The organism is Streptomyces sp. NRRL S-646 (genome assembly GCF_000720765.1).
Classification (GTDB): Bacteria; Actinomycetota; Actinomycetes; order Streptomycetales; family Streptomycetaceae; genus Streptomyces.
This window is the reverse complement of sequence record NZ_JODC01000005.1, coordinates 113,924-169,608: the sequence shown is the minus strand read 5'-3', so window position 1 is coordinate 169,608 and position 55,685 is coordinate 113,924. Positions and strand designations below refer to the sequence as shown.

Here is a 55,685-nt window from a genome sequence, read left to right as displayed (position 1 = left end):
GTCAGCCCTATGGTGCCCAGCCCCAGCAGGCACAGCAGCCGCAGGCTCCGCAGCCGCCGGCCGGGGACTTCTCGCCGTTCTGGTTTGCGGTGCCCGTGCCGCGGCCGCTGTTCGCGGAGGACGGTTCGCCCACGCCGATCGCCGAACTCGCACCAGGCACCTGGTACCTGGCCGTCGAGCAGCGCGGCCCGGCCCTGGTCGCCCAGACGCAGGACGGCCGCCGCGGTGTGCTGCAGGACACCTCCGGGATCCAGCGCGGCTGACGCCCGCCGAACGAGCAACCACCGGCCCCTCGCCCTTCCGGGCGGGGGGCCGTTGTCGTACAGTCGCAGATCCCAGCCCCGTACCTGACTGACCGTCAGTTATCTGATGGAGGCCTCATGCGACTCGGTCTCGCCCTCGGCTACTGGGGCCGCGGCCCCTCCCCCGACCACCTGCCGCTCGCGCAGGAGGCCGAGCGGCTCGGATACGACTCCGTCTGGACCGCCGAGTCGTGGGGATCCGACGTCTTCACTCCCCTGACCTGGATTGCAGCTCAGACGTCAACCATCAAGCTGGGAACGGCAGTTGCACAGATGGCCGCCCGCTCCCCGACCACCACCGCCATGCACGCCCTCACCCTCGACCACCTTTCCGGCGGGCGCATGATGCTCGGGCTGGGGCTCTCGGGGCCGCAGGTGGTGGAGGGGTGGTACGGGCGGCCGTTCCCCAAGTCGCCGCTGACCGCGACCCGGGAGTACGTGGACGTCGTACGGCAGGTGCTCAGGCGGGAGGGGCCGGTCGTGCTCGACGGGCGGTTCCACTCCCATCCGTACAGCGGCGCGGACGGGACGGGCATCGGGAAGGCCCTCAAGTCCATCACCCACCCCTTGCGTCCCGACCTTCCCATCCTTCTCGGCGCCGAAGGGCCGAAGAACGTCGCGCAGACGACCCGTATCGCCGACGGCTGGCTTCCCCTGTACTGGTCGCCGACCCGCCCCGAGGTGTACGAGGCCTCGCTCACCGATGCCCCCGACGGCTTCCTCGTCGCCCCCATGGCACAGGTCCGGGTCTGCGACGACGTCCGCGAAGGCCTGCTGCCCGTGAAGACCATGCTCGGCTTCTACATCGGCGGAATGGGGCATGCGGCCCGCAACTTCCACGCCGATCTCATGGCTCGCATGGGGTACGAGGAAGAGGCCCGGCGCATCCAGGAACTGTTCCTGTCCGGGCGGCGCGAGGAGGCCGTGCTGGCCGTGCCCGACGCCTTCGCGGACGAGATCTCGCTCGTCGGACCGCGTGAACGCATCACCGAGCGGCTGGAGTTGTGGCGGAAGGGGCCGGTGACGGACTTGCTGGCCCTGGCCCCCGACCGGGCGACGCTCCGAGTCCTCGCCGAACTCAACTCCTAGGAACGGCCGTCCGTTCGCCGGCCGACGACACCTTGTCGGTGACCTCGGCGCCCGCGCTCTTCCCGGCGTCCTTCACCTTGTTGATGATGTCGTCGAAGGAACTCACCGTGGAGTCGGCCGACTCGCCCTTGCGGAGTCTGGACGGCAGGTCCTTGAGAGCGGCGATCCCCGCGCCGAGCGGGGTGAGGGCCTTCGAGAGGGTGGGGTCGCCCTGGGCGTTGCGGGTGGCGGCCTTCAGCCCGTCGTACGCGAAAGCACCCGCGAGGCCCGCCTTGACCAGCGCGAACTTCCGCCCGTGCGCACCCTCCTTGAACTTGCCGGCCTTCCAGGGCTTCACCATCCACTGGTACGTCGCCCCGGCCCGCGAACTTCTGCCGTTCGGCGGAGGTGCTGGGGCTGGGGGTGTCGGCGGCGACGGCCACGACGGCCGCCGTGTCCTGGGCGGCAACGGCGCCGCGGGAGCAGGCGGTGGTGCCGGCGAGGAGGGCGCAGCAGAGGGGGAGCGCCGCGATCAGGCGCCGTACGGGCACGGCTGTCGGTACGGGCACGGGTCCTCCCGGGTGTGTTCCCCGAGCGGGTCTTCCTCCGGCAGCCTGCCTCCGCGCGCGCCGCGCCACTCGGGACGCCGGCGGGGCCCTCAGACGCGGGCGAGGGCCGTGTCCGGGGCCGTGACCTGCACCGCGTCCAGGAGGCCCGGGAAGCGGGTGTCGATGTCGTCGCGGCGGAGGGTGATGACCCGGGTGGTGCCGCGGACCTCGGTGTGCATGACGCCGGACTCGCGCAGCACCTTGAGATGGTGGGAGAGCGTGGACTTCGCGATGGGGTAGTCCAGTTGTCCGCAGACCCGCGAGCCCTCCTCGTGGAGCACCCGGGCGATGTCCCTGCGGATCGGATCGCTCAGTGCGTGCAGTACCCGGTCCAGAGAGATCTCGTCCCGGTCGGGGTGGAAGAGTCCGGCGCGCATACCCACCCTCCTCGTCTCGCTCGTCGGTGTCCGTCCTGTCCCCCGATGCACCCTCTTTCAAGGTTCTACGATCATAGAACACGGGGCGGGGCGCCGGAAGCGACCCCCCGGCGCCCCACGCGGTCAGCCGTGCAGCGCCGTCCGCAGCACGGTGATCCGTTCCTCCGCCCGCCGGAGCGACACCTTCGCCGTCGGGATCAGATAGGCCAGGTGGTACGCCCCGGAGAAGACGTGGGTCTCGACCGGCACCCCGGCCGCGAAGAGGCTCTCCGCGTAGGCCACGGCCTCGTCCCGGCAGGGGTCGTACTCCAGCGCCGTCACATACGCCGGCGGCAGGTCCGACAGGTCCTTGGCCCGGCCGGGGGCCGCGTAGACCGGCACGTCGTCGGCGCCCGCCCGTTCACCGAGGTAGTGGTGCCAGCTGATCTCGGCGTTCGGTGTGTTCCAGCCCGGGGTGTCGGTGAACCGGGCCATGCTCAGGGTGGTCCGCCGGTCGTCGAGTTCGGGCAGGTCCAGATACTGGAAGGCGAGCTTCGGCCCGCCCCGGTCACGGGCCAGCAGGGCCACCGCCGCGGCGAGTCCGCCGCCGGCGCTGATGCCGTGGACCGCGATCCGGTCCGCGTCCACGCGCAGTTCCCCGGCCCGGGCCGCCAGCCATTCCAGGACCGCGTAGCAGTCCTGCAGGCCCGCCGGGTAGGGGTGTTCGGGGGCGAGCCGGTAGCCGACCGAGACGACGACGGCGCCGGCCCGGCGGGCGATGTCCAGGCAGGTGTCGTCGTCGACCTCGATCCGGCCGATGACGAAACCGCCGCCGTGGATGTTGAGGACCGCCGGCAGGTCGTCCGTCGTGCCGGCGGGCCGGTAGATCCGTACCGGCACCCGGGGGTTGTCCTCCGGGCCGGGGGCCTCCAGGTCGGTCACCTCGACGCCGGTGGTGTCGGGAGCGGGCCGCGCGGCACCGGCCGCGATCAGCGTGGCGCGGGTCCTCGGGGGTTCTGTCAGGTCGAAGACCCCGAAGTTCCCGGCGGCCTCGGCGAGGTCGGCGTCATAGCGATAGGTCATGGTGCGTGTCCTGTTCGGGGGTGGGGGGACGGTGCCGGTCAGGCGTCCTGTCGAGGGGTGGGGGCGGCCTCTCCGGGAGTGGGGGGAACGAGCACGATCTTGCCGCCGAGCCCGCCCTTCTCCCCCAGCGCGAGAGCCTCGGCGGCGCGGGAGAGGGGAAGGCGTGCGGCGATGGGGAGTTCGAAGGGACTGTGGCCGATCAGATCGAGGGTGGAGGCCAGTTCGAGGGGGACGTGCTCCAGGTAGGGCACGCCGAGCGCCTGTACGGCCGGGTCGGCGACGATGGTGACGCGCCGGGCCGCCTCGGTCACCAGCCGTACGGCGGTCCCGGCGGGCCCGAGGCCGCCCGCGCAGTCGATGCTCGCGTCGAACGGGCCCAGTTCCGCGAGCCGTTCGGCCTCCTGGGCGCCGTACTCGACGGGCACGGCGCCCAGTCGGCGCAGCAGGTCGTGGTGGCGGGCGGAGCCGGTGCCGACGACCCGCGCGGCTCCGATGAGCAGGGCGAGCTGGACGGTGGCGAGACCCACTCCGCCGGACGCGCCGTGCACCAGGAGGCGTTCGCCCGCGCGCAGACCCACCTGGCGCAGTGCCGAGTAGGCGGTGCCGGCGGCGACGGGCAGCACCGCGGCCTGCTCGGCGTCGAACCGGTCGGGCCAGGCGGTGAGTTCGTCGGCCTCCTGGGCGGCCGGGACGGCCTCGTGGAGCCGGTAGGTGCCGGGCCGGCCGTGCCGGACGACCCGGTCGCCGACCCTGAAGCGCCGTACCCCGGCGCCCACTTCGACGACCACGCCGGCCGCCTCGACGCCCAGGCAGGCGCCGGGGAGGTCCAGCGGGAGGTGGGCCCTCAGGTCGCCGCGCAGGATCTTCCAGTCGATCGGGTTGACGCCGATCGCTAGGTAGCGGACCACGACCTCGCCGGGGCCCGCGGAGGGCACCGGCAGGTCGGTGGCGTACAGCTCGTCCGGTGTGCCGTACCGGTCGAACAGGACGGCCGTGCTCATACGGCGGCGGCCTCCTTACGCCGGAACGCCCCGGCCGCCGTGTAGACGCCCAGGAAGACCAGATAGGCGGCGACGGTGAAGCCGGCGACGCCCCAGAAGCCGTGGCCCTTGGCGAGCAGGACACCGCCGACCGCGCCGCCGATGGTCGTACCGACGTACATGGCGGCGTTGGCGAGGGAGGAGACGGTGCCGCGGGCGGTCTCGGTCTGCTGCTGGAGGATGCTCATGAACACCGGGAAGACGAACCCGGCGACCATCATCACCAGGGCAAGCAGGACGAGCGCGGTGGCGAGGTTCGGGGAGAGCGGCACCACGCAGTACAGGGCGCCCATGACGAGGACGGCGAGGAGCAACGACCGGTACAGGCCGAGGCGCGCGACGAACCGGCTGCCGAAGAGCGAGCCGACGACGTTGCCCGCGCCGACCGCCATCATCGCCGTGCCGACTGAGCCCACGCTCAGCCCGAAGTCCTTGGTGAACCAGGAGCCGTAGAACGAGATCGCCTCGAAGTTGCCGGTCTGGAAGACCAGGTAGCCGAGGAGGTACCAGCGCAGCCGGCCGGAGCCGAGGATGGTGGCGTAGGTGCGCAGGATGTGCCGGGGGCCGGCGCCCGCCGCGCCGGGGCGGCCGGGGACGGACGGGAAGTAGCGGGCCAGCAGCAGCCACAGCAGGAGCGAGACACCGCCGATCGTCCAGAACGGCAGGTGCCAGGAGACGGCCGCGAGCCAGCTGCCGAGCGGGATTCCGGCGAACTGGGCGATGGACAGACCGGCGGTGGCGAAGCCCATGGTGCGCACGATCAGCTCGGGCCGGACCAGGACCGGGATGGAGGCCCAGATCTGCGGGGAGACGAACGCGGCACTCACACCGGCCAGGAACCGGAAGAGGATCATCGTCCAGAAGCCCTGGGCGAAGCCGCACAGCGCGGTCGTCACGATGAATCCGACGAGCCCGCCGAGCAGCACCCGGCGGCGGTCCCGGCCGTCCGAGAGGGGCCCGGCGATCAGGGCGAACAGGGCGTAGCCGAGGGCGTAGGCGCTGACCATCCAGCCGGAGACGTCGCCGGAGACGTCGAAGGTGTGGGACAGGGTCGGCAGCAGCGGGGCGACGAGGAAGGTGTCCGTGCCGATCACGAACATGGTGGCGAAGGCCAGCAGGGACACGGTCCTCGGCGCGGGGCCGGTGGTCTCGGCGACGGGGGCCGAGGTGGAGGAGACACTGGTCATGTCATCATCACCGCCCAGGAGCGGTTGAGTTTCCCTTCGAGCATGTGAAGGGCCTGGACCGCGATGAACCCTTCGTCGGTGGTTTCGGACGGCCCGCCGGGTGTCCGGGAGAAGCCGCCGTCGGCGCTCTGCCGGACCGCGATCCACCGCACGCAGGCGTCGGTGTCGGCGGGGCCTGAATGGAGGGCGCCCAGCATGTAGAGCGCCCCGATGGCGTGGTAGGAGCCGACAAAGCTCTCCACCGAGCCGTCCCGGTAGCGGAAGCCGCCTGCCTCGGTCTGGAGGCCGTGCAGCCAGGCCGACGTCCGCTCGGCGTGCGGCGGGCGCAGTCCGAGCGCGATCAGCGCGCCCACCACCCGGAAGGTGGCGAACGTGTCGGAGGGCGAGCCGGGCAGATTGCCGTATCCCCCGTCGGGGTTCTGGCAGGCCAGGAGGAACGCCACGAGGTCGTCGGGGCGTTCGGGCCGGGCGTCGAGCGCGACCAGGGTGAGGGTCGCGAGGTGGGAGTGCCAGGCGTCGGCGGGGAATCCGGGCGCGTTGCCGAAGCCGCCCTCGGGGCGCTGGCAGTCCTTGAGGAACCGCACACAGGCGTCGCGGTCGAAGTCGGGGTGGTCGCCGCCGCCCAGGACGACGGCGGTGAGGACGGCGCAGTAGGTGGTGAACGTCTCGGAGGGCAGGGAGGGTTGCTCGCCGAAGCCCCCGTCGGGGTTCTGGGTGGCGAAGACCCCGCGAAGGACGCCGGGCACGTCCGGGACCTCTTCGCCGAGGGCCAGCAGGTCGGAGACGACGTGCAGCACGGAGAAGGTCTGCGCGGTGCGGTCCGAGCGCAGGCCGAGGGGTGCGCGGTAGGGCGTGAGGCCGTAGCCGAGGCCGGACTGGGTGGACCTGAGCCAGCGCAGATACGCCGCGAAGTCGACCAGTCCGTCGGTGACGGGCGCGCTGGTGACATGGCCGAGGTCGTTGTCGAAGGGGTCCGGTTCGGGCGGCTCGGTGAGCGCGGGCGCGGCGGGTGCGGTGGGCACCCGGTCGCCGAGCGCCCACAGGGCGAGCAGCTGGGTGTGGGCGTGCTTGCCGTGGAAGGGCACATAGGTGGTGTTGCCGACGGCGAACGAGCCGGTGCTGCGCGGCGGGACCAGGACGTGCCGGGCCAGCGGGACGGTGGGGTCGACCGGGGTGGAGAACCAGCTGCCCTGCCCCTGGAAGACCCCGCCGGCCCGGACGTCGGTGTACCGCTCGACCTCGGCGGCGGCGTCCTCGGCCAGCGCCTTGAGGCGTACGGCGGTGTCGTCGTCGTGGGGGACGCCGGAGTCGTCGCCGGTCATGAGGGCGGCGGTGCGGCGGGCGGCCAGCGCCAGCAGGGCGTGGTCGGCGACGAGTTTGGCGGGGAAGGGCGAGTCGGGCCTGCCGTGCAGGGCGGCGATCGGGTCGACGCGGACCACGGAGTCGGCGCCGCTGCGGTCCCAGTAGCCACGGGCGCCGGTGTGGCCGTGGTGGGCCTGGATGTGCAGCAGGGCCCGGCGGGCCCGGTCGGCGGCGGCGCTGTGGCCGCGCCGGTGCAGTGCGGTCCAGGCGAGGGCGGCCAGGGCGCTCGCCCGGGCGCGGTGGCCGTGGAGGGTGTCCGGTTCGCCGCGCGGGGTGAGGGCGGCCCAGACGCCGTCGCCGTGGACGTACCGCTCCAGGTGGTGCGCGGCCGTGTCGAGGAACGGCGCGTCGGAGGTAGTGACGGCGTCGGCGGCGAGGACGAGGAGCGCGGTGTCCTCCAGGGGGCTCGCCCCGTCCAGGACGGTGCTCCAGGAGCGGTCGAGGCGGGCGGGCCAGTCGTGGCGCAGGACGGCCCCGGTGACCCGGTCCAGCCGCTCGCGGGCTTCGGCGGTGAGGGCGGCGTCGTAGAGCAGGACGCCCGCCCGGTGCAGGGCCCAGGCGGCGAGGGCCTGGGTGGCGGGGGTGCGGATGTCGCCGACCGGGTGTGCGGCGCCGGTGACGTCCAGAAGTTCACGGAAGCCCGGCTGTTCGGGGTCGGTGAACTCCCGCAGGGCGGCGAGGAGTCGGGCGGTGAGGTCCAAGTCGTCGGGGCCGGGCAGGACCAGCAGGGCGAGGGACGCGTCGCGCAGGGTGCGGTCGGGGGTGATCACGTCGGCGGCGTCGCGGCCGAGGACTGCGGGGAGGCGGGCGTCGGCGTCCAGGAACTGTTCCAGGACGAAGGTGCGCAAGGAGGGAGGGGCGCTCAAGAGGTGACTCCTCGTCGTCGCACGGCATCTTCGTTGTTCGTGAAACATCGAATAAGCCGGAATCGTAGCAGGGCGGAAGCCGGGTGGCCAGGGAGCGTTCAGCCGGTACGGGGCAGCGGGTCGTCCCGTCCCGCGTCCGGCAGCGGACGGACGAGGTCGGGGCTGAACCGCTCGTGGACGTAGAGCCGTACACCGTCGTCGCAGGTGATGACGTACTCCTTGTACGCGCACGGACGCGGGCGCCCGTCCTCCGGCCACTCACCGGTTCCCGACGAGAGGATCTCCCGGTGCTGCCGGGTACGCCCCTGCCGCAGCCGCAGGCCCAGCGGGGCCGGGTCCTCCGCGGAACCCGACCAGGCGGCCGGCGGCGCGGTGAAGACCACGGTGTTGCGGCTGACCGCCCGCCCCTCCGGGGTGCGCAGGACCGAACTACGCCGTACCGCCGTGCCGTCGGCGGGGAGGCCGAGCGCACGGACGGCCGTGGCGCTCAACTCCCGGACGGGAACCCGCTCCTGACGTTCGACGTGCACGGTGAGCGGGGCGTCCAGGAGGGCTTCGAGGAGCAGGGTGGTCGAGCCGTCCCCGGCGAGCAGCATCCGGGTGGCCGAGGCGATCAGGGAGACGTCGCCGTACGGGGGTTCGCTCACCGCAGGGCCCCCTCGACCGGCCGCGATCCGGAGCGGGCCGTGCGGGCCGCGTCGGCGAGCAGTGCGGCGGCGCGGGCGGTACCCCGCCCCTCCGGGGCGATGGCGAGGTGCGCGGAGGACGGGACGCCGCTCCGGGCTCCGATGAACGGCCGCACCGCGTCGGCGAGTTGGTCGGCCGCGGGCGCGATCAGGGACGGGAAGCCGAGCCGGCCGAGCCGGTCGGAGGCCTCCACCTCGTGGTACTCCGCCAGGCTGCTGAGCACGAACACCGTGGGCACACGCAGCGCGGCCACCTCGGTCACGGTGATCCAGCCGGGCGCCGACAGCAGGACGTCGGCCTCCTGGAGCAGCGGCATCCAGTCGGGCAGATAGGTGAGGACCACCACGTCGTCCGGTGCCTCCACCCACTCCCGGCCCAGCAGCACGAGCTGGAGGTTGGGGTGGAGGCGCTTCAGACGCCGGTGGGCGAGGATGTACGACTCGATGACGCGCTGCTTGTTCTCCCAGAACATGCTGGTGCCGCCGACCGATCCGACCATCAGGGGGCCGGGGCCGAGGCCCAGGGAGGCGCGCACCGCACTGCCGTCGGACCGCTCGGGTATCTCGCGGATCATGGGGCCGGTGAAGACGGCCCGGCCGGTGGCCAGGGCGGCGGCGACCGAGGTGCCGGCGTCGAGCTCGGGGACGTACGGCTTGTCGGTGAGCACGATCTCGGCGGTGGAGACGATCCAGTCGAAGACCGTGTGCAGGGAGTTGCGGCCGCGCCGCAGGTCCTCGCGGTCGACGTGGAATCCGGCCGCCTCCAGGGTGGGGTCGTCGATCTGGAGCAGCGTGAAGTCGTACCGTTCGGTGACCAGGGCGTGCGGCACCCCGGCGATGGCGGCGGCCATACTGGCGGAGATGTTGTAGTCGCTCACCACCAGGTCGGGCGCCAGGTCCTGGTAGTGGGACAGATACCCCAGCACCCGCTCGCCGTTGACGAAGGCCGGGGCGACATAGCCCTTGATGTAGCTCTGCCAGTCCAGCTCACGGGTGAGGTTGGAGCTGGTGGCGTGGTCGACGAGACCGCCCGCGATGTCGACGGTCTTGACGCCGGCCGCCTCGAAGAGCGGCCCGAAGGTGGATTGCAGGGAGCCGAGCAGGACGGTGAGCTCGGCGTCCGGTGACTGGCGGCGCAGCTCGCGCGCGAGGGCGAGGGAGCGCATGTTGTGGCCCGAGCCGGTCGGCGCGGGCGCGAAGACGATCCTCATGACGGGTTCCTCTCCAGGACTCCGGAGGTGGTGTGCCGGGCGGGGACGTTCCCGACGACGACGGCACCCGCGGTCACCTCGGCGCCGTCGCCGAGGACACAGGGGCCGACGAGGGTGGCGTCCGCGCCGATGCGCACGCCCGCCCCGATGGAGACCGGGCCGCCCTGCCAGGGCAGGGAGCGCCGGGTGAGGTCGTGACCGCTGGAGACGACCAGGACGCCCGGGCCGAGTTCGGCACCGGCGCCGATGTCGATGCCGTCGGACGCCTCCAGGACGGCCAGGTCGCCGATCCGTACGCCGGGGCCGCAGCGCAGCCCGCCGCGCGGCGAGGGGCCGTCGGCGCGGCCCATGGTGATCACCCCGGCCCCCAGGCGGACGTCGGGCCCGCCGGAGAGATCGGCGTCGAGGACTCCGCCGCCGCCCGAGGTCCAACCGGCGGGCAGCGGCCTGCGGTTGGAGTCGAGGCGGGCGCGGACCCGGCCGAGGATGGCACCGAACTCGGGCGGGCCGTCCTCGGCCACCTCGCGCCGACGCAGCACCCGGGCCGGGCGCCCCACGACGACGGTGTCCGCCGGCACGTCCGCGGTGACGTGCGCGCCCGCGGCGACGACCGCGCCGGGGCCGATCCGGACACCGGGCTCGACGACGGCCCGGGCACCGATCCAGGCCGCGGCCTCGACCAGCACGGGTGCGGCACCGGGCCGGCCGATGCGGGCCAGGGAGGCGATCTGGGTGCCGGAGACGATCCGCGCACGGCCGATCCGGCAGCGGAATCCCACGAACACCCCGCCCTCGACCACACAGCCGTGCAGGGCCGTGCCGTGGCGGATCCAGGCACCGGGCCCGACGGCCGAACCGGCTCCCACCTCGGTGCCGGCCTCGACAAGGGCGGCGGGATCGACGGTTAAGGAATGCTCCATGGCAATGGAAACTAAGACCATTCAACTCCCCGACGCAAGCACTTAAAAAAACTCATCGACGCCGCCACGGGGAATCCGGTCCGTAACAAATAATTCACATGCGACACCCCCTCCTCGGAATCAAGTACTCCGCTTAGCGGGCTGAGGTGCAGAGCTTTAGAAGCTCATTACCAACGGGCATGTTTCCGGCGGCCGCTCCTCCCGGCAGCGGACCACACAGCTCCATGATCACGCCGTTGCGCAGGTATGTTCGATGTTCTACGATGCTTCAACCAATCGGAGGTCTTTCTGCCATGCACGTTTTAGTGACAGGCGGCGCCGGGTTTATCGGGAGTAATTACGTACGCCGTCTCCTGAACGGCCGGTCCGACGTCAACGCCGATAAGGTCACCGTTCTCGACAAGCTCACCTACGCGGGAAACACCGCGAATCTCGACCCCGTTCTCGGACATCCGGCACTGCGCTTTGTCCAGGGCGACATAGGCGACCCGGACCTGGTACCGGAACTGCTCACCGGGGTCGACGCGGTCGTCAACTTCGCCGCCGAGACCCATGTCGACCGCTCGATCCAGAACTCCGCCGAGTTCGTCACCACCAATGTCCTCGGCACCCAGAACCTTCTCCAGGCGGCCCTGCACACCGGCGTCGGCCGGTTCCTGCACGTATCCACGGACGAGGTGTACGGCTCCATCGAGTCGGGTTCCTGGACCGAGGAGTGGCCGCTGACCCCCAACTCCCCCTACGCCGCCGCCAAGGCGGGCGCCGACCTGCTGGTGCGCTCCTACGCGCGCACCCACGGGCTGAACGTCGGCATCACCCGGTGCAGCAACAACTACGGCCCCTACCAGTACCCCGAGAAGCTGGTCCCCCACTTCGTGACCACTCTCGCCCGCGGCGGCACCGTCCCGCTGTACGGCGACGGACTCAACGTCCGCGACTGGCTGCACGTCGACGACCACTGCCGCGGTATCGACCTGGTGCTCACCGAGGGCGCGCCCGGCGAGGTCTACAACATCGGCGGCGGCACCGAGTTGACGAACCATCAGCTCACCGGACTGATCCTGGAGGCCTGCGGCGCCGACTGGTCGTCGGTACGCCGGGTTCCCGACCGCAAGGGCCACGACCGCCGCTACTCCCTCGACGACTCCAAGCTGCGTGCCCTCGGCTACCGGCCCCAGGTCGAGTTCGCCCGGGGGCTGGCTGCCACGATCGCCTGGTACCGGGAGAACCCGGCCTGGTGGGAGCCCCTGACGACGACGGCCGCCTGAGTCCGAGCGCATACCCACGCCCCCAAGGCCCGGAAGGACATCCCATGCGCGGCATCATCCTCGCCGGCGGTTCCGGAACCCGGCTGCGCCCGCTGACCAGCGTGCACTCCAAGCAGTTGCTGCCCGTCTACGACAAACCGATGATCTACTACCCGCTCTCCGTGCTGATGCACACCGGCATCCGCGAGATCCTCCTCATCTCCGGCCCCGAGCACGTCGACACCTACCGCTCGCTCCTCGGCGACGGCAGCCGCCTCGGCATCCATCTGCGGTACGCCGTACAGGAAGAACCCCGCGGCATCGCCGAAGCCCTCGTCCTCGGCGGCTCCTTCACCCGCGGGGAACCCGTCTGCCTCATCCTCGGCGACAACATCTTCTACGGCCACCGGCTGCCCGAACTGCTGCGCCGCGAGGCCGGACACCTCGACGGCTGCACCCTGTTCGGCTACCCGGTCAGCGACCCCGAGCGCTACGGCGTGGCCACGGTCGACGACACGGGCACCATCGTCGGCCTCACCGAGAAACCGGCCCGCCCCGCCTCCAACCTGGCCGTCACCGGCCTCTACATGTACGACGGCACCGCCACCGAACGCGCCGCCGCCCTCGCCCCGTCCGACCGCGGCGAGCTGGAGATCACCGACCTCAACCTCGGCTATGTACGGGAGGGCCGGGCCCGCCTGGTCAACCTGGGCCGCGGCTCCGCCTGGTTCGACACCGGCACGCACGACAGTCTGCTGGAGGCCGCGATGTTCGTGCAGGTGCTGGAGAAGCGCCAGGGCATCCGCATCTCCTGCCTGGAGGAGATCGCCTACCGCATGGGATACGTCGACAAGGAACGGCTCGCCCTGCTCGGCAAGGAGCTCTCGGCGTCCTCCGGCTACGGCCGGTACGTGATGGAACTGGCCGCGACCTGAGACATGGACTCCCCCGCGCACAGCCCCACTTCCCCCCACCTGCGGACGACGGTGTCCGGCCAGGCGGCCCATCCCGGGCACACCGCCCGAACCAGTCAGTCAGGAGAGGTCGTGGACACCCTTCTTCCCGGCACTTCGCCCTCCGCGGCGCCACCCGGCACCTGGCGCACCAGGCCGGCGGCACAGCAACCCCCGTGGCCGGACCGGACCGCCCTCGACGACGTCACCCACCGGCTCGCCGCGCTGCCTCCCCTGGTCCTGTGGGACGAGTGCGCGAGGCTGCGCGACCGCTTGGCCGACGTGGCCCGCGGCGAGGCGTTCCTGCTCCAGGGCGGCGACTGCGCCGAGACCCTGGCGGACGTCACCGCGGACGCCGTCCGGGCCAAGCTGAACACCCTGCTCCAGATGTCCGCCGTGCTGACCTACGCGGCCGCCCTGCCGGTCGTGAAGATGGGCCGGATCGCGGGTCAGTACGCCAAGCCGCGCTCCCGGCCCACCGAGACCCGCGACGGCGTCACCCTGCCCGTGTACCGCGGCGACGCCGTCAACGACTTCGCCTTCACTTCCGCGTCCCGCACCCCGAACCCCGAACGCCTGCTGCGGGTGTACCAGTCGTCCGCCAACACCCTCAACCTGGTCCGGGCGTTCATGGCGGGCGGCTACGCCGGCCTCGACCAGGTGCACGAGTGGAACAGGGACTTCGTCGCGGGCTCACCCCTGCGCTCCACCTACGAGCACCTCGCCGAACGCATCGACCACGCACTCGACTTCATGCGCGCCATCGGCGGCCGGCCCGAGGAGTTCGACAGCGCCGAGTTCTTCGTCTCCCACGAAGGACTCCTGCTCGACTACGAGTCCGCCCTGACCCGCGAGGACGAGCGCACCGGCCTCCCCTACGCCGCCTCCGGCCACCTGCTGTGGATCGGCGAGCGCACCCGTGACCTCGACGGCGCCCATGTCGAGTACTTCTCCGGCATCGCCAACCCGATCGCCGTGAAACTGGGCCCCACCACGACCACCGACACCGCACTGCGGCTGATCGACCGCCTCGATCCCGAACGCGTCCCCGGCCGGCTGACGTTCGTCACCCGCATGGGCAGGGACAAGGTGCGCGAGGCACTGCCGCCGCTCGTGGAGAAGGTCACCGCCTCCGGCGCCCAGGTGGCCTGGATCTGCGATCCCATGCACGGCAACACCATTGAGGCCCCCTCCGGCCACAAGACCCGCCGCTTCGACGACGTCCTGGAGGAGGTCAGGGGCTTCTTCGAGGTCCACCACGAGCTCGGGACCCACCCCGGCGGCATCCATGTGGAGCTGACCGGCACCGATGTCACCGAGTGCGTCGGCGGTGGCCACGAGGTCGCCTTCACGGACCTCTCCTCCCGCTACGAGTCCACCTGCGATCCCCGCCTCAACCGCCGGCAGTCCCTCGATCTGGCCTTCCTGGCAGCCGAGTTCCTCACCAGGACCGTCCGCCAACGGGACCGCGGATGAGTGCGTTGCGCTGGCTGACCGCGGGGGAGTCCCATGGTCCCGCACTGGTGGCGACGCTGGAGGGTCTTGCGGCGGGTGTGCCGGTCACCACGGAGATGGTGGCGGATCATCTGGCCCGGCGCCGGCTGGGGTATGGCCGCGGTGCGCGGATGAAGTTCGAGCGGGACGAGGTCACCTTCCTGGGGGGTGTCCGCCACGGCCTCACGCTCGGTTCCCCGGTCGCGGTGATGGTGGGCAACACCGAGTGGCCGAAGTGGGAGCAGGTCATGGCCGCCGACCCCGTCGACCCCGAGATCCTGGCGGGGCTGGCCCGTAATGCCCCGCTGACCCGCCCCCGCCCCGGTCACGCCGACTTGGCGGGGATGCAGAAGTACGGCTTCGACGAGGCGCGCCCGATCCTGGAACGGGCCTCGGCGCGGGAGACCGCGGCCCGGGTGGCGCTGGGCGCGGTGGCGCGGTCGTACCTGAAGGAGACGGCCGGCATCGAGATCGTCTCCCACGTCGTGGAGTTGTGTGCCGTGAAGGCGCCGGCCGGGGTGTATCCGACGCCGGCCGATGTGGAGCGGCTGGACGCGGATCCGCTGCGCTGTCTGGACGCGGATGCGTCGAAGGCGATGGTCGCCGAGGTCGATCAGGCGCACAAGGACGGTGACACCCTGGGCGGTGTGGTGGAGATCCTCGCCTACGGCGTCCCCGTCGGCCTGGGCTCGCACGTGCACTGGGACCGCCGGCTGGACGCCCGCCTCGCCTGCGCCCTGATGGGCATCCAGGCCATCAAGGGCGTGGAGGTCGGGGACGGGTTCGAGCTGGCCCGGGTGCCGGGTTCGAAGGCGCATGACGAGATCGCGGGCACGCCCGAGGGCATCCGCCGCGTCTCCGGCCGCTCCGGCGGCACGGAGGGCGGCCTGTCCACGGGCGAGCTGCTGCGCGTCCGCGCCGCGATGAAACCGATCGCGACCGTCCCGCGGGCCCTGCAGACGATCGACGTGAGCACGGGTGAGGCCACGCAGGCGCATCACCAGCGCTCGGACGTCTCGGCGGTCCCGGCGGCCGGCATCGTCGCCGAGGCGATGGTCGCCCTCGTCCTGGCGGACGCGGTGGCGGAGAAGTTCGGCGGTGACTCGGTGTCCGAGACGCGCCGCAATGTGCGCTCCTACCTCGACCACCTGCAGATCCGATGAGCGGGCCGCTGGTCGTCCTCGTCGGCCCGATGGGTGTGGGGAAGTCGACGGTCGGGCAGCTGCTCGCCGACCGGCTCGGTGTCGGCTACCGGGACACGGATGACGACATCGTCGCCGGGCAGGGCCGCACCATCGCGGAGATCTTCGTGGACGAGGGTGAGGCGGTCTTCCGGGCGATCGAGAAGGCCGCCGTGACCCGGGCGCTGGGTGAGCATGCGGGGGTGCTGGCGCTGGGCGGCGGTTCGGTCCTGGACGCGGAGACGCGTGCGCTGCTGGTCGGGCAGCGGGTGGTCCACCTCTCGATGGACGTCGAGGAGGCGGTCAGGCGCACCGGTTTGAACCAGGCCCGTCCCCTCCTCGCGGTCGACCCGCGCAAACAATGGCGCGAGCTGATGGAGGCCCGGCGCTCCCTGTACGAGGAGGTCGCCACTGCCGTTGTCCCGACGGACGGGCGTACACCCGAAGAGGTCACCCAAGCTGCCCTCGACGCCGTGGGTTTCACCCGGGGTTCGGCGGCAATCCGCAAAGTATGTCTCGATACAGCAGCGGTAATCGAGCCGGGGCGGTCGTAGCGATCGTCGCCGACATCATGGCCCTCATACTGGGCCTGTGGATCCTGATGTACCTGTTGGACGCCAACCGTGCCAACGACCTGGTGCAGTTCGTCCACAACGCGGCCAACTGGCTGGCCGGCTGGTCGCGTGACCTGTTCACCTTCGACAAGGCCTGGGCCCGCGTGATCGCAGGGTACGGCCTGGCGGCCGTGGTCTACCTGTTCATCGGCCACGCGATCGCCGGACGGATGTCGCGCAACTGAGACCTCTGGCGCAGAGGCCTCAGACGCAACAGTCCGGATCCAGCCCCTTCGGAAGCTGCTCCCCGCCGAACACCGTGCAGGTCGCCTCGTGGCCGCCGAGGGCGGCGACCGCCAGCAGCAGGGATCCCGCCGTCCAGGTGGTCAGCTCGCGCGGCCAGATCGCCTCGTCCTCGAAGACGTAGCCCGTCCAGTACAGGCCGGTCTCCGGGTCCCGCAGGTGCTGGATCGACTGGAGGATGTCCAGCGCGCGGTCCGACTCGCCCATCGCCCAGAGGGTGAGGGCGAGTTCGGCCGATTCTCCGCCGGTGACCCACGGGTTGGGGACGACACAGCGCACGCCGAGGCCGGGGACGACGAAGCGCTCCCAGCTCTCCTCCATGCGGGACTTGGCTTCCGCACCCGTCAGCGCGCCGCCCAGCACCGGGTAGTACCAGTCCATCGAGTAGCGGTCCTTGTCGAGGAACCGCTCCGGGTGGCGACGGATCGCGTGGCGGAGCGCTCCGACCGCCAACTCCCAGTCCGGCTGCGGCTCTTCGCGCTGTTCGGCGACGGCGAGCGCGCAGCGCAGCGCGTGGTGGATGGAGGAGGAGCCTGTCAGCAGGGCGTCCGTGGTGTAGCTGCCGTCCTCCTCGCCCTTCCAGCCGATCTGGCCGCCGGGCTGCTGCAGCCGCAGCACGTACTCGATGGCCGCGTAGACGGCCGGCCACATGCGGTCCAGGAAGGTGTCGTCGCCCGTGGACAGGTAGTGGTGCCACACGCCCACGGCGATGTACGCGACGAAGTTCGTCTCGCGTCCGCGGTCGGTGATGTCTTCGGCGTCGCCGTCGGCGTAGGCCGCGTACCAGGAGCCGTCCGGGTTCTGGTGCCGTGCGAGCCATTCGTAGGCCCGCTCGGCGGCCTCGTGCTCGCCCGCCGCGTCCAGGGCCATGGCGGCCTCGGTGTGGTCCCAGGGGTCCAGGTGGTGTCCCCGGAACCACGGGATCGCGCCGTCCTCCCGCTGTACGGCGAGGATGCCGCGGACGGTCGCGGCAGCCTGCTCGGCGGTGAGGACCCCGGGCAGGACGAGGTGTTCTGTCCGGGGAGTGGTCACCGGGCGTCCACCGAGGGCAGGTGGGGCTTGGTCGCGTAGGCCACGAAGCTCTTGCCGATCAGGGGGTTGAGGGCCTGTTCGGCGACTCTGGTGGCCAGGGGCTTCTTCATGATGTCCCAGACCAGGAGCTTGTGATACGCCTTCACCGGCAGCGCCTTGTCGTTGTCGACGCCGAACGCGCACTTCAGCCACCAGTAGGGGGAGTGGAGTGCGTGCGCGTGGTGGGTGCCGTACGGCTTCAGGCCCGCCTCGCGGATCTTGCCGAGCAGCTCGTCCGCCTTGTAGATGCGGATGTGGCCGCCCTCGACCTCGTGGTACGCGTCGGACAGCGCCCAGCAGACCTTCTCGGGGCCGTAGCGCGGGACGGTGATGGCGATGCGGCCGCCGGGCTTGAGCACCCGGACCATCTCGGCCAGTACGCCCTTGTCGTCGGGGATGTGCTCCATGACCTCGGAGATGATCACGACGTCGAAGGACTCGTCCGGGAAGGGGAGGGCAAGGGCGTCGCCCTCCATCGCCGTGGCGGTGGCGCCCGCCGGGGCCTCGCCCGCCTCCTTCATCGCGGCGAACCACTTCGCGACCTCGCGGATCTCCTCGCCGTTCTGGTCGAGCGCCACGACCTGGGCGCCGCGCCGGTAGCACTCGAACGCGTGCCGGCCGGCCCCGCAGCCGAGGTCCAGGACGCGGTCGCCCGGGGCGAGCGGGAACCGGGAGAAGTCGACGGTCAGCACGTGGCCCTGCTTTCGGGATGGGAAGCGGCTAGTTCTTCTACGGCGTCTACGACGGCCTTCGGCGGTGCGGCCGCGCTGTGTGCCGGGGCCGGGGAGCCGCTGATGGCCTCGCGGTATCTGGCGACCGTTCCCTCGGCGGCACGGGCCCAGGTGAAGTGCCGTAGCACCCGCTCACGGCCGGCGCGGCCGAGCCGTACCCGCAGTTCCGGGTCGCCCAGCAGGCGGCTGAGGCCTGCGGCCAGGGCGCCCGGGTCACCCGGCGGCACCGCGAGACAGGTCTCCCCGTCGCGCCCGGCGACCTCGGGGATCGCGCCGCCGGTCGTCGCGACCAGCGGCGTCCCCGTGGCCATCGCCTCGGCCGCCGGGAGCGAGAAGCCCTCGTACAGGGACGGCACGCAGGCGACCTCCGCCGAGCGGACGAGGTCGACGAGCTCGGCGTCCGAGATGCCCTTCACGAACTCGACGGCGCCTTCGAGGCCGTAGCGCTCCATGGCCTGGGCGACGGGGCCCTCGGTGGGCCGCTTGCCGACGACCACGAGGTGGGCGTCGGGGTGCTCGGTGCGGACCTTGGCGAGTGCCTCGACGAGGAACACCAGGCCCTTGAGCGGGACGTCCGCGCTGGACGTCGTCACGATCCGGCCGGGCACGACGGGCACCGACGGGTCCGGCGAGAACAGGTTCGTGTCCGCGCCGATGTGGACCACGTGGATACGGTCCTCACGGACACCCAGGTGGTCGACGATCTCGGCGCGGGACGTGCCCGACACGGTGAGGACCGAGGGCAGGCGGCGGGCGACGCGCTTCTGCATGCGTGTGAAGGCGTACCAGCGCCGTTTGCCCCACCGCTGCTGCCAGTTCTCGGCGGCGTCCAGCTCCAACTGCCGGTCGACGGTGATGGGGTGGTGGATGGTGGTCACCAGCGGGGCGCCCACATCGCCCAACAACCCGTATCCGAGCGTCTGGTTGTCGTGGACGACGTCGAACTCGCCGCGGCGGGCGCGGAGATGGCGGCGGGCGCGGAGGGAGAACGTCAGGGGCTCCGGGAAGCCGCCGGTCCACATGGTCCCGACTTCCAGCGCGTCGATCCAGTCGCGGTACTCGTCGCGCCCCGGGGTGCGGAAGGGGTCCGGCGAGCGGTAGAGGTCCAGGCTCGGCAGTTCCGTCAGCGTGAGGCCGTCGTAGCCCTCGTCGAGGACGGGGTACGGCTGGGAGCCGATGACCTCGACGCGGTGGCCGAGGCGGGCCAGTTCACGTGAGAGGTGGCGGACGTAGACGCCCTGTCCGCCGCAGAACGGGTTCCCTTTATAGGTGAGGAGCGCGATGTGGAGCGGTCGCTCGCCGTCGGCGGCGAGGTCCTCCTGGGGACCCGCCTGACTGGCCTCAGCGGTCACTCTGGGCCCCCTTCTGCGTGCACTGTCCCGCGAGATTACGCCGGGACGCTAATCTAGAACAAGTTTCAGACTTGATCGTCCAGGAGGCTCTGAATCTACCGGCAGGTAGGGGCGCAGTGAGCAGTGGATCAGGTGATTCGCGCCACGGCGGAGGCCCTGCCAAACTCGGTGCGATCACCAGCCCTCACCGACTGTCACGGAACGTACGGAACGGGATCCATGCCTGTGCAAGCGAAGGTGGCCAAGGTGGAAGCACGTACCTCGCAGCCGGCCTCCCCGCCCCTCACGGAGCGGCAGGAGGCGCGTCGTCGGCGCATCCTGCACGCGAGTGCGCAGCTGGCCAGCCGGGGTGGTTTCGACGCGGTGCAGATGCGTGAGGTCGCCGAGTCCTCGCAGGTGGCGCTGGGCACCCTCTACCGCTACTTCCCGTCCAAGATCCATCTGCTGGTCGCCACCATGCAGGACCAGCTGGAGCACATGCACGGCACGCTGCGGAAGAAGCCCCCGCAGGGTGAGACGGCGGCCGAGCGGGTCGCCGAGACGCTGATGCGGGCCTTCCGGGCGCTGCAGCGCGAGCCGCATCTGGCCGACGCGATGGTGCGTGCGCTGACCTTCGCCGACCGGAGCGTCTCGCCCGAGGTGGACCAGGTCTCCCGCCAGACCACCGTGATCATCCTGGACGCGATGGGCCTGGAGAACCCGACCCTCGAGCAGCTCTCCGCGGTCCGTGTCATCGAGCACACCTGGCACTCGGCCCTGATCACCTGGCTCTCGGGCCGCGCCTCCATCGCCCAGGTCAAGATCGACATCGAGACGGTGTGCCGGCTGATCGACCTGACGGATCCGGCGGCGGCCGGGAATCCGTCCTGAGGAGGCCGCTGGAAGCCGGCCGCGGTTCGCCAGAGCCTTGAAGGGGCGCGGGGCTGTATCGACACGCGCACGCGACCGGCGAAGAGGGGGCTGCAGACGGCCGACGACACATCGCGGCCCCGCCGCAGAGCCGCACATCAGCACAGGCGGCGGACCGCTTGGCCGCGCCGGAGGGGCCCGCGCCAGCGGAGCACCTGGCCGCACCACAACAGGCCCGCGCCAGCGGAGCACCTGGCCCCGCCACGAAAGGCCCGCGCCAGCGAGGCACCCCGCCGCACCACGAGAATCCCGCGCCACGAAAGACCCGGCTCAGCCGATCGCCGCCAGGCCGCTCCAGCTCCGCCCGATCACCGCGCCGTCCGCCCACTGCGCCAGCAGCCGCCGTGCCTCCTCCTCCGGGGCCGCGAGGGACACCGTCTGGGTGCCCGTCGGCAGGCTCCGGTCCTGCTGATGGGTGCCCTCGCTGCGGCAGGCGCAGAGCACGCGGACGCTGCCGGCGGGTTCGGCGCCGTAGCCGTGCTCGCCGAACAGTTCGAGCAGGGCCCGCAGGTCCTCCGCCTCGCCGGCCGCCACGGTCACCTCCAGGGTGGGCAGCTCGGAGGCCTCGAAGAGGAGCAGTTCGTCGAAGACGGGGAAGGTCACGCCGTCAAGAACCCGCTCCCCCTTCGGCTCGCCGTCGTGCACGACGATCTCGCCGTACCGCCGCCCTCCGGTCACGGGTACGTTGACCACGCGCCCGCGCGTCGGGCACAGCCGCTCGATCCACACGACCTCGCGCTCACCGCCGGTGTCGAGCCGCACGCAGGCGTTGCCGAAGCGGCCCACGATCTCGCCCTCGCCCTCCGGGAGGTCGATGCCGAAGCCGGCCCAGGCGTCGCGGGCCGTCGTCCGGTCGCGCTGGAGGGTCGCCGCGATGCCCAGGTTCCAGTACGCGGGGTCTCCCTCGCCACGCGGGGCCCGGGCGGCTGCCTCGCGTCCGAGCTCGTACGCCTTCGCCCAGTTCCGCAGGAACTTGTGGGCGAGCGCGGCGTCGTACCACCAGTCGGCGCTCGGTTCCTCGTCCGGGAAGTGGGCGAGCACCTGCTCGTAGAGGCCGGCGGCGCGCAGCCACTCCTCGACCTCCCACGCCTCACGAGCCTGCTTGATCAGCTGTCCGGCCTCGGCCTTGCGCACTCTTCCCCGCCCTGATCGCTCCTGCGGCAACCGCGCGAGCGTAGCCCCGGCACGCATAGGACCTACGAGACGGGTTCCCTTCGCCGGCATTACCCGGGTCAGGTAGTGGAGGTCGCCTTCCACTCGCAGACCTTGCGATCCGCGGCTTTCCGGCCTCTCAGCCCGGACCGTCGACGTCGGTCCCAGCGGACTGACTGCTTCACGCCAGAATCGGCTACTCCGGTTCGGACTCCCTCACTCGTCCCGTAGGCCAATACCAGGATAGAACACCTACTACAGGACAGAACCCACTAAAGTATAGATTTTTTGGCTATGCGCGCTACGGCTTCCTCCTGTTTCGGAGGGCGCCGAGCAGCTCGGCGAGCACCCTGAAGGCCGCGTTCCGGCGGGCGGGCCGGCGGGACCACACGGCGGGCAGGACGACTCCCCCGTAGACCGCGACGAAGACGAGCACGCCAGTGCACAGGACGGGCAGGGGGAGCGAGGGGAAGGGCATGGCGATTCCTCCGGAACGGCGATGACGGGCGGCCTCCGCCACGACGATCGCCCGCCGGTGCCGGGCCGCGGGCCGATCCCGAAGCACGCCGAACTCCCAGCGGAAGACGCAGGTCGGCCCTACGCTTCGGTGGTGTCCGCCGAACCGCGCCGAAGGGGTTGGGAATTGGCCGCAGCACCGCTGCCCGCGGGTCCCGTCGCGGACTTCTGCGCCGAGTTGCGCCGGCTGGTGCGCGCCTGTGGGGTGCCGCAGGCGAAGATCGCTGAGGCGCTCGGCCGTGGCGCCAGTTCGGTCTCGGAGCTGCTGGGCGGGAGGCGGCGGAGGGCTCCGGACTGGGACGACGTGCGGTTGATCGTGGGGCTGTGCGCCGAGCGGCAGGCCGGGCGGCCCGGGCCGGTGGCGGGGCCACACCCGGACGAGGGGTGGTGGCGGAGGCGGCACGCCGAGTTGCAGCACGCCGTGGAACGCGCGCGTACGACGCCGGCAGTCGCGCACCTCGCCGCCCCTTCCGCTCCGTCTCCCACTCGCGTACCAGCCTCCTCACCCAGCCTCGATGCGGCCGACTGCATGGACATGGGGACGGACAAGGCCGTGTACCTGCTGGCCGACGGCCGCCCGGAGCTGATGCACGCCGCGGAGGACCTACTGACTCCATTGCGCGAGGACAAGCAACCGCCCTATTTCCTGGACGCTCTGCTGGAGGGTTTCCCGCAGCGGGTGCGAGCCGCCCATGGCCTCGCGCGCGGCGCCCTGCTCTGGGCGGCCCGCGTGGTGCTCGCAGCGGCGCTGACCCGGTGCACGGAGAAGCTGTCCCAGATGGGGGCCCTGGACTTCGTCCGGCTACTGACTCGCAGCGCGCTGCAACCTCCCGGGGAACAGGACGACTTCCTCGAGTTCGAGGAGATGCTCCCGCTGCGGCCCACCGGCAACCACCACATGCGGCAGGCCCACTACGAGCACTGTGCGCAACTGATCCGCCATCTCGCCGTGTCCTGCTCCGAGTTCGCGCTCACCATGGCCCCGATCGGCACCGTCGTGCGAGACACGGCGGACGGTCCGTACGGAACCGCGTTGGCCGGGCTGGAGGCACTGCTGGCGCAGTGCACGGGCCGGGACACCCCCTTCCCGACCGGCGGCCGGGGTCGGCTGCGCGATCCGATCGCCTCACTCGACTCGCCCGGTCCCCGGCTGCCGAGACTGGCGCAGGGATACGTCAATCCGAGCTTCAGAGTGGCCCGCCCGGAATGGCAGGACGGCTTCGATCACGGTGTCGCCTCGGACAAATGGTGGGAGGAGCAGCCCTCGTACGACACGGTCGAGCACTTCTTCGCCGGGTACCTGATCGGCCTTCCCGCCATGCTCGCCCCACTCCTCGTCCTCGGGCACCCCGGCGCCGGCAAGTCGCTGCTGACGAAGCTCCTGACAGCCCGGCTCCCGGCCGGCGAGTTCCGCCCACTGCGAGTCGAGCTGCGCCACACCCCGGCCGAGGCCGATGTGCAGACGCAGTTGGAGCACGCCTTGCAGCGGGCCACGGGGCGGCCGGTGAGCTGGCCGGACTGGTCGGAGGCGGAACCCGGGGTGGTTCCCGTGGTCCTGCTGGACGGGTTCGACGAACTCCTCCAGGCGGGCGCCCGGCGACTCGACTCCGCCCGGCAATGGGGGTATCTGCGCGAGGTCGAGCGCTTTCAGGAGCGCGAGGCGGAGCTCGGCCGCCCGCTGATCGTGATCGTAACGAGCCGCACGGTGGTCGCCGATCGGGCGGAGATCCCCCGCAACAGCCAGGTGCTGCGCCTGGAACCCTTCGGCGACCGCCAGATCGAGCGGTGGCTGGAGATCTGGAACACCGTGAACGCGGATCATCTGGACCGGCACGGTCTGCGGCCCCTCACCCTGGAGACCGTCCTCCCCCACCGGGACCTGGCGACCCAGCCCCTTCTGCTGCTCATGCTGGCGCTGTACGACTCGGTCGACAACGCGCTACACCGGCTGCGCGACGAGGACATCAGCCGGACACAGCTGTACGACCGGCTGCTCACGCAGTTCGTCCGCCGCCAGGTCGAGAAGGAGGGATGCCTTCCGCCGACCGAGGCAGCCGTCGCCGTCGAGCGTGAACTGCACCGCCTGTCAGTGATCGCACTCGGTATGTTCCATCGCGGTGCCCAGTCCATCAGCGGCGAGGAGGCGGACCGGGACCTGCGGGCCCTCGACGCCCCGGCGGACGCAGGCTCCGGGGTGCTGTTCGGACGGTTCTTCTTCGTGCACGAAGCGCAGGCCGTCGTCACGGAACAGCGATTGCGCAGCTACGAGTTCATGCACGCCACCTTCGGCGAGCATCTGACGGCACGGCTGATCGACGCGGCGCTGCGGCGGCTCCGCGATCAAAGCCCCTTGGACGACGGCGAGTTGTACGCCCTGCTGTCGTTCACTCCGCTCACGGACCGGGCGCAGATCGTGCAGAACCTGCGGAACATGCTCGCGGCCCGACCCGGGGAGTCTTCGCGCAGCGAGCTGGCGGCTGGGCTCTTCGAGTTGTTCCGGGCGGTCGAGTGGGACGGTCCTGAGCACCGTACGGACGCGGGTTATGCTCCGGTCCGGCAGCCGCGTGCGTACCGGGACGCGGTGTACGAGGCCAACCTGGTGGTGATCGCGGTACTTGCGGTGGGCGAGGTGTCTGCCTCACAACTCCTCGGATCTGTAGTCGACTTGGACATCGGCTGGCGACGACACGCGATGGGATGGCAGGCGCAGATGTCCCAGGAGTCATGGGACCTGCTGTGCTCGACGCTCCGCGTCCACCATGGTGAGCGTCCCTGGACTTACGACGCGACCGAGGAGGCCGCGGATCTGCTCATCACCACAGAGTCCAGACCGCTGGTCCCCCACGAACTCGACCGGAACCGGCTGGCGCTGGTGTCGTCCAAGAGCAACACGGAGGCTGTGATCAGACGGGTCACGTTCACGGGGGACGGCGACACGGAACTGCTCCTGCACACCTGCTACCCGCTGCTGGCCCAGTTGCCCGGCGCAGTGGCCGGGATAGGCCCTCCGGACATCCGGAGTCCGGCCCAGACTCTCCTGGCCCTGCTCATCAGGGACGTCGAGATCCCTCTGACGCTTCCCGACCTGTACGTCACGTGCCTGAACCAGTTGGACACGCTTACGGCCCTCGAAGCGACCGTCTACCTGGAGGCGCTGTTGCGCCAGCTGGTCCATGACGCGCCCGCGATGCCCGTCGGCGACCTGGCCCGGGTGTTGCCCAGGCTGCATGAGGCCCTGAACAGGACCGGCACCAACACCAAGGCGATGAGCCAGCTGGCCCTGCGCTGCATCCGCGACGCCTTGGATCGAGGAAACGACCGCCTGAACGAGGTACTCGACCCGTTCCGCACCTTCTTCGTCGAATCCGAAGACCCTGGAACGGGTGGGCGTTTCGCCCTCCACGACGTGCGGCACATGAGCCACTCCACTCACACCTGGCAGTGGGCGGGCTGCCCTCGTGGCAAGGCCGCCGCCCGCGAGCTCGACAACTTGCTCGCGCATCTCGACCTGGCGCACACAGGCCTGGCCAGCCCAGAAGTCCTCATCGACCTCCTCCGCCTCGCCGCCGAACTCGACCTCCGCGACTGGCTCTCCGCCCACGCCGACGACATCCTCGGCGCGCTGCCCCTCGAGGCCTTCGGCCTCCTGCGCCCCTCCGACCTGCGCCCATTGCGGGCCGCACTGCCGAACGGCGCGTACGAGGCGGAGTTCAGGGAGGTGGAGTGGACGTGGCGCGGCCCTACTCCTCCGGCGGAAACACCGGCTCCCCGCTCCCCAACAGCGTGATCACGATCGCCTCCACCGGGCAGTTCTCCGCCGCATCCAGGATGCGTTCGTTGGCGTCGGTCTCCGGCTCGACGGGGTGGGACTGCATGGCGGAGTCGAGGCGGAAGGCCCCGGTCGCCCGGTGGACGCACTGGGCCGAGCCGATGCACACGGAGCGGTCGACCTCGACGTGCCAGCGGTCGCCCATGGTCGCTCAGCCCTCCCAGCCCGCCGGGAGATGGATCATCTTGTGTTCGAGGTACTCGCCGTAGCCCTCGGGGCCGAACTCCCGGCCCAGGCCTGAGTTCTTGTAGCCGCCGAAGGGGCCGAGCATGTCGAGGCTGAAGGTGTTCACCGAGTACGTGCCGGTACGGACCTGCCGCGCCACCTCGATGCCGTGCCCGACGTCCGCCGTCCACACGCTGCCGCTCAGCCCGTACTCGGAGTCGTTCGCGATCTTCAGGGCTTCGGACTCGTCGCCGTACGGGAGCAGACAGATCACCGGGCCGAAGATCTCCTCCCGCGCTATCCGCATCGAGTTGTCGACGTCGCCGAAGAGGGTCGGCTCGACGTACCAGCCGCGGTCCAGGCCCGGCGGACGGCCGCCGCCGGTGAGGATCTTGGCGCCCTCCTCCTGACCGATGCGGATGTAGTCGAGGTTGCGCTGCTGCTGGCGCCTGGCGACGAGTGGGCCGACCTGGGTCGCCGCATCCAGCGGGTCGCCGACGACCAGGGCGCTCGCCGCCGCCGCGAAGGCCTCGGCGAACTCGTCGTAGCGCGAGCGCGGCAGAAGGATGCGGGTCTGGGCCACGCACGCCTGGCCGTTGTTCATCCAGGCCGCCGGGACGACGCCCGCGACGGTGGTCGCCACGTCCGCGTCCGGCAGGACGACCGCCGCCGACTTGCCACCCAACTCCAGTGTCACGCGGGTGAGATTGCGCGACGCCACCTCCATCACGCGCCTGCCCGCCGCCACCGAGCCCGTGAAGGAGACCTTGTCGATCCCCGGGTGCCCGACCAGGTACTCGCTGACCTCGCGGTCGGCGGGGAGGATCGACAGCACGCCCTCCGGCAGGCCGGCCTCGCGGGTGATGTCGGCCAGGATGTACGCGTCCAGCGGCGACTCGGGCGACGGCTTGAGCACCACCGTGCAGCCGGTGAGCAGCGCGGGCGCGAGCTTGGCGGCGGCCACGAACTGCGGGACGTTCCAAGGGACTACGGCCGCCACGACCCCGACCGGCTCCCGCCGCACCAGGATCTTCCCGAGGACACCATCGCGCTGCTCCTCGTACGTGAAGTTCCGGGCGACCGTGATCGCCGCGTCCCACACCATCATCGCGCCGAGCGCCTGCGCGAGGACGCTCCAGGAGTACGGCGACCCGTTCTCGGAGGAGATCACGCGGGCGATCTCCTCGTGCCGTACGGCGATCGCGTCCTTGATGCGGGTGACGACCTCGATCCGTTCACCGAGGGTCATCCGCGGCCAGGGCCCCTCGTCGAAGGCGCGGCGCGCGACGGCGACGGCCCGGTCGACGTCCTCCCGCGAGGCGTGCGGCACCCGCCCGATGACCTCCTCGGTGTGCGGCGAGATCACCTCGATGACGTCCTTGCCGAGGGGGTCGGTCAACTCCCCGCCGATGAACAGCTGTCCGTGTTCCACGAGCTCGGTCATGGCCGACTGCCTCCCCGGAGCGCCTGTCTCTGACGGTTCATCAGATACGGCACTGATACCAGTTCCCCTCGGAGGAGTCCACGGGCCGCACACGACTTGACCGCGCAGACAGGTGACTTGAGCTCCCATCGAAACGCGTTCTAGTTATAGTGGCCCGAGCGTGGCCGGTTCGCGGTGATTGGGGAGCCCATGACGCAGGAGCCCACGACGCAGGTGTACGACCACGGCGGAGGCGTCCGGTCGATCCAGGTCCCCATCCCGGACAATCCGCTCGGCCATACGCTGGTCTACGTCGTCGACACCGACCGCGGGCCGGTACTGGTCGACACGGGATGGGACGACCCCGCCTCCTGGGACACGCTCGCCGAGGGACTGGCGGCCTGCGGTACGGCGGTGGGCAAGGTGTACGGCGTCGTCATCACCCACCACCACCCCGACCACCACGGCCTCTCCGGCAAGGTGCGCGAGGCGTCCGGCGCCTGGATCGCCATGCATGCCGCGGACACGGCGATCGTGCGGCGCACCCGCGACACCCGGCCGGGGCGCTGGTTCGCGTACATGACCGCCAAGCTGGTCGCCGCCGGCGCCCCCGAGGAACACGTGGCACCGTTGCGCGACGCGGCCCCCCGCACCACCCTGCCGGGCTTCTCCCCCGCCCTGCCCGACCGGGAGATCGTCCCCGGCGAGCTGCTCGACCTCCCGGGCCGTCGGCTGCGCGCGATCTGGACGCCGGGACACACCCCCGGCCATGTCTGCCTGCACCTGGAGGAACAGCACCCGGCCCGACTCCCGGGCCACGGACGGCTGTTCTCCGGCGACCATCTGCTCCCCGAGATCACCCCGCACATCGGCCTGTACGAGGACCCGGACGACACCACGGTCACCGACCCCCTCGGCGACTACCTCGACTCCCTCGAACGCGTCGGCCGTCTCGCGCCCGCCGAGGTGCTCCCCGCCCACCAGCACGTGTTCGCCGACGCGCCCGCCCGCGTACGGGAGTTGCTGGACCATCACGAGGAGCGGCTCAGCGGCCTCGGATCCCTCCTGGTGGAACCGCTCACCCCCTGGCAGGTCGCCGAGCGCATGGAGTGGAACCGGCCCTGGGCCCAGATCCCGTACGGATCACGGAACATCGCGGTCTCGGAGGCCGAGGCGCATCTGCGGCGGCTGGTGAAGCTGGGGCGGGCGGAGGCGGTGGCGGGGAGCGATCCGGTGACGTACGTGGCGGTGTAAAGCGGTCGCGTCCGGTGATCCGCCCCTGCTACCAACGGTCCCATGGACCCGTTGCAGCAACTCCTCGCCGAACGCGCCTGCGAGCGTCTGATCCTCGACTTCGTCCATCGCCTGGACCTCGGCGAACCGGCCTCCGTGGCCGAGCTGTTCACGGAGGACGGCTGGTGGGAGTGGCCGCCTCCCGGGGACGGCCGGCGGTCCGAGGGGCGGGAGGCGCTGCGGAAGTACTTCGGCGCACGACCCGCGGACAAGCTCTCCCGGCGGATCATGTCCAACATCCGCGTCACGGTGACATCGGCGGACACGGCCGAGGCCACGTCGTACTTCACGACGTACCGGATCGAAGGCTGGACGGGCGGCATGGTCCCGGCCGCCCCGCCCGTCCAGGTCGGGCACTACGAGGACACCTTCCGCCGCGTCGACGGCCGTTGGCTGCTCGCCTCCCGCACTCTGCACCTCCCCTTCGGCGGCCCGACCCCGCATGTCGGCCGCGGCCCTCTCGAACCCGTCCGTACCGACCGCGCACCCTTTGTCCCCTTCGCCGACGGCAGCGTGCCACCGCTGTCCCAGGGGGTGCGGAGCGGCCCGCTGCTGTTCACCTCGGGCCAGGGGCCGCTGGATCCGACGACCGGCGAGATGCCCGCGGACTTCGGCGCGCAGGCACGGCAGGTGCTCGCGAACATCGAGGCCGTCGTCGCGGCGGCAGGCGGCGACCGGCGGTCGATCGCACGCTGCACCTGCCATCTGGCCGACCGCGCCCACTTCGCCGAGTTCAACCGCGTCTACCGGGAGTTCTTCACGGACTGCTCGCCCCTGCCCGCTCGTACGACGGTGGTGGTGCGGCCGGTGCGCGAGGGGGTGCTCGTGGAGGTGGACGCGGTGGCCGTCGTCGGCTGAGCGCGCACCTCTACGCGATCGTACGAATCAACTCCTCGGCTGCCCCGAGAAGTTCGACCTCCCGTCGACTCATCGTCGGGTTGGCCGCGCGCCGTCGTCGGGCCTCCCTCAGGCCGTCGTCGGTGAGGTGTGAGGGGTCGGCGAGGAGGGCGGCCAGCATGGCGCGGGCGGCGTCGGCGACCGGTTCGTCGCCTACGGCGACCTGCGCGAGGATCACGGCGGACACGCCCCAGTCCAGGCCCGGGTGACCCTCCTCCGTGTTGCTCCAGTCGATCACGTACGGACCGTCGGGCGTGAGCATCACATTGTCCGGATGCAGATCGAGGTGGAGCACTCGGCAGTCGGCGGAACCAGGGCCCGGGATGGCATGCAGTCGGCGCAGGAGGTCGGCGAGCGTCGCACCGGCGTCCTCGGCCCCGAGCGAACCGGCCAGGCACGCCTCAAGCATGGTCGGCCCCGACAGCCGCTCCATCACCAGCTCGGTCGGCGTGGAGTCGGACAGCCGTACCCGGGGCACGGGATAGCCGTGTGCGCGTACGTGCTCCATCACGACCCCCTCGGCGACCGCGTCGCCCCACCCCTCGCGGTTGCGCCGCAGCACCCACGTCTCGTCGATCTCGTACACGTCGTTGACTCGACCCGTGCCGAGCAGCCTCCCCGTAGCCATGGGCCGAACCTATCGCCGCCCGCCTCACAGGCGGCTCTCAGCGTGTTCCTACGGGCCGGTACAGTGGCCGGGTCGTCATCACGCCGTACGGGGGGAAGCCGGTGCAATTCCGGCGCTGACCCGCAACCGTGACCCGCCCGCCGCAGGCGGTCAGCCGGATTGCCCCGCACGCTTGTGACCGGCTCACGTGCGTCGGCACCCGTCGGCGTGCGGCACCGTCGAGGCATACGGAGCCGAGCCGCCCGGGGCTGTCCCGTGCTGCCCGCTCCCGCAGGGAGAGGCACCCGCCGATCATGAACGTCGTCCGCCGCAGCGCCGCGGTACTGGCCGCCACCACCGTCGTACTGGGCGCAGCCGTCCCCGCCTTCGCCGCGCCCTCCCCGTCCCTGCCCGACGGGCTGTACGGCACGTCCGACCCGAAGTACGACGGCGTCTGGCGCCAGTCGCTGGCGCTGCTCGCGCAGGACACCGTGGGTGTGAAGCCGGCGGCGAAGGCAGTGGACTGGCTGGCGGGACAGCAGTGCGCGAACGGGGCTTTCGCGCCGTTCCGCGCGGACGCGGCGAAGGCCTGTGACGCAAAGCTCATGGTCGACACGAACAGCACGGGCGCCGCCGTCCAGGCCCTCGCCGCACTCGGCGGGCACGACTCCGTCACCGGCAGGGCGGTCTCCTGGCTGAAGTCCGTGCAGAACAAGGACGGCGGCTGGGGCTACGCCCCGGGCGGAGCAAGTGACGCCAACTCGACGTCCGTCGTCATCGGCGCGCTCAGCGCCGTGGGCGAGAAGCCGGACCAGGTCGTGAAGGACGGCAGGTCTCCTTACGACGCCCTGCTGAAGCTCGCACTCCCCTGCGACGGGGACGGCACGGGCGCCTTCGCCTTCCAGCCGGACAAGAAGGGCAAGCTGTCCGCCAACGCGGATGCGAGTGCGGCTGCGGTCGTGGGCGCACTCGGCAAGGGGCTGACCGGGGACGCCCCGAAACCCACCGGCACGACCCCGACGTGCAAGAAGGCCACCGGCCCCGAGCAGGCGGCGCAGAACGGTGCCGCGTACCTCGTGGAGGCCCTGGCCAAGGACAAGCACCTGACGTCGACGCTGCCCGGCGCCAAGCCCCAGCCCGACTACGGCAACACGGCCGACGCGGTCCTCGCCCTCGCGACCGCGGGCCACGGTGACAAGGCGGCCGACGCCATGCGCTGGCTGGAGGCCAACTCCGGGGCGTGGGCCCGGCAGGCCGGGCCCGCCGCGTACGCGCAGCTGATCCTCGCGGCGAACGCGGAGACCTTCGACGTCCACGACTTCGGCGGCCAGGACCTGGTGAAGCTCCTCGACGCGACGGGCCCGGCGCCCGCCTCCGCCGCGACGCCCTCCGCGACCACCGGCCACCCGAAGAAGGCGGAGCACAAGGACGACTCCGGCGTCAGCGTCTGGTGGATGGTCGGCGTCGGCCTCGTCGGCGGCATCGGCGTCGGCTTCCTGATCAGCGGCCGCAAGAAGAAGGCCCAGCCGTGATACGCCGCCTGGTCCCGCTCCTTGCCGCGCTGCTGCTGGCCCTGACCGGCAGCGGCCAGGCCCAGGCCGCCGGTTACCGCTACTGGTCCTTCTGGGAGTACGACGCCGGTCACTGGACGTACGCCACCCAGGGCCCTGCCACCGCCCGCCCCGCCGACGGCGCCGTCCAGGGCTTCCGCTTCTCGGTGAGCGAGGACTCGGGCGACTCGGCGAAGCCGCGCGGGGCGGTGTCGTTCCCGGCGATCTGCGCACGGACGCCTGCGCAGGAGGGCAAGAAGCGCGTGGCGCTCGTCCTCGACTTCGGTACGGCGGCCGACGCGCCGTCCGGCGAGACACCGCCGACCCGTCGCACGGTCTGCGCGCGGGTGTCCGATGACGGCACGACGGCGGATGCGCTGGCCTCGGTGGCGAAGCCGCTGCGGTATGACACGAATGCGCTGTTGTGTGCGATCGGCGGGTATCCGCGGCAGGGGTGCGGGGAGCAGGTCTCCGGCGGGAAGAAGCCCACGGGTGCCGCGAAGGGCGGCACGAGGGACAGCGGCCCGTCGGTGGGGCTGTTCGCGGGGGCGGGGGCGGTCGCGCTGCTGGGCGCGGCGGCCGTGTGGCAGGCACGGCGACGCAGGCATGGCTGATCGGCCGAGTGCCATGTCACACACCGCCGGTACCGTGCGGAATACGGCCAGTGCCATGTCACACACCGCCGCGCCGCTGCACCCCGGGGCCTGGTGGCTCTGGTCCCTGGGCCTGGGCACCGCAGCCACCCGCACCACCAACCCGCTCCTGCTCGCCCTCCTCATCGCCGCGTCCGCCTACGTCGTCGCCACCTGCCGCGCCCGAGCCCCCTGGTCCCACTCCTACTCCGCCTTCCTCAAACTCGCCCTCGCCGTCCTCCTCATCCGTCTCGTCTTCGCGGTGGCTCTGGGCTCCCCCATCCCTGGCACCCATGTGATCGCCACGCTCCCCGAACTCCCGCTCCCCCACTGGGCGCAGGGCATCCGCATGGGTGGCAGGATCACCGCCGAGTCGCTCCTGTTCGCCTTCTACGACGGCCTGAAGCTGGCCACGCTCCTCATCTGCGTGGGCGCCGCGAACGCCCTCGCCAACCCGTCCCGTCTCCTCAAGTCCCTGCCGGGCGCGCTCTACGAGACGGGCGTCGCGGTGGTCGTGGCCCTCACCTTCGCGCCGAACCTCATCGCCGACGTCCAGCGCCTGCGCGCCGCCCGCCGCCTGCGCGGCCGCCCGGACAGCGGCATCCGCGGCCTGCTGCAGGTCGGACTCCCCGTCCTGGAGGGCGCGTTGGAGCGTTCGGTCGCCCTGGCCGCCGCGATGGACGCCCGCGGTTACGGCCGCAGCGCCGAGGTCCCGGCCGCCGTCCGCCGCACCACCGCCGCGCTCACCCTCGGCGGCCTGCTCGGCGTCTGCGCGGGAACGTACGGACTGCTCACCGCCGAAGGCGGCACGTACGGCCTGCCCTTGCTGCTCGCAGGGGTCGCCGCGGCCCTGGCCGGTCTGCGGCTGGGCGGCCGCCGCAGCCTGCGCACGCGTTATCGCCCGGACCGGTGGGACGCCCGCGCCTGGCTGGTCGCGGGATCGGGCGCCGCGGTCGCCGCGCTGCTCACCCTCGCCGCCGACGCCGACCCGGCGGCCCTGCACCCCGGTGTCGTGCCGCTGGTCGCGCCCACGCTGCCCCTGTGGCCGGCGGCGGCCGTACTCCTGGCCCTGCTGCCCGCCCTCATCGCCCCCAAGGAGCCGTCGTGATCCGCTTCGAAGATGTCTCCGTGACGTACGAGGGGGCGGCCGAACCCACTGTGCGGGGGGCGGACTTCGAGGTCCCGGAAGGTGAACTCGTACTCCTGGTCGGCCCGTCGGGAGTCGGAAAATCGACGATCCTCGGCGCGGTCAGCGGTCTCGTCCCGCACTTCACGGGCGGCACGCTGCGCGGCCGCGTGACGGTGGCGGGCCGCGACACCCGTACGCACAAGCCGCGCGAACTCGCGGACGTGGTGGGCACGGTGGGCCAGGACCCGCTCTCCCACTTCGTGACGGACACCGTGGAGGACGAACTCGCCTACGGAATGGAGTCGTTGGGCCTCGCACCCGACGTGATGCGCCGCCGCGTCGAGGAGACTCTCGACCTCCTCGGCCTGGCCGACCTCCGCGACCGCCCCATCGCCACCCTCTCCGGCGGCCAGCAGCAACGCGTCGCGATCGGCTCGGTCCTCACCCCGCACCCCCAGGTCCTGGTCCTGGACGAACCGACCTCGGCCCTCGACCCCGCGGCGGCAGAAGAGGTCCTGGCGGTCCTCCAACGCCTGGTCCACGACCTCGGCACGACGGTCCTCATGGCAGAACACCGCCTGGAACGGGTCATTCAGTACGCGGATCAGGTAGCCGTCCTGCCGGCTCCGGGAACCCCACTGCTGGTCGGCACCCCGGCCGAGATGATGGCCGTATCCCCGGTGTGTCCACCGGTGGTGGAACTGGGGCGGCTGGCCGGGTGGTCACCGCTGCCGCTGACAGTGAGGGATGCACGGCGCCGGGCAGGGACCCTGCGCGCCCAACTCGCGCAGCCTGCGGGCAGTCGTGCCGCTGGGGCGGCTCCCCACCCAAAGAGAGGCGGCACCCCGCAATTGCGGGCCGGGGACCCCGCCCCTGCCTCAGCCCCCACCCGCCGATGGCTGCCCCTCCTCCGCAAGCGCATGGCTCCCTCCCCCACACCACCCTCAACTCCCGCAGCCATCGCGGAAGTCCACGCCCTGTCCGTCCGCCGAGCCCACATCCAAGCCCTCCGCCACATCACCCTCACCATCACCCCCGGCGAAACCCTCGCCCTGATGGGTCGCAACGGCGCCGGTAAATCCACCCTCCTCAACACCCTCGTAGGCCTGATCGAACCCACCGCGGGTTCGGTAACCGTCGGCGGCGTCACCCCCCACCGCACACCACCCCCCGCCCTCATCCGCCACGTGGGCCTCGTCCCCCAGGAACCCCGCGACCTCCTCTACGCCGACACGGTCGCAGCCGAGTGCACGGCAGCCGACCGCGACGCCCAGGTCACCCCCGGCACCTGCCGCACGCTCCTCTCGAACCTCCTCCCCGACACCGGCGTCACCGACGACACCCACCCCCGCGACCTCTCCGAGGGCCAACGCCTCACCCTCGCCCTCGCTGTCGTCCTCACCGCCCGCCCACCTCTGCTGCTCCTCGACGAACCGACCCGCGGCCTGGACTACGCGGCAAAGGCCCGGCTCGTGACCCTGCTCCGCGACCTGGCAGCCGAAGGACATGCGATCGTCCTGGCCACGCACGACGTCGAACTGGCCGCCGAACTCGCCCACCGAGTGGTTCTGCTCGCCGACGGCGAGGTGATCGCGGACGGACCGACGGCCGAGGTCGTCGTCTCGTCCCCGTCCTTCGCCCCGCAGGTCACCAAGATCCTCGCCCCGCAGCAGTGGCTCACGGTCGCGCAGGTACGGGAGGCCCTGGCATGACGCCGCAGGCCCGCCCCATCCGCCTGGGCCCCCGTTCCCTCACCGCCCTCGCCCTCGTCAGCGCCGTGGGAGCGGCTGCCTTCGGCTGGCCCTTCCTCGCCCCGCCCACCTCCCGGCTCAGCGCCCACGCCCAGGACGCCCCCTGGCTCTTCGCGGGTCTGCTGGTGCTGCTGGTCGCCGTCGTCGCCGCGACCATCGCGGAGTCCGGGCTCGGCCCGAAGGCGGTCGCCATGCTCGGGGTGCTCGCGGCGACCGGCGCGGCTCTGCGCCCGCTCGGCGCCGGGACCGCGGGCATCGAGCCGATGTTCTTCCTGATGGTGCTGAGCGGACGCGTGCTCGGCCCGGGCTTCGGCTTCACCCTCGGCTCGCTCACGATGTTCGCGTCCGCGCTGCTCACGGGCGGGGTGGGCCCGTGGATGCCGTTCCAGATGCTGGCGATGGGCTGGTTCACGATGGGGGCCGGGCTGCTCCCGGGGCCCGACCGCCTGCGCGGCCGCGGCGAGCTCGCCCTGCTCGCCGTCTACGGCTTCCTCGCCGCCTTCGCCTACGGCACGATCATGAACCTGGCCGGCTGGCCCTTCATGGGCGCGCTGGCCTCGGGCATCGCCTTCGACCCGCAGGCCGCCGTCCCCGCCAACCTGGCCCGTTTCCTCGCGTACTGCGCGGCCACCTCGCTGGGCTGGGACCTGGGCCGGGCCGTCGTCACCGTCGTACTGACGCTCACGCTCGGCCCGGCGGTGCTCAGGGCACTACGCAGAGCCACCCGGCGGGCGGCGTTCGAGACCGCGGTCACGTTCGAGCCCCGTTGACCGGTGAACCACCCCACATGACCCACATCACCCACTACCTTCCTTAGTAGTGCATTTCGGACGCCATGTTCACGCCATAACCGCCTCTGACCTGCACTTTGAGAGCCAGGTCACACGAGGCTCGCCGCTCCCACATACGACCACAACTAGCAAATAGGGTCATTGCGGACCCCTTCCGAGCCTGCTTCTCTGGATGACGTCGCACGGCGCCGATGTGCCCTCAGGGCCACGGCGCCGACGCATGCCCCCCGGGTTTCACGGGACTGCGTGCGACCCCCTGTCCCCGAAGAAAAAGGTTCCTCGTGTTCGTCTCCCGCATCGCCCGCCGCATCGCGTCCCCGAAGAAGGCCCTCGCCTCCGCCGCCGTGGCTGCCGCCACCACCGGCATGGTGCTGACCGCGGCTCCCGCCCACGCCGCGACCGCCGACTCGGCCGCCGGCGCCCAGGCGATCGCGCACAAGATGATCCCGAGCGCGGCGCAGTACAACGCCTTCAGCAAGATCGTCGAGCGCGAGAGCGGCTGGAACGTCACCGCCACGAACTCCTCCTCCGGCGCCTACGGCCTGGTCCAGGCCCTCCCGGGCTCGAAGATGGCCAGCGCCGGCTCGGACTGGAAGACCAACCCCAAGACCCAGATCAAGTGGGGCCTGGACTACATGAACTCCCGCTACGGCAGCCCGACCGCCGCCTGGGCGTTCTGGCAGGCCAACGGCTGGTACTGAGCCGCCCCACCCGGCTCACCCCCGAGCCCGTACGCCGTCGAAGAACCGCACCACCTGCGGAGCCGACACGGCGAAGGAGCCGAAGTGGTCCACGGCTCCCTGATCGACCACCCGCACCCTCGTTCCCTGACCGGCGAGGGTGCGGGCGCATGTCCGGGCATTGCCGACGGGCACGTCGGTGTCGTTGTCACCGGCGTACAGCCGCACCGGCACGTCCGGCTTCCAGTCGCAGGTGTGGTCGGCGGCGCGCATCGCGTCCAGCAGCCCGCCCGAGGGGTGCCGCAACCGCTCCCGGAAGGCGGGCGTCAGCAGGTCCTCCACGGTGGGGGCGAGCCCCTTGATGACGTCGTCCTCCTCGTGGTTTCCGTCGTAGAGGCCCTCGACCCGGCCGGCGTACGGGGCGCGGAAGGCCTCCGCCGGGTCCTTGTAGATCGGGTGGAGACGGTTCTGCGCGACCAGCCAGTACGACATGTAGAGAACCCCGCTGGTGCCGTTGACCCGGCCGTCGAACAGCGCGGGCATCTCCTGGCCCTCCAGGTCGTACGGGCCGCTGATCGGCGCGAGGGCCTTCAGCCGGAAGTGGCCGTCGACGCCCTGCTCCAGCGCCTTGCCCAGCGCCATCGCGACCTGGCCGCCCTGTGAGAAACCGGTCGCGTACACGTCGCCGGTGAGCGGACGGCCGAGCCGGTCCGCCGCCGTGCGGGCCGCGCGCAGCATGTCGACGGAGGCGGTGACGGAGGAGCGGGTGTCCATGTACGGATGCGGGCCCGGACCCTCCCCGAGACCCAGGTAGTCGGGGGCGGCCACCGCACGCCCGGCGCTCGCGTTCAGATACGACGGGATCCGGCCGAAGTCCTCGCCCGCGGAGGGCGCGTAGCTGCGCTTGACCATCGTGCCGTGGGTGTCGGACACCAGGTCGAGCCGGTGGGCGCCGCCCTTGGGGAGGGTGAGGAGGCCGGTCGCGGTCGTGGGGTTCCCGTACGGGTCGACGGTCCGGTAGGTCAGCCGGTACGCCCGTACGCCGTACCGCACGGGGTCCGCGGCAACGCCCCGGTCGGCCACGAACCTCCTGACCTGCCCTGCGTCGCGGTCGGCGACCGGGATGACGGAGACCAGGTCTCCGCGTCGCGTCCGGTGGTGCGTCTGCTCGGCAGCGGTGGCCACGGGCACTGCCGCGAGCCCCGCGAGCAACAGGGCAGCGGCTCCCGCGAGAGCCTTCCGGGTCCGCCGACTGGTCGGCGTTTCACAGGATTTGCGCGTCTGATCGGTCATGGTCTCGACGCTAGGGACGCGCGCCTCATGTCGGCATCCGAGTGGCCCCCGCGTCCGTGGTGGACTTGAGTGCACCCTGCCCGTCCGGCTGCCCGGAGAGTTTGTACCTGCCTCGGCGCCTGGCTGGTGCTCCACCCGCCGAGGCGGCAGCCTCGGTCGCGCGGACCCGCTCGGGCGACGCGAGCGGTCAGTCCAGGTCGACCGGTACCCGGTGATCCGGCTGCCCGTCCTTGGCCAGGATCGAGTGGCCGTCGGCGACGGCGCGGTACAGCCGCATACCGGAGTCGCCCCCGACGTCCTCGGCGGTCCACACCCGCCCGCCGTGCCGCACGGAGCGCCGGGAGAAGACGTCGAGCCCGCGCGCGACGTGCGGCCCGTCCACGCACTCGGCGACGGCGGCCATGTACACCCCCTGACCGGTACCGATCGCCACCGACGAGTCGAAGACCGAGATCCCCACCTCGGGCCGTACGGCGATGTTGCGGGAGTGCAGGGCGTCCGGCGAGGAGACCCAGAAGAACTCTCGGTATCCGGCGTGAGCGAAGTAGACGGGCGAGCTCCACGGCCGCCCGCCCTCGTCGGCGGTGGCGAGCACCATGTACAGGTTCGCTTCGACGATGCGGCGCGCGATCTCACCGGCGTTCATGGTCAGCGCCTCCTGCGGTACGAGAGGGAGAAGTCCTGCTGCCAGCCCTCCGAGCCGTCCCGCCAGATCTCCCAGGCGCCCCGGATCGTGTCGCCGTCCTCGCCGACCTGCGCGATGTAGCGCTGCCGGAAGTCCAGCGGCGAGAAGTCCGGGGTCTCGCGCAGCAGCTGCCACACCCCGTCGGCGAAGGTCATCGAATACAGCCGTACGACGCCCCGCGAGTCGTAGTAGTGCTGTGTGTAGCCGCCCGTCTCCGGGTCGACGGCGATGATCGCCATGCTGTCCGGTGCGGGATTCGGGGCCTCGGTGCGCTGGACCAGGAACTGCCCGTCCAAGGTCCACTCGAACACGCTGCGCCCGGGAGGCACGTCCAACCCGGGAAACTCGGCCTCCACCACCCACTCGCCCACCAGGACGTCCAGCCGCTTCAGGGCTTCCTGCCGTTCCGCTGCACCCATCACGTGCACCTCCTTGTCGTCAGTGCAGACGGCAGCGGCGGGCGAAACTCATCGCTCAGCGAGCCGGCCGCAGCAGAGCGGTGCACAGCGCGGTCGTATCGTGCGGCGCGCCGATCTCGAAGCCCAGGCTCCGCAGGAACCCCAGCCCCGGCTCCCAGCCCCGCGGGCACGTGGCGGTCACGTTCCGCATCCCGCGCCCGGCAGCCTCCTGCAGCAGCCGGCGAGCGACATCCGTACCGATTCCCTCGCGCCGCGCCTCGGGGGCGAGGAGGAACACCCCCACCGAGCAGGTCTCGGCATCGGGATGACGGTCGACGACATCGACCAACCCGACGATGCCCCCGCCCCGGCACATCACCAGCAGCCGTTTCTGGTCGAAGTCGGCGCCGTCGGGAAGCGCGTAGTACAGGCTCTGTACGTCCGCCGAGAGGGCAGGATTGCCGGTCGCGGCGACGAAGTAGTCCTCGCAGGCCGCGAACAGAGCACCCACGCCCGGCTCGTCCTCCGGCCGCATCTCACGCACCGTCACGATCTCATCCACGGCTGCACCGCCTCACATCGCGCACTCGAACCACACCGTCTTACCACCGCCGACCGCGGGACCCACGCCCCATTTGTCGACCACGGCGTCGAGCAGCACGAGTCCGCGCCCGCCCTCCGCCTCCGGCGACAACTGCTCCGGAATGCAAGGTGGTTGAGGACAGCCGTCCGCCACCTCCACCCTGACTCCGGCCGCCGACCGCAACACCAGCAGCACACAGCGCCGGTCCGGAACATGCCGTACGACATTGGCGACCAGCTCGGTCACACCGAGCTCCACGGCGTCGGCCAGCTCCGCGAGCTCCCAGTCGTCGAGCAGCGAGCGGACGATACGGCGGATGTGCCGGGCCGAGTGCGCGCCTACGGTGAGGCTCATGCGGTAGGTGGGGGGAATGTATCGGTTCACAGGACGAGCTTGACCTGGTGCAACTACTTTGGGCTACGGGGTGAATACAACCCGCTTCGGAGTACGCAGAGTTGCTGCACAGAGGGGGCCGCGCGTGACCCACATCAACACCCTGGACCCGGGAGCCTCGCCGCTCGACTACTACGGCTACGAGCTGCGCCGCCTTCGTGAGGCCGCGGGCCTGACGCAACGGCAGCTCGGGGACATCCTGAACTACACCGGTTCGCTGGTCGGCCAGATCGAGACCGCACGGAAGGTGCCGACGCCCGAGTTCAGCGAGCGGGCGGATGCGGCGCTGGAATCGGACGGGTTGCTGTCGCGTCTCGTCGAGCTGGTGCTACGCAGTCAACTTCCGGCCTGGTTCAGGCAGGTGGCCGAGTTGGAGGCGAGGGCAGTCGAGATCTGCTCCTTTCAATCGCACATGATCCTTGGCCTGTTGCAGACCCCCGCGTACGCACGTGCCGTCCTCGGTGCGTTGGATCAGAACGACCTCGACGGCCGAACCGCGGTGCGACTCGCCCGCCAGCGCGTCTTCGAGAAGGCGGAGCCACCTGTCTTCTGGGCCGTCCTCAGTGAGGCTGCGCTTTACCAAGAGATCGGCGGCCGGGAAACCATGAGCGCCCAACTGGCGCACCTGTTGGCCTTCGAGAACAATCCCCGCATCAACGTTCAGATCCTGCCGTTCCCGGCTGGAGTTCACGCCGGACTTCAAGGCCCGTTCGACATCTACCGCTTCGCGAGCGATCCGACCATCCTCTACACGGAGGGTTACGGCAGCGAGCATCCCACCGCCAATCCAGACGCCGTCAAGGACTGCTCACTCCGTTACGATCATCTTCGGGCCGCCGCCCTCTCCCTCAGAGACTCGGCGGAGCTGATCCGGCGCGTGATGGAGGAACGCTATGGGCAACAAGTCGGCACTGTCGATCATCCAGTGGCGTAAGTCCAGCTACAGCGGTGACCAGGGCGGCCAGTGCGTAGAGTGCGCGCCCCTCGGCCCCACAACCTGGCGCAAGTCGTCATACAGCAGCGACCAGGGCGGCGACTGCCTCGAAGTCGCCGAAGCAACCCCCTGCGCCACCATCGCCATCCGCGACTCGAAGACCCCCGCCGGGCCGGTCCTCTCCTTCCGGCCCGACGCGTTCCGTAGTTTCGTCTCCTGGAGTGGCACTACGCCTGCTGAGTAACACCCCCCTTCTTGGCCGCCTGGTGGGATCTCCACTCCTTGCGGAAGAAGTAGGCGCGCAAGGCCCCGACCGCCAGGAACAGCAGTCCGAAGCCGGCCCTGCCCAGGCCTCCTGCCATGAAGAACCAGTAGAAGGCCAGGCCGGTGAAGAACGCGCAGATGGCGATGATGATGGGTTCGCGGATGTAGAAGGGCAGGACGCGGAGGATTAGGTTGATCAGCATGGGGGTAAGTTGACCAGTTCGCGTCAACCCCCGCCACCCGCTTGCGGCTACAGGCGCTGAATGATCGTGCCGGTGGCCAACCCACCCCCCGCGCACATGGTGATGAGCGCGAACTCCTTGTCCGCCCGCTCCAGTTCATGAAGCGCCGTCGTGATGAGCCGGGCCCCCGTCGCCCCCACCGGATGCCCGAGTGCGATCGCGCCGCCGTTGACGTTGACCTTCTCCAGGTCCTGTTCGAAGACCTGCGCCCAGCTCAACACCACGGACGCGAACGCCTCGTTGATCTCGACGACGTCGATGTCCTTCAGGGACATGCCCGCCTTGCCCAGCACGGCGCGCGTCGCGTCGATCGGCCCGTCGAGGTGGAAGTGCGGGTCGGCACCCACCAGTGCCTGGGCGACGATCCGCGCCCGCGGCTTCAGCTTCAGCGCGCGGGCCATCCGCTTGGACGCCCACATGATCGCCGCCGCGCCGTCGCTGATCTGGGAGGAGTTGCCCGCCGTGTGGATGGCCGTCGGCATGACCGGCTTCAGGCCCGCAAGGGCCTCCATGGTCGTGTCGCGCAGCCCCTCGTCGCGGTCGACGAGCCGCCACATGCCCTGTCCGGCGCGCTGTTCCTGCTCCGTGGTCGGGACCTGGACCGCGAACGTCTCCCGCTTGAAGCGCTCCTCGGCCCAGGCCGCGGCGGCCCGTTCCTGCGAGATCAGTCCCAGTGAGTCGACGTTCTCGCGCGTCAGGCCGCGATGGCGGGCGATCCGCTCCGCCGCCTCGAACTGGTTCGGCAGGTCCACGTTCCACTCGTCGGGGAACGGCTTCCCGGGGCCGTGCTTCGAACCCGACCCGAGCGGCACCCGCGACATCGCCTCCACGCCGCACGAGATACCGACGTCGATCACGCCCGCGGCGACCATGTTGGCCACCATGTGCGAGGCCTGCTGCGAGGAGCCGCACTGGCAGTCGACCGTCGTCGCCGCCGTCTCGTACGGCAGGCCCATGGTCAGCCAGGCCGTGCGCGCGGGGTTCATGGACTGCTCGCCGGCGTGCGTCACCGTGCCGCCGACGATCTGTTCGACCGCGTCGGCGGGCATGCCGGTGCGGCCGAGGAGTTCACGGTAGGTCTCGCCCAGGAGGTAGGCGGGGTGGAGGTTGGCGAGCGCGCCGCCGCGCTTGCCGACGGGGGTGCGTACGGCTTCTACGATCACGGGTTCCGCGGCCATGGTGGGGGATCCTCTCCTCCGGTACCCGCGCGGCGCGGGGGCGTCCCGGCCGGCCCCGCCACGCTGAACTAGTACGTGTTCTAGTTCTGGCAGCAGTCTGCTGACAGCGCGTCCACAACCGCAAGAGTCGTGCATGCAATTCGGCGTGCCGTACCTCTTGCCTCTTGTAGAACCCGTTACTACCTTCACGGCAAACCTGAAACCTGATGGACCGTCAGAACTCGAGCCGGAGTCGCCCATGCACTGTCCAGCTCTCCCCGACGGGTTCGACTTCACCGACCCCGACCTGCTGCACCACCGTGTGCCCCTGCCGGAGTTCGCCGAGCTGCGGCGGGCCGAACCGGTCCGCTGGATCCCGCAGTCGGGCAACATCGCCGGCTTCCAGGACGAGGGGTATTGGGCCGTCACCCGGCACGCGGACGTCAAGTACGTCTCCACCCACCCCGAGCTGTTCTCCTCATCCCTCAACACGGCGATCATCCGCTTCAACGAGCACATCGAACGCGACGCCATCGACGCGCAGCGGCTGATCCTGCTCAACATGGATCCGCCTGAGCACACCCGCGTCCGCCAGATCGTGCAGCGCGTCTTCACCCCGCGCGCCATACGGGCACTGGAGGACCGGCTGCGCGAGCGCGCCCACAACATCGCGCAGAGCGCCCGCGCGCAGACCGGCCCCTTCGACTTCGTGACCGACGTCGCCTGCGAACTGCCCCTGCAGGCGATCGCCGAGCTCATCGGCATCCCGCAGGACGACCGGGCGAAAATCTTCGACTGGTCCAACAAGATGATCTCGTACGACGACCCGGAGTACGCGATCACCGAGGAGGTCGGCGCCGAGTCGGCCACCGAGCTGATCTCCTACGCCATGAACATGGCCGCCGACCGGAAGCAGTGCCCGGCGAAGGACATCGTCACGACGCTGGTGGCCGCCGAGGACGAGGGCAACCTCAACTCCGACGAGTTCGGCTTCTTCGTGCTGATGCTGGCCGTCGCGGGCAACGAGACCACCCGAAACGCCATCACCCACGGGATGCACGCGTTCCTGACCCATCCCGAGCAGTGGGAGCTGTACAAGCGGGAGCGCCCGCAGACCGCGGCCGAGGAGATCGTGCGGTGGGCCACCCCGGTCAACTCCTTCCAGCGGACGGCCACTCAGGACACCGAGCTGGGCGGGAAGTCGATAAAGAAGGGGGACCGGGTCGGGATCTTCTACGCCTCCGCCAACCACGACCCGGAGGTCTTCACCGACCCCGACGCCTTCGACATCCTCCGCGACCCCAACCCCCACCTCGGCTTCGGCGGCGGAGGACCGCACTACTGCCTCGGCAAGTCCCTGGCCGTCCTCGAGATCGACCTGATCTTCAACGCGATCGCCGACGCCCTGCCGGGCCTCACCCTGGCCGGCGACCCGTCCCGGCTGCGTTCGGCGTGGATCAACGGCGTGAAGCACCTTCAGGTCCAGGTCGTTTGACGATCTCCGGCCGACCAGGGTCTCGGGCCGGCGGCCTCCCGGCGCCGCCGGCCCGTCAATGCTCCGAGGGCGCCCGACGGGTGTGCGCGGTCCCCGCGTCCGCCGGGGACTCGTCCTTCACGGCGATGGCGGCCGCGGTGGCCGCCCGCGGGCCCGACACCAGGTACTGCAGCCCGAAGCCCGCCCCGACCACGGTGGCACCGCCGACCGCGTCCAGGAACCAGTGGTTGCCGGTCGCGATGATCGAGGACAGCGTGAACAGCGGGTGCAGCAGACCGAAGGGCTTCAGCCACCACCTGGGCGCGAGGGTCACGATCACGATGCCGCACCACAGCGCCCAGGCGAAGTGCAGGGACGGCATGGCCGCGTACTGGTTGGTGAACTCGGTCAGCGTGCCGTAGTTCGGCTTGGAGAAGTCCTGGACCCCGTGCACCGTGTCGATGAAGCCGAGCCCCGGCATCAGGCGCGGCGGCGCCAGCGGGTACAGCCAGAAGCCCATCAGGCCGAACACGGTGGCCAGGCCCAGGGCCGAGCGCGCCCAGCGGTAGTCCACAGGGCGCCGCACATAGAGCACGGCCAGGATGGTGAGCGGGACGCCGAAGTGGAACGACAGGTAGTAGTAGTCGAGGAAACCGCGCAGCCAGTCGACCTTCACCACGGCATGGTTGACCCAGTGCTCGAAGTCGACGGAAAGCCACAGCTCGATCCGGTGGATCTGGTGTCCGTGGTGTTCCGCGGTGGCCCGGTCGGCGGTCACCCCGAGCCGGATCTGCTGGTAGGCGGCGTAGGTGACACGCATCAGGAGGAGTTCGAGGAGCAGGTTCGGGCGGGTGAGGACCCGGCGCAGGAACGAAACGACGGGGACGTGCCGGAAGCGGGCCCGGACCGGGGCGGCGTACTCCGTCGGGACCGGAGAGCGGTAGTACGGCGAGGTGCGGGACAGGAACGGCACGACGGTGGCCGCGGCGAGCGCGGCGACCAGCACCAGGTTGTCCCGCAGCGGGTACAGCCGCTCCATGTTCGGCAGCATCATTTTCGCGGGCAGTGTCATCACCAGGACCACGGCGACCGGCCACACATACCGGTCGGAGGCCCGCCTGCCGACCCGTCCGACGACCGCGAGCAGCACCCACAGCAGCTGGTGCTGCCAGGCGGTCGGCGACACGGCGATCGCCGCGCAGCCGGTGACGGCGACCGCGAGGAGCAGCTGCCCGTCGCGCGCGTAGCGCACGGCGCGGCGCACACCGAGCACGGCGACCGCCGTGCCCAGCGCGAAGAACAGGACGATCTCCACAGGGCCGGAGAATCCGAGCCGGAGCAGCGCGCCGTGCAGGGACTGGTTGGCGAGGTCGTCGGCCTTGCCGCCGAGGCCGGCGCCCGCGATGTGGTGCACCCAGTAGGTGGACGAGTCGTGCGGCATCGCGGCCCACGCGAGCGCCGTGCAGGCGGCGAAGGTGATCCCGGTGGCGGCCGCGGCACGGCGGCGCCCGGTGAAGCACAGCAGCGGGGCGAAGAGCAGCACGGTCGGCTGGAGGGCGGCGGCAAGACCGATCAGCAGGCCGCTGCTGCGTTCGCCGCGGACGACGAAGCAGCCGACGAGCACCAGCAGGACCGGGATGATGCTGGTCTGCCCGAGCCGCAGCGTGTTGCGCACCGGCAGCGACAGCATCAGCAGGCTGATCGCGAGCGGTGCGGCGAACAGGGAGGTCCGCCGGCTCACCGGCTGCGGCAGCGCACGCGCCACGATCAGGCCGAGCGCGACCACCAGCAGCAGCGTGCCGAAGGTCCAGCCCCAGCCGAGTGCCTGCTCGGCCGCCCGGGTGAGGGGCTTGAGGACCAGTCCGCCGAACGGAGTGCCGGTGAACTGCGTCGAGTCGTAGAGCGACCCCTTCACATGCAGGACGCCGTGCGGACCGACCCAGGTCTCCAGATCCGTCAGCCGTTCACCCCTGGGTGTACTGAGGACGACGGCCACCTGGCGTACGGCGAGTACGGCCGCGACCAGCCACAGGCCGAGGCGGACCACATGCAGGCGTCTGGGGCCCCCTCCGAGGGCTGTCGCTCCGAAGGTTTCCGCCGGTCGCCCGCTGTGCTCCACGTTCGCCACGCCTGGTCGGCCTCCCGCCCCTTCGCTCCTTTTCGCACCCTGTGGTTCGGATCGTCCCCGTTGGAGAGACGCAGGACGTCCCGGATTCACCTGCCGTACGTGCTCCATTTGTCGGGATGACCATAGTGCGCCCGATAAGCGATCGCCTCCGGAACCGCCGAGGCCCCCGTACCGTGTGAAGCTCTGTCCACGGCAGCACGGAGGCTTCGGGGAATGGCCTGTTTCCCGCGGAGATGCACACGCGCACGGTTACTGGCGGTCGTTGTGACCCTGCTGGCGACTCAGCTGGGGTCATTGATGGCACCGGCGTACGCGTGCGGCTGCGGCGCGTTGATCCCCGAGGGGCAGCGGCGGGTGAGCGTCGGCCGTGAGGAGTCCGTCGTGCGCTGGGACGGCAGCCGGGAACAGATCGTGATGTCCCTGACGGTCGGCGGGGACGCCGGCCGGGCCGCCTGGATCATGCCGGTCCCGCACCGCGCGACGGTCGAGCTCGGCGACCCGGCGCTGTTCACCCAGCTCGCCGCCACCACCGCCCCCGTCCACCGCGACCGCTACCACTTCTGGCCGCAGGACGGCGACTGGCCGCTGGTCACCGGCGACGGCAGCAGCGCGGGCGGCCCGCCCGGGGCCGGTGCCGGCGCTCCCGGCGTGGGCGTGGTCGGCCGGCAGAAGCTCGGCCCCTTCGACGTGGCCCGCCTGACCGCCACCGACCCGGCCGCCCTGAACGCCTGGCTCGACACCAACGGCTTCGCCATGCCGCCCCGCCTCCAGGACGCCCTCCAGCCGTATGTGAGCCGCCGCTGGGAGTACGTCGCCGTCCGCCTCTCCCCCGGCACCGCGAACACCGCGCTGAACGGCAGGCTGGACCCGCTCCACCTCACCTTCGCGTCCGGGCAGCCCGTCTACCCGATGCGCCTGTCCCGCCTGGCCCGCACCCCGCAGTCCCTGGGCCTGTACGTCCTCGCCGCGCACCGCATGGAGACCCGCTCCGCGATCGGCGGCGAGCGTCCCCGCGTCACCTACGCCGGACGTGTCACGGCGAAGTCGGGCCCGCTGGCCGAGCTGGCCGCGGGCACACCGTTCCTGACCGCGATCGGCCAGGAGTTCCCGTACCCGTCGTCGATCTCCGGCGACCACGTACTGCGCCGGGCGTCCGCGGACACCCCGTTCCAGCAGGTGATCTACGAGGACCGGCTGCGCAAGGTGGCCGGGATCCCGGCGTGGCTGCTGACGGTCTCCGGCGCCTTCGCCTTTGCCGTCGCGGCCGTGACGGTGTTCGCGGTACGGCGTTCCCGGCGCCCGGTGCCGCCTCCGCCGCCGGTGCACGCGCCTCCACCGATCAGCTGAACCCGGCCGTCATGATCTCCCTGACGGGGCACCGGCCCGCGGCTATATTCATTAGGGCAGCTAGTTAGAAGCGCTAAGCAGTCACACGGAAGGCACAGCGAATGAGCGAGTCGCAGCTCTGGGACGACGTGGACGAGTACTTCAGCACCCACCTCTCACGGAACGACGACGCCCTCGAAGCGGCCCTCCGCGACAGCGACGCCGCCGAGCTCCCGCAGATCGCGGTGACCCCGCTCCAGGGCAAGTTCCTGCAGCTCCTCGCCCAGATCCAGGGCGCCCGCACCATCCTGGAGATCGGCACCCTCGGCGGCTACAGCACCATCTGGCTGGCCCGCGCGCTGCCCGAGGACGGCCGCCTGATCTCGCTCGAGTACAGCGCCAAGCACGCCGAGGTCGCCGGCCGCAACATCACGCGCGCGGGCCTCGACCGGATCGTCGAGGTGCGGGTCGGCCCGGCCCTGGAGTCGCTGCCCAAACTGGCCGACGAGAACCCGCCCCCCTTCGACCTGGTCTTCATCGACGCCGACAAGGTCAACAACCCGAACTACGTGGAGTGGGCCCTCCGGCTCACCAGCGCGGGCAGCCTGATCGTCGTGGACAACGTCGTACGCGGCGGCCGGGTCGCCGACGCGGACAGCAATGCGCCCGACGTGCTGGGCAGCCGCGCCGCCGTCGAACTGATCGGCTCGCACCCGCGGTTGAGCGGCACGGCGATCCAGACGGTGGGCAGCAAGGGCTACGACGGCTTCGCGCTGGCGCGCGTGCTTTAGCGCTCCGCGGGTGGGGTCCCCGTCCAAGGGGGGCCGTCGATGCCTGCGGCGCCGTCGTGGCTGGTCGCGCAGTTCCCCGCGCCCCTTCGGGGCGCAGCGGACTTCACCCGGCCGCTTCAGTACTCGTGGTAGAAGCCGACGTTGACGCTGCGTGGGGCGGTGCGGTCCTGGACGACGATCTCGCCGCTGCCGCCTCTGGGCAGCGCCACGGTCCCGCCGTAGGCGAGCGGCTGCGCGTACTCCCCGACGATCAGCCGGACCTCGGAGGACGGGTCGGCCTGTGAGCCGCGCAGCCAGGTCAGCTGCCAGATCCCCTCGGGGCCGCACAGGAACTCCAGGTGGACCCGGGAGATGAACAGCCAGTCGTCGGGCGTCGCAAGACGGCACACGGACGTGTCCCGCCCCACCCGCAGCACGGCACCGGGCTCACTGGGTGCGTCGGCCATGAGCATGCCGGCCGTGGCCCCCTCTTCCGCCCCGGAGACGGTGGCCATGGTCAGTTCGAGCACGCGCTGCTCCTCTTGAAGTGTCCTTACACAGCGGCCGCATGATAAATCGCCCGGGCATGCCGCGTCCGGCACAATGGAGTCATGACCGAGCGAAAGCCACCGGGTGTGCCGTTCGAGTCCTGGGTCGACAAGCAGATCCGTGACGCCGAAAGACGCGGCGAGTTCACCCAACTGCCCGGTGCGGGCAAGCCGTTGCCCGCCGGTACCGACACCTCGTACGACGAACTGTGGTGGATCAAGCAGAAGATGGCCCGCGAGGGTCTGTCCGTGCTGCCGCCCACGCTCGCCCTGCGCAAGGAGGCCGAGGACGCGCTGGCGGCAGCGTATGCGGCGCCCTCGGAGCGGATCGCGCGGAAGATCGTCACCGACGTCAACGTCAAGATCCGCGACATGATGTTCAAGCCGCCGCCCGGCCCCCCGCTCGGGATGAAGCCGTACGACGTCGAGGAGGTCGCACGGGAGTGGCGGGAGCGCCGGACGACGGCGAGGGACGCTGAGAGGGATACGGGTACTTCGAACGGGTCACCCGTGTAGGAGTCGTTCCGCCAGGTTCCGGTAGTCCCGCAGGGCCAGCCGGAGCTGTTCGGTGTCCTCGCCGTCCTGCCAGGACATGCGCAGGGTGCGGCGCCGCCGGGTCAGGGCCTCGGTGAACTGTCCGGCGATCTCCTCGACCACGTGATCGGCCTCCTCGACGGAGTCCCGCGGCCCGTCCACGAACCCGGAGACCGCGTGGCGAAGGCGGAGCTCCAGCTTGTCGCACTCGTCGTGCGGGAGGAGGCGGCCGCTGGTCGGGGTCGTGGTCGGGGTGGTGGTGGTGGGGCCGGGAGTGCCGGTGGGCCGGCCGGGGGCCGTGCCCTCGTGACCCGCCCCGGTTTCCGCCTCCTCCGTCACCTCCTGCGGGGTGGGCGTCACCGTGGTGCGGTTCGTCCTGTCCTCGGCCTCGGCACCTTCGGCGGCGGGGCCGGTCGTCGCATCCGTCATGTCGCTCAGCTCCCCTTGGCTTGGCGTCGGTTGAGGGCCCAGGGCAGGTGGCCGCGGCTCTCGTGCTTGTGGACCTTGGTGCGGGTGGCGGCGGACGCCGGAGTCTTCTCGGTGCGGCGGGGCGGGGCGGTCAGGTCCTCGAAGAGGGCCCGGGCCTCCACCATCGCCTCGCGCATCTCCTCCGTGTCGGCCCGGTCGCCGTCCTGCCCGCTCACGCGTGCGACACGGTGGACGTGTCGGTAGCCGTGGACGTGGTCGGCGTGGTGGACGGAGAGGGCGGCGAGCTGTTCCTCGTAGTGGCTGTCGTCGGGGAAGCCACGGAGGGCGGCGAGCTCCGCGAGCAGCCGGTCCGCCTCGGTGACCGCTTCCCGCGGCGCGTCGACGAAGCGCTCCTGGGCGGCCGTCCAGCGGGCCGTGAACTCCTCGCGCCTGCCCGGCTCCAGCGGCTGCTCGCGCAGCGATCCGTGCCGCTCCACGCGCTCCGTGAGCTCACGCTCGGCGGCCTTGGCGTCCCCGTCGTGCCGGGCCAGCGTCCGGTCGTACTCGGGCCCGAAGCGCCGCTTCAGGTCCCGGCCGCCGTACCCGCCCCGGGCACGCAGAGTGAGGGCGGCCGCGACAACGACCACGGCCGCCACGATCACGATCAGAGCAATGATCATGCCTGTGGACATGGGTGCCTTCCGGTGTGTCGGCCCCGTGGGCCGGTTCCTCGTCCGGGTTGCCCGGAAGCCACCCCTCAAACGGCGGACGGGGCCTCCCGGGTCGCCTCGGAGGCGGCGACGAAGTCGACGATGCGACCCCGCGCCGGTCATAACCCGTGGCGACTGCACGGCAGAGGCAAGGACGCCTGGACACGGCCCGCTTCCCGGCGTCCGCGTGGTGGAGCCGGCCGGGTACCGGGCCCGGCCCGTCCGCCGCCATGCTCCTCGCCGACCTGGGCGCCGACGTCGTCCGCGTGGACCACCCTGGCGGCGCCGGGCACGCGATCGACACGGAGTACGACAGCGGACGGATCCTTTGGCGCCCCGACCGGAACCCGCACGGCCCAGAGCCTGCCCAGCGAATCGACTCGGCGTCGCGGGCCCTGGCACAGCCCACCGCCCCGCTCGGTGCGGCCACAAGGCGCGGTTTCCTACCGCCGGCCAGGGCGCAGAGCCGGTCGCTGCGGTTCATGGCGACGCGCCTGCGAATTCGTGCGGTCGGTGTGTCGATTTCGCGGGCGGCCGATCGACGCAGGGGTGCAGAGGCCCGGAAGCGTACTGAGGAGGTTGTCATGGGTGAGGTCATCGCACGGCTGGCCATGTCGCTCGACGGATACATCGCGGGGCCCGAGTCGGGGCGCGAGCACCCGCTCGGGATCGGCGGGGAACGGCTGCACTCGTGGGTGTACGGGCTGCGGACGTTCCGGCAGATGCAGGGGATGAAGGGCGGGGACACCGGACCCGACGACGACCTGATCGCCGAGCATGTCACTCGGCCCGGCGCGGTCGTGATGGGCCACGGCATGTACATCACGGGGGAGATCCCGTGGGGCGACGAGCCGCCCTTCCACGCGCCCGTGTACGTCGTCACCCACCACGCCCGCGAGGCGCTGGTGAAGAAGGGCGGCACCACCTTCCACTTCGTCACCGAGGGCCCGGAGCGGGCGCTGGAGCTGGCCAGGGAGGCGGCCGGCGACAAGGACGTGTCGCTGGCGGGCGGCGCGGATCTCGTGCAGCAGTTCATCCGGGCAGGGTGGCTGGACGAGCTTCTCCTGCACGTCGTGCCGGTCCTCGCCTGCGGGGGCCGCCGGCTCTTCGACGACCTGGGCGACCAGCACATCGAGTGGCAGAAGACGCAGGTCCTGGACTCACCGGGGGCGACCCATATTCGGTTGCGTGCCCCGCACACCGTCTCCGCACAATGACCGGGTGACCTGGACGATCTCCCCCGAACCCGTCGACTCCCCCGTGGCCGCGGCCCTTTGGCGGGCCTACTACACGGAGGTCAGCGACCGCTATTACCTCCTGCACGAGGGGCGGCGGACCGACCCGGCCGAGCTGGAGCGGGAGATCGCGGCCAACACCGGCGCCGAACTGGCCCCGCCGACGGGCCGGTTGCTGGTCGCACGGTACGGCGGCGCGCCCGCGGGGTCGGCGGGTGTACGGCTGCTGGATGCCACGACCGCCGAGCTGACCCGGGTGTTCGTGCACGAGGGGATGCGCGGCAAGGGCGGGGCCGCGCTCCTCGTGGCTGCTGCCGAGGAGGCCGCCCGGGACCTCGGCGCCGATCAGCTGATCCTCGACACCCGTGGCGACCTCGTGGAGGCCCGCGCCCTGTACGCACGGCTCGGCTACCGGGAGACGGAGCCGCACAACGACGCCGAGTACGCCGAGCACTGGTTCCGCAAGGACCTCAACTGACCTTTGCCACCGACTCCTTGTACGGCCTCTCCTCGTCCGAGCCGCACATCTCGTCGTTCAGTTCCTTGACCAGACGGTTCAGGTCGGTCGGCCGGTCCGGGCCCCACCAGTCGCCGAGCAGTTCCGCGAGCGACTCCTCGCGGGCCTGCGCGAGCCGTTCGGCCACCTCGCGGCCCTGGTCGGTGAGGACCAGATCGATGCCCTCCCGGGTGGCAAGGCGCCGCTCCTCGAGCTGGCGGGCGGCGGCGATGACCACCCGGAGCGGCACCGTGCTGCGCTCCGCGAGCACGCCCGGCTCGGCCCAGCCGTACTTCTTGATCCGCAGCAGCAACCAGCTCGCCGCGGGCAGCAGGTCGTAGCCCGCCCGTTCGGTGATCTTCTGGTAGACCTCGCGCCGGCCGTCCCGCGTGCCCAGCAGGGACAGCGCGCGGCACACCTCGTCGTACGAGGACCGCTCGACCGGATTGCTGGCCAGGGTCTCCGTGACGTCGGGCGCGGTGACGGAGCCGCGCAGCCTGTCCTCCTTGAGGAACCAGGCCAGGACGAAGCCTAGGAGGGCGACGGGGGCGGCGTACAGGAAGACGTCGGTGATGGACGAGGCGTACGCGTGCAGGGCGGGCCCGCGCAGGGCGGGCGGCAGTGAGCCGATGCCGCGCGGGTCGGACTTGAGGGCGTCCGCGGAGATGCCCGCGGGGAGGCGGGTGCCCCGGAAGGCGTCCGTCAGTTTGTCGCCGAGGCGGCTCGCGAAGACCGTGCCGAAGATCGCCACGCCGAAGGAGGCCCCGATCGAGCGGAAGAAGGTCGCGCCGGAGGTGGCTACGCCGAGGTCCTCGTAGGAGACGGCGTTCTGCACGATGAGCACCAGCACCTGCATGACCAGGCCGAGTCCGAGGCCGAAGACGAAGAAGTCGACGCTCATCTCGGCCGTGGAGCTGTTCTCGTCGAGCTGGTGGAGGAGCAGCAGGCCGAGGGTGGTGACGCCCGTGCCCGCGATCGGGAAGACCTTCCAGCGGCCGGTGCGGCTGACGATCTGGCCGGAGGCCGTGGACGACAGCAGCATGCCGAACACCATGGGCAGCATGTGCACGCCGGACATGGTCGGCGTCACGCCCTGGACGACCTGGAGGAAGGTCGGCAGATAGGTCATCGCGCCGAACATGGCGAAGCCGACGACGAAGCTGATGACCGCGGAGAGGGCGAAGGTGCGGATGCGGAACAGCTTGAGCGGCAGGACGGGTTCGGCCGCTCTCCGCTCCACGGCCACGAACGCGACGGCCAGTCCTACGCCCAGGAGTATCATCCCGGCGATCTGTGTCGAACCCCAGCCCCAGGTCGTGCCGCCGAGGGAGGCGACCAGGATCAGACAGGTGGCGACCGCGGCGATGAGGAAGGTGCCGAGGTAGTCGATGACGTGCTGCGCGGTCTTGCGGGGGATGCGCAGGGCGGTCGCGATCACGGCGAGGGCGACGACACCGACGGGAAGGTTGACGTAGAACACCCAGCGCCAGCTGAGGTGTTCGGTGAACAGCCCGCCGAGCAGGGGCCCCAGCACGCTCGTCGCACCGAAGACGGCCCCGAACAGGCCTTGGTAGCGGCCGCGTTCACGGGGCGCGACGACATCCCCGACGATCGCCATCGACAGCACCATCAACCCGCCGCCGCCCAGGCCCTGCACCGCCCGGAACGCGATCAACTGAGGCATGTTCTGCGCCATTCCGCAGAGCGCGGAACCGATGAGGAAAATCACGATCGCGGTCTGGAACAGCCGCTTCCGCCCGTACTGGTCACCGAGCTTGCCCCACAGCGGGGTCGCGGCGGTCGAGGCCAGCAGATACGCCGTGACCACCCAGGACAGGTGGTCGAGGCCGCCCAGGTCGCTGACGATGGTGGGCAGCGCGGTCGACACGATGGTCTGGTCGAGGGCGGCGAGCAGCATCCCGAGGAGCAGGGCCCCGATCGATACGAGTACGTTCCCGGACACGTGCTCCTGGGCGGCACTGCCCCGCTGCGGGGGCTTCGCGGATGCCTGTGCGTCACGCACATTCCCCGTCATACCGTGCGCATCCCCGGCCATGAAGACCTCCCGCGGCTCTCGTTACACGTCCATGGTGATCGGTGTGACCGGTTATGGCCTGTTGAGTCCTGGTGGAACCCGATATTCCGGGGGCTAACGGCACGGAGTGAAGATGACCTGGATAACCTCTGAAGTTCGCGAGGGGAGCGTGAAGGGAGGGACGAACGCGTGACAGACCCGAAAGGTCACCAGTGCCCGGAGTGCGGAGCGCCCAGAGGGGCGGACAACACTCCGTCCTGCGGCTGCACTCAACGGGCGTCCGACGCCCTGCGCGACGCCCGTACGGCCGAGCAGGCCGCGGCGGAGGACTTCGACCCGCTGCGGATACGGCCGTATGTAGAGCTGGAGGGGGCGGGGAGCGAGCCCGCCGCGCCTCCTGTGGTGCCGGCGGTCGAGGCGACGATGCCGTTACGGGCGGTGGATGCCGAGGTGCCGAGCGCCGACGATCTGCACCTGTTCGAGGGCGCGGGCACGGGAGACACCGCGGACCCGTACGACGAGGACGACGCGGCGGGCAGGGGGCGCCGCAGACATCGCACCGTGCTGCTCGGTGTCGGCGGGGCGGTCGTCGCGGTGATGACAGCAGCCGGGATGGCGAGCGGGCTGTTCTCCTACGAGGCGCCGACGCGGGACACCGCGCTGCCCGACGACGTACGGGCGAGCGTGCCGGACGTGTCGCCGAGCCCGGAGTCCGCGTCGCCGTCGAAGAGCGCCACGTCCGTACGGCCCGCACCGCCGGTACCGGTGGTCAGCGCGAGCCCGTCGCTCTCGCCGTCCCCGTCGGCGACGAGCGCCTCGCCGAGCCCGTCCCGGTCGCCCGAGCCGACCCGGACCGCGCCTACGGCCACCGCCGGCGCCAGCATCGGAGCGACCGACAGCCGCCAGAAAACACCGCCCGTGCTGCGCCGCGGCTCCGAGGGCCCCGAGGTCACCGAACTCGAACTGCGCCTGACCCAGCTCGGCCTCTACACGAGACAGCCGGGCGGCCACTACAACGAGGGCGTCGAGGACGCGGTCAGCAGATACCAGTGGGCGCGGGGGATCCAGGGGGACGAGCTGGGGGTGTACGGGGCGGAGACGCGGGCGTGGCTGGAGTCGGAGACGTCGCAGCCATGAGGCCGCGCGCCTCCGGCTGGGGGCTGCCTTCTTTGG

The 55,685-nt window shown here is 71.2% G+C and carries 55 protein-coding genes, 2 pseudogenes and 2 riboswitches (1 of these 59 cut by a window edge); of the genes and pseudogenes, 28 read left to right on the top strand and 29 right to left on the bottom strand.

Going from position 1 to position 55,685, the window contains the following annotated elements; all coding sequences use genetic code 11:
• A protein-coding gene (locus IH68_RS0110665) for a DUF5336 domain-containing protein (RefSeq protein ID WP_030932100.1) crosses the window boundary here: on the top strand, positions 1-263 show its end. It extends 523 nt beyond the left edge of the window; the window shows 263 of its 786 coding nt (coding positions 524-786); its start codon lies beyond the left edge, outside the window; the stop codon is at positions 261-263.
• 117 nt (positions 264-380) lie between these two features.
• Complete coding sequence (locus IH68_RS0110660; protein ID WP_030932098.1) at positions 381-1,391, top strand: LLM class F420-dependent oxidoreductase; 1,011 nt, start codon at positions 381-383, stop codon at positions 1,389-1,391.
• Here the strand turns inward: IH68_RS0110660 and IH68_RS49730 are convergent.
• The 9 genes and pseudogenes from IH68_RS49730 to IH68_RS51710 form a co-directional block, all read right to left on the bottom strand.
• A pseudogene (locus IH68_RS49730) lies at positions 1,381-1,921 on the bottom strand (hypothetical protein). The gene IH68_RS0110660 and the pseudogene IH68_RS49730 sit on opposite strands and share 11 nt — an antisense overlap.
• Before the next feature lie 107 nt (positions 1,922-2,028).
• Entirely contained in the window at positions 2,029-2,355 is a 327-nt protein-coding gene (locus IH68_RS0110650; RefSeq protein WP_030932095.1) for an ArsR/SmtB family transcription factor, read from the bottom strand.
• Positions 2,356-2,478: 123 nt separating this feature from the next.
• Positions 2,479-3,417: an alpha/beta hydrolase gene (locus tag IH68_RS0110645; RefSeq protein ID WP_030932093.1), complete on the bottom strand. Its 939-nt coding sequence runs from the start codon at positions 3,415-3,417 to the stop codon at positions 2,479-2,481.
• A gap of 38 nt (positions 3,418-3,455) precedes the next feature.
• Positions 3,456-4,418, bottom strand: coding sequence for an NADP-dependent oxidoreductase (locus tag IH68_RS0110640; RefSeq protein ID WP_051833356.1), 963 nt, complete (start codon positions 4,416-4,418; stop codon positions 3,456-3,458).
• Positions 4,415-5,644 carry an MFS transporter gene (locus tag IH68_RS0110635; RefSeq protein WP_030932089.1) on the bottom strand — a complete coding sequence of 410 codons (1,230 nt, stop codon included), beginning with the start codon at positions 5,642-5,644 and terminating at the stop codon, positions 4,415-4,417. The genes IH68_RS0110640 and IH68_RS0110635 overlap by 4 nt, the downstream gene beginning before the upstream one ends.
• Positions 5,641-7,872, bottom strand: a complete 2,232-nt coding sequence (locus IH68_RS0110630; protein ID WP_159403664.1) for a prenyltransferase/squalene oxidase repeat-containing protein — start codon at positions 7,870-7,872, stop codon at positions 5,641-5,643. The genes IH68_RS0110635 and IH68_RS0110630 overlap by 4 nt, the downstream gene beginning before the upstream one ends.
• A gap of 98 nt (positions 7,873-7,970) precedes the next feature.
• Positions 7,971-8,519, bottom strand: coding sequence for a chorismate pyruvate-lyase family protein (locus tag IH68_RS0110625; protein ID WP_051833352.1), 549 nt, complete (start codon positions 8,517-8,519; stop codon positions 7,971-7,973).
• On the bottom strand, positions 8,516-9,769 hold the full coding sequence (locus IH68_RS0110620) for a hypothetical protein (protein WP_051833350.1): 1,254 nt from the start codon (positions 9,767-9,769) through the stop codon (positions 8,516-8,518). The genes IH68_RS0110625 and IH68_RS0110620 overlap by 4 nt, the downstream gene beginning before the upstream one ends.
• Positions 9,766-10,689, bottom strand: coding sequence for an acyltransferase (locus tag IH68_RS51710; RefSeq protein WP_051833348.1), 924 nt, complete (start codon positions 10,687-10,689; stop codon positions 9,766-9,768). Before IH68_RS51710 ends, IH68_RS0110620 begins: the two co-directional genes overlap by 4 nt.
• Before the next feature lie 293 nt (positions 10,690-10,982).
• Here IH68_RS51710 and rfbB point away from each other — a divergent pair, with 293 nt between their 5' ends.
• From rfbB to IH68_RS0110585, 6 genes are all read left to right on the top strand, one after another.
• Entirely contained in the window at positions 10,983-11,957 is a 975-nt protein-coding gene (gene rfbB, locus IH68_RS0110610; protein WP_030932069.1) for a dTDP-glucose 4,6-dehydratase, read from the top strand.
• Positions 11,958-12,001: 44 nt separating this feature from the next.
• Positions 12,002-12,871, top strand: a complete 870-nt coding sequence (gene rfbA, locus IH68_RS0110605) for a glucose-1-phosphate thymidylyltransferase RfbA (protein ID WP_030932067.1) — start codon at positions 12,002-12,004, stop codon at positions 12,869-12,871.
• A 111-nt stretch (positions 12,872-12,982) separates the two neighbouring features.
• Positions 12,983-14,365 (top strand): class II 3-deoxy-7-phosphoheptulonate synthase, encoded by a 1,383-nt coding sequence (locus tag IH68_RS0110600; RefSeq protein WP_051833345.1) that lies wholly within the window; start codon positions 12,983-12,985, stop codon positions 14,363-14,365.
• Positions 14,362-15,546, top strand: coding sequence for a chorismate synthase (gene aroC / locus IH68_RS0110595; protein WP_030932062.1), 1,185 nt, complete (start codon positions 14,362-14,364; stop codon positions 15,544-15,546). Before IH68_RS0110600 ends, aroC begins: the two co-directional genes overlap by 4 nt.
• Positions 15,543-16,118, top strand: a complete 576-nt coding sequence (locus IH68_RS0110590; RefSeq protein ID WP_078912403.1) for a shikimate kinase — start codon at positions 15,543-15,545, stop codon at positions 16,116-16,118. Before aroC ends, IH68_RS0110590 begins: the two co-directional genes overlap by 4 nt.
• Positions 16,076-16,363 carry a hypothetical protein gene (locus IH68_RS0110585; RefSeq protein ID WP_030932055.1) on the top strand — a complete coding sequence of 96 codons (288 nt, stop codon included), beginning with the start codon at positions 16,076-16,078 and terminating at the stop codon, positions 16,361-16,363. The genes IH68_RS0110590 and IH68_RS0110585 overlap by 43 nt, the downstream gene beginning before the upstream one ends.
• Before the next feature lie 19 nt (positions 16,364-16,382).
• Here the strand turns inward: IH68_RS0110585 and IH68_RS0110580 are convergent, their stop codons facing one another.
• From IH68_RS0110580 to IH68_RS0110570, 3 genes are read right to left on the bottom strand one after another with little or no spacing between them, the layout of a single operon-like run.
• Entirely contained in the window at positions 16,383-17,453 is a 1,071-nt protein-coding gene (locus IH68_RS0110580; protein ID WP_030932052.1) for a prenyltransferase/squalene oxidase repeat-containing protein, read from the bottom strand.
• Complete coding sequence (locus tag IH68_RS0110575; protein ID WP_030932049.1) at positions 17,450-18,184, bottom strand: class I SAM-dependent methyltransferase; 735 nt, start codon at positions 18,182-18,184, stop codon at positions 17,450-17,452. The genes IH68_RS0110580 and IH68_RS0110575 overlap by 4 nt, the downstream gene beginning before the upstream one ends.
• Positions 18,178-19,575 carry a glycosyltransferase family 4 protein gene (locus IH68_RS0110570; protein WP_030932046.1) on the bottom strand — a complete coding sequence of 466 codons (1,398 nt, stop codon included), beginning with the start codon at positions 19,573-19,575 and terminating at the stop codon, positions 18,178-18,180. The genes IH68_RS0110575 and IH68_RS0110570 overlap by 7 nt, the downstream gene beginning before the upstream one ends.
• 219 nt (positions 19,576-19,794) lie before the next feature.
• Here IH68_RS0110570 and IH68_RS0110565 point away from each other — a divergent pair, with 219 nt between their 5' ends.
• Positions 19,795-20,445, top strand: coding sequence for a TetR family transcriptional regulator (locus IH68_RS0110565; RefSeq protein WP_037884722.1), 651 nt, complete (start codon positions 19,795-19,797; stop codon positions 20,443-20,445).
• Positions 20,446-20,754: 309 nt separating this feature from the next.
• On the opposite strand, the gene IH68_RS0110560 is transcribed toward IH68_RS0110565, so the two are convergent.
• Entirely contained in the window at positions 20,755-21,618 is an 864-nt protein-coding gene (locus IH68_RS0110560) for a tetratricopeptide repeat protein (protein WP_030932040.1), read from the bottom strand.
• Positions 21,619-21,676: 58 nt separating this feature from the next.
• Positions 21,677-21,864, bottom strand: a riboswitch (TPP riboswitch).
• 73 nt (positions 21,865-21,937) lie between these two features.
• A complete protein-coding gene (locus tag IH68_RS57055) occupies positions 21,938-22,114 on the bottom strand; it encodes a hypothetical protein (protein WP_199931866.1) in 177 nt (58 codons plus the stop codon).
• A gap of 165 nt (positions 22,115-22,279) precedes the next feature.
• On the opposite strand from IH68_RS57055, the gene IH68_RS51705 reads away from it, so the two are divergent.
• The gene (locus tag IH68_RS51705) at positions 22,280-25,939 is read left to right on the top strand and encodes an XRE family transcriptional regulator (protein WP_159403663.1); all 3,660 of its coding nucleotides are present in this window, start codon (positions 22,280-22,282) and stop codon (positions 25,937-25,939) included.
• Here IH68_RS51705 and IH68_RS0110545 read toward each other — a convergent pair.
• Entirely contained in the window at positions 25,893-26,126 is a 234-nt protein-coding gene (locus IH68_RS0110545) for a ferredoxin (RefSeq protein WP_030932035.1), read from the bottom strand. The two genes, IH68_RS51705 and IH68_RS0110545, sit on opposite strands and share 47 nt — an antisense overlap.
• Before the next feature lie 6 nt (positions 26,127-26,132).
• Positions 26,133-27,590, bottom strand: coding sequence for an aldehyde dehydrogenase (locus IH68_RS0110540; RefSeq protein ID WP_030932033.1), 1,458 nt, complete (start codon positions 27,588-27,590; stop codon positions 26,133-26,135).
• Positions 27,591-27,779: 189 nt separating this feature from the next.
• Between IH68_RS0110540 and IH68_RS0110535 the strand changes: the two genes are divergently transcribed.
• The 3 genes and pseudogenes from IH68_RS0110535 (at position 27,780) to IH68_RS52930 (ending at position 29,720) form a co-directional block, all read left to right on the top strand.
• Complete coding sequence (locus tag IH68_RS0110535; RefSeq protein WP_030932031.1) at positions 27,780-28,823, top strand: MBL fold metallo-hydrolase; 1,044 nt, start codon at positions 27,780-27,782, stop codon at positions 28,821-28,823.
• A 42-nt stretch (positions 28,824-28,865) separates the two neighbouring features.
• Positions 28,866-29,312 (top strand): annotated as a pseudogene (locus tag IH68_RS57930) (nuclear transport factor 2 family protein); the annotation flags it as partial.
• 63 nt (positions 29,313-29,375) lie between these two features.
• A complete protein-coding gene (locus IH68_RS52930; protein WP_234341329.1) occupies positions 29,376-29,720 on the top strand; it encodes a RidA family protein in 345 nt (114 codons plus the stop codon).
• Positions 29,721-29,730: 10 nt separating this feature from the next.
• Here the strand turns inward: IH68_RS52930 and IH68_RS0110525 are convergent, their stop codons facing one another.
• Positions 29,731-30,387, bottom strand: coding sequence for a phosphotransferase (locus IH68_RS0110525; protein ID WP_030932025.1), 657 nt, complete (start codon positions 30,385-30,387; stop codon positions 29,731-29,733).
• Positions 30,388-30,478: 91 nt separating this feature from the next.
• Positions 30,479-30,552, top strand: a riboswitch (cobalamin riboswitch).
• A gap of 128 nt (positions 30,553-30,680) precedes the next feature.
• Between IH68_RS0110525 and IH68_RS0110520 the strand changes: the two genes are divergently transcribed.
• The 6 genes from IH68_RS0110520 (at position 30,681) to IH68_RS0110495 (ending at position 36,920) form a co-directional block, all read left to right on the top strand.
• The gene (locus IH68_RS0110520; RefSeq protein ID WP_030932022.1) at positions 30,681-31,898 is read left to right on the top strand and encodes a prenyltransferase/squalene oxidase repeat-containing protein; all 1,218 of its coding nucleotides are present in this window, start codon (positions 30,681-30,683) and stop codon (positions 31,896-31,898) included.
• Complete coding sequence (locus tag IH68_RS0110515) at positions 31,895-32,530, top strand: SCO2322 family protein (protein ID WP_030932019.1); 636 nt, start codon at positions 31,895-31,897, stop codon at positions 32,528-32,530. The genes IH68_RS0110520 and IH68_RS0110515 overlap by 4 nt, the downstream gene beginning before the upstream one ends.
• A gap of 55 nt (positions 32,531-32,585) precedes the next feature.
• Positions 32,586-33,656, top strand: coding sequence for a CbiQ family ECF transporter T component (locus IH68_RS0110510; protein WP_107057435.1), 1,071 nt, complete (start codon positions 32,586-32,588; stop codon positions 33,654-33,656).
• Complete coding sequence (locus IH68_RS0110505) at positions 33,653-35,389, top strand: ABC transporter ATP-binding protein (RefSeq protein WP_030932013.1); 1,737 nt, start codon at positions 33,653-33,655, stop codon at positions 35,387-35,389. The genes IH68_RS0110510 and IH68_RS0110505 overlap by 4 nt, the downstream gene beginning before the upstream one ends.
• Positions 35,386-36,198 (top strand): ECF transporter S component, encoded by an 813-nt coding sequence (locus tag IH68_RS0110500; protein ID WP_030932009.1) that lies wholly within the window; start codon positions 35,386-35,388, stop codon positions 36,196-36,198. The genes IH68_RS0110505 and IH68_RS0110500 overlap by 4 nt, the downstream gene beginning before the upstream one ends.
• 302 nt (positions 36,199-36,500) lie before the next feature.
• Positions 36,501-36,920 carry a transglycosylase SLT domain-containing protein gene (locus tag IH68_RS0110495; protein ID WP_030932006.1) on the top strand — a complete coding sequence of 140 codons (420 nt, stop codon included), beginning with the start codon at positions 36,501-36,503 and terminating at the stop codon, positions 36,918-36,920.
• Between the two features lie 15 nt (positions 36,921-36,935).
• On the opposite strand, the gene IH68_RS0110490 is transcribed toward IH68_RS0110495, so the two are convergent.
• The 5 genes from IH68_RS0110490 to IH68_RS0110470 form a co-directional block, all read right to left on the bottom strand.
• On the bottom strand, positions 36,936-38,192 hold the full coding sequence (locus IH68_RS0110490; RefSeq protein ID WP_030932003.1) for a hypothetical protein: 1,257 nt from the start codon (positions 38,190-38,192) through the stop codon (positions 36,936-36,938).
• Positions 38,193-38,379: 187 nt separating this feature from the next.
• Entirely contained in the window at positions 38,380-38,838 is a 459-nt protein-coding gene (locus tag IH68_RS0110485; RefSeq protein ID WP_051833342.1) for a pyridoxamine 5'-phosphate oxidase family protein, read from the bottom strand.
• A 2-nt stretch (positions 38,839-38,840) separates the two neighbouring features.
• Complete coding sequence (locus tag IH68_RS0110480) at positions 38,841-39,296, bottom strand: hypothetical protein (RefSeq protein ID WP_037884720.1); 456 nt, start codon at positions 39,294-39,296, stop codon at positions 38,841-38,843.
• A gap of 55 nt (positions 39,297-39,351) precedes the next feature.
• The gene (locus IH68_RS0110475; RefSeq protein WP_051833340.1) at positions 39,352-39,837 is read right to left on the bottom strand and encodes a GNAT family N-acetyltransferase; all 486 of its coding nucleotides are present in this window, start codon (positions 39,835-39,837) and stop codon (positions 39,352-39,354) included.
• Between the two features lie 12 nt (positions 39,838-39,849).
• Positions 39,850-40,212, bottom strand: a complete 363-nt coding sequence (locus tag IH68_RS0110470; protein WP_051833337.1) for an ATP-binding protein — start codon at positions 40,210-40,212, stop codon at positions 39,850-39,852.
• 124 nt (positions 40,213-40,336) lie between these two features.
• Between IH68_RS0110470 and IH68_RS0110465 the strand changes: the two genes are divergently transcribed.
• On the top strand, positions 40,337-41,185 hold the full coding sequence (locus IH68_RS0110465; RefSeq protein WP_030931986.1) for a helix-turn-helix domain-containing protein: 849 nt from the start codon (positions 40,337-40,339) through the stop codon (positions 41,183-41,185).
• Positions 41,145-41,429: a DUF397 domain-containing protein gene (locus IH68_RS52925; RefSeq protein ID WP_078912402.1), complete on the top strand. Its 285-nt coding sequence runs from the start codon at positions 41,145-41,147 to the stop codon at positions 41,427-41,429. The genes IH68_RS0110465 and IH68_RS52925 overlap by 41 nt, the downstream gene beginning before the upstream one ends.
• Here the strand turns inward: IH68_RS52925 and IH68_RS0110455 are convergent.
• Positions 41,413-41,652: a hypothetical protein gene (locus IH68_RS0110455; protein WP_030931983.1), complete on the bottom strand. Its 240-nt coding sequence runs from the start codon at positions 41,650-41,652 to the stop codon at positions 41,413-41,415. The genes IH68_RS52925 and IH68_RS0110455 overlap by 17 nt on opposite strands.
• Before the next feature lie 47 nt (positions 41,653-41,699).
• Positions 41,700-42,869, bottom strand: a complete 1,170-nt coding sequence (locus IH68_RS0110450) for a steroid 3-ketoacyl-CoA thiolase (RefSeq protein ID WP_030931980.1) — start codon at positions 42,867-42,869, stop codon at positions 41,700-41,702.
• 238 nt (positions 42,870-43,107) lie between these two features.
• Between IH68_RS0110450 and IH68_RS0110445 the strand changes: the two genes are divergently transcribed.
• Positions 43,108-44,343 (top strand): cytochrome P450, encoded by a 1,236-nt coding sequence (locus tag IH68_RS0110445; protein WP_030931977.1) that lies wholly within the window; start codon positions 43,108-43,110, stop codon positions 44,341-44,343.
• 55 nt (positions 44,344-44,398) lie between these two features.
• On the opposite strand, the gene IH68_RS0110440 is transcribed toward IH68_RS0110445, so the two are convergent.
• Complete coding sequence (locus IH68_RS0110440; RefSeq protein ID WP_030931974.1) at positions 44,399-46,450, bottom strand: bifunctional glycosyltransferase 87/phosphatase PAP2 family protein; 2,052 nt, start codon at positions 46,448-46,450, stop codon at positions 44,399-44,401.
• A gap of 297 nt (positions 46,451-46,747) precedes the next feature.
• Here IH68_RS0110440 and IH68_RS0110435 point away from each other — a divergent pair, with 297 nt between their 5' ends.
• Positions 46,748-47,797: a DUF2330 domain-containing protein gene (locus tag IH68_RS0110435; RefSeq protein WP_030931969.1), complete on the top strand. Its 1,050-nt coding sequence runs from the start codon at positions 46,748-46,750 to the stop codon at positions 47,795-47,797.
• Positions 47,798-47,898: 101 nt separating this feature from the next.
• The gene (locus IH68_RS0110430) at positions 47,899-48,567 is read left to right on the top strand and encodes an O-methyltransferase (protein WP_030931966.1); all 669 of its coding nucleotides are present in this window, start codon (positions 47,899-47,901) and stop codon (positions 48,565-48,567) included.
• Positions 48,568-48,683: 116 nt separating this feature from the next.
• Here the strand turns inward: IH68_RS0110430 and IH68_RS0110425 are convergent, their stop codons facing one another.
• Positions 48,684-49,076: a hypothetical protein gene (locus IH68_RS0110425; protein ID WP_030931962.1), complete on the bottom strand. Its 393-nt coding sequence runs from the start codon at positions 49,074-49,076 to the stop codon at positions 48,684-48,686.
• Between the two features lie 81 nt (positions 49,077-49,157).
• On the opposite strand from IH68_RS0110425, the gene IH68_RS0110420 reads away from it, so the two are divergent.
• Complete coding sequence (locus tag IH68_RS0110420; protein ID WP_030931958.1) at positions 49,158-49,610, top strand: DUF1992 domain-containing protein; 453 nt, start codon at positions 49,158-49,160, stop codon at positions 49,608-49,610.
• Here IH68_RS0110420 and IH68_RS0110415 read toward each other — a convergent pair.
• Together IH68_RS0110415 and IH68_RS0110410 are read right to left on the bottom strand one after the other, a co-directional pair.
• Positions 49,599-50,057 carry a hypothetical protein gene (locus IH68_RS0110415; protein WP_030931955.1) on the bottom strand — a complete coding sequence of 153 codons (459 nt, stop codon included), beginning with the start codon at positions 50,055-50,057 and terminating at the stop codon, positions 49,599-49,601. The two genes, IH68_RS0110420 and IH68_RS0110415, sit on opposite strands and share 12 nt — an antisense overlap.
• 5 nt (positions 50,058-50,062) lie before the next feature.
• Positions 50,063-50,728, bottom strand: a complete 666-nt coding sequence (locus IH68_RS0110410; RefSeq protein ID WP_030931952.1) for a hypothetical protein — start codon at positions 50,726-50,728, stop codon at positions 50,063-50,065.
• A 602-nt stretch (positions 50,729-51,330) separates the two neighbouring features.
• Between IH68_RS0110410 and IH68_RS0110405 the strand changes: the two genes are divergently transcribed.
• Both IH68_RS0110405 and IH68_RS0110400 read left to right on the top strand, forming a co-directional pair.
• Positions 51,331-51,963 (top strand): dihydrofolate reductase family protein, encoded by a 633-nt coding sequence (locus tag IH68_RS0110405; RefSeq protein WP_030931948.1) that lies wholly within the window; start codon positions 51,331-51,333, stop codon positions 51,961-51,963.
• A 4-nt stretch (positions 51,964-51,967) separates the two neighbouring features.
• Positions 51,968-52,459, top strand: coding sequence for a GNAT family N-acetyltransferase (locus IH68_RS0110400; RefSeq protein ID WP_030931932.1), 492 nt, complete (start codon positions 51,968-51,970; stop codon positions 52,457-52,459).
• Here the strand turns inward: IH68_RS0110400 and IH68_RS0110395 are convergent.
• A complete protein-coding gene (locus tag IH68_RS0110395; protein WP_030931929.1) occupies positions 52,452-54,533 on the bottom strand; it encodes an MDR family MFS transporter in 2,082 nt (693 codons plus the stop codon). The two genes, IH68_RS0110400 and IH68_RS0110395, sit on opposite strands and share 8 nt — an antisense overlap.
• Before the next feature lie 168 nt (positions 54,534-54,701).
• Here IH68_RS0110395 and IH68_RS0110390 point away from each other — a divergent pair, with 168 nt between their 5' ends.
• Positions 54,702-55,649 carry a peptidoglycan-binding domain-containing protein gene (locus IH68_RS0110390; RefSeq protein WP_030931925.1) on the top strand — a complete coding sequence of 316 codons (948 nt, stop codon included), beginning with the start codon at positions 54,702-54,704 and terminating at the stop codon, positions 55,647-55,649.
• Positions 55,650-55,685 lie beyond the last annotated feature (36 nt).

What these genes read in the sequence shown, in the direction of transcription:
- IH68_RS0110660 (WP_030932098.1), top strand. Translation starts at nt 381, where the DNA reads ATGCGACTCGGTCTCGCCCTCGGCTACTGGGGCCGCGGCCCCTCCCCC.
- IH68_RS0110650 (WP_030932095.1), bottom strand. Translation starts at nt 2,355, where the DNA reads ATGCGCGCCGGACTCTTCCACCCCGACCGGGACGAGATCTCTCTGGAC.
- IH68_RS0110645 (WP_030932093.1), bottom strand. Translation starts at nt 3,417, where the DNA reads ATGACCTATCGCTATGACGCCGACCTCGCCGAGGCCGCCGGGAACTTC.
- IH68_RS0110640 (WP_051833356.1), bottom strand. Translation starts at nt 4,418, where the DNA reads ATGAGCACGGCCGTCCTGTTCGACCGGTACGGCACACCGGACGAGCTG.
- IH68_RS0110635 (WP_030932089.1), bottom strand. Translation starts at nt 5,644, where the DNA reads ATGACCAGTGTCTCCTCCACCTCGGCCCCCGTCGCCGAGACCACCGGC.
- IH68_RS0110620 (WP_051833350.1), bottom strand. Translation starts at nt 9,769, where the DNA reads ATGAGGATCGTCTTCGCGCCCGCGCCGACCGGCTCGGGCCACAACATG.
- IH68_RS51710 (WP_051833348.1), bottom strand. Translation starts at nt 10,689, where the DNA reads ATGGAGCATTCCTTAACCGTCGATCCCGCCGCCCTTGTCGAGGCCGGC.
- rfbB (WP_030932069.1), top strand. Translation starts at nt 10,983, where the DNA reads ATGCACGTTTTAGTGACAGGCGGCGCCGGGTTTATCGGGAGTAATTAC.
- rfbA (WP_030932067.1), top strand. Translation starts at nt 12,002, where the DNA reads ATGCGCGGCATCATCCTCGCCGGCGGTTCCGGAACCCGGCTGCGCCCG.
- aroC (WP_030932062.1), top strand. Translation starts at nt 14,362, where the DNA reads ATGAGTGCGTTGCGCTGGCTGACCGCGGGGGAGTCCCATGGTCCCGCA.
- IH68_RS0110590 (WP_078912403.1), top strand. Translation starts at nt 15,543, where the DNA reads ATGAGCGGGCCGCTGGTCGTCCTCGTCGGCCCGATGGGTGTGGGGAAG.
- IH68_RS0110585 (WP_030932055.1), top strand. Translation starts at nt 16,076, where the DNA reads ATGTCTCGATACAGCAGCGGTAATCGAGCCGGGGCGGTCGTAGCGATC.
- IH68_RS0110565 (WP_037884722.1), top strand. Translation starts at nt 19,795, where the DNA reads ATGCCTGTGCAAGCGAAGGTGGCCAAGGTGGAAGCACGTACCTCGCAG.
- IH68_RS57055 (WP_199931866.1), bottom strand. Translation starts at nt 22,114, where the DNA reads ATGCCCTTCCCCTCGCTCCCCCTGCCCGTCCTGTGCACTGGCGTGCTC.
- IH68_RS0110545 (WP_030932035.1), bottom strand. Translation starts at nt 26,126, where the DNA reads ATGGGCGACCGCTGGCACGTCGAGGTCGACCGCTCCGTGTGCATCGGC.
- IH68_RS0110540 (WP_030932033.1), bottom strand. Translation starts at nt 27,590, where the DNA reads ATGACCGAGCTCGTGGAACACGGACAGCTGTTCATCGGCGGGGAGTTG.
- IH68_RS0110535 (WP_030932031.1), top strand. Translation starts at nt 27,780, where the DNA reads ATGACGCAGGAGCCCACGACGCAGGTGTACGACCACGGCGGAGGCGTC.
- IH68_RS0110525 (WP_030932025.1), bottom strand. Translation starts at nt 30,387, where the DNA reads ATGGCTACGGGGAGGCTGCTCGGCACGGGTCGAGTCAACGACGTGTAC.
- IH68_RS0110520 (WP_030932022.1), top strand. Translation starts at nt 30,681, where the DNA reads ATGAACGTCGTCCGCCGCAGCGCCGCGGTACTGGCCGCCACCACCGTC.
- IH68_RS0110510 (WP_107057435.1), top strand. Translation starts at nt 32,586, where the DNA reads ATGTCACACACCGCCGCGCCGCTGCACCCCGGGGCCTGGTGGCTCTGG.
- IH68_RS0110500 (WP_030932009.1), top strand. Translation starts at nt 35,386, where the DNA reads ATGACGCCGCAGGCCCGCCCCATCCGCCTGGGCCCCCGTTCCCTCACC.
- IH68_RS0110490 (WP_030932003.1), bottom strand. Translation starts at nt 38,192, where the DNA reads ATGACCGATCAGACGCGCAAATCCTGTGAAACGCCGACCAGTCGGCGG.
- IH68_RS0110485 (WP_051833342.1), bottom strand. Translation starts at nt 38,838, where the DNA reads ATGAACGCCGGTGAGATCGCGCGCCGCATCGTCGAAGCGAACCTGTAC.
- IH68_RS0110480 (WP_037884720.1), bottom strand. Translation starts at nt 39,296, where the DNA reads ATGGGTGCAGCGGAACGGCAGGAAGCCCTGAAGCGGCTGGACGTCCTG.
- IH68_RS0110470 (WP_051833337.1), bottom strand. Translation starts at nt 40,212, where the DNA reads ATGAGCCTCACCGTAGGCGCGCACTCGGCCCGGCACATCCGCCGTATC.
- IH68_RS52925 (WP_078912402.1), top strand. Translation starts at nt 41,145, where the DNA reads ATGGGCAACAAGTCGGCACTGTCGATCATCCAGTGGCGTAAGTCCAGC.
- IH68_RS0110455 (WP_030931983.1), bottom strand. Translation starts at nt 41,652, where the DNA reads ATGCTGATCAACCTAATCCTCCGCGTCCTGCCCTTCTACATCCGCGAA.
- IH68_RS0110450 (WP_030931980.1), bottom strand. Translation starts at nt 42,869, where the DNA reads ATGGCCGCGGAACCCGTGATCGTAGAAGCCGTACGCACCCCCGTCGGC.
- IH68_RS0110445 (WP_030931977.1), top strand. Translation starts at nt 43,108, where the DNA reads ATGCACTGTCCAGCTCTCCCCGACGGGTTCGACTTCACCGACCCCGAC.
- IH68_RS0110435 (WP_030931969.1), top strand. Translation starts at nt 46,748, where the DNA reads ATGGCACCGGCGTACGCGTGCGGCTGCGGCGCGTTGATCCCCGAGGGG.
- IH68_RS0110430 (WP_030931966.1), top strand. Translation starts at nt 47,899, where the DNA reads ATGAGCGAGTCGCAGCTCTGGGACGACGTGGACGAGTACTTCAGCACC.
- IH68_RS0110420 (WP_030931958.1), top strand. Translation starts at nt 49,158, where the DNA reads ATGACCGAGCGAAAGCCACCGGGTGTGCCGTTCGAGTCCTGGGTCGAC.
- IH68_RS0110415 (WP_030931955.1), bottom strand. Translation starts at nt 50,057, where the DNA reads ATGACGGATGCGACGACCGGCCCCGCCGCCGAAGGTGCCGAGGCCGAG.
- IH68_RS0110410 (WP_030931952.1), bottom strand. Translation starts at nt 50,728, where the DNA reads ATGTCCACAGGCATGATCATTGCTCTGATCGTGATCGTGGCGGCCGTG.
- IH68_RS0110405 (WP_030931948.1), top strand. Translation starts at nt 51,331, where the DNA reads ATGGGTGAGGTCATCGCACGGCTGGCCATGTCGCTCGACGGATACATC.
- IH68_RS0110395 (WP_030931929.1), bottom strand. Translation starts at nt 54,533, where the DNA reads ATGGCCGGGGATGCGCACGGTATGACGGGGAATGTGCGTGACGCACAG.